Source organism: Putridiphycobacter roseus, assembly GCF_003234935.1.
Classification (GTDB): domain Bacteria; phylum Bacteroidota; class Bacteroidia; order Flavobacteriales_D; family Crocinitomicaceae; genus Putridiphycobacter; species Putridiphycobacter roseus.
In genome coordinates this window covers 115,343-172,113 of the sequence record NZ_QKSB01000001.1, presented here as the reverse complement: position 1 = coordinate 172,113, position 56,771 = coordinate 115,343, and the positions used below count along the sequence as shown (strand labels likewise).

The window sequence follows — 56,771 nt, the reverse complement described above, 5'->3', positions numbered from 1 at the left end:
GTACTCGAGGCGGGACTTGAACCCGCACGTCCTAATGGACACAAGATTTTAAGTCTTGCGTGTCTACCAATTCCACCACTCGAGCATTATTGTTAGTAGTGTTTATTATCTATATTTCAATTAAGCTTGCGCTTTGATGAATTGAGCGGGAGACGGGGCTCAAACCCGCGACCTCCACCTTGGCAAGGTGGCGCTCTATCAACTGAGCTACTCTCGCTTATTAAAAGAACGTTTTCTTTCGGGCGACAAATGTACAGCTATATTTTTAATTTGCAAAACATTTTGTAAAAAAAAATGAATATTATTTTGATATTTTTTTTGAATAGAAATAGATATAACCTTAAAAGTATGAAATACATGTTATTGCGAGTGTTGTTCTTTTTTTGTTTTTTTTATAAAATTTGATAATTAATTTCTCGGACCGCCTTTATATAGGTAATGAAGCTTTCAATAATTTCAATAAAATATAAAATATTGAAATTATTTAAACCTTGCTTACATCATATTAAGTCTAAAAGTTTAAATTTGTCTACATATTTAAACTATAGACAAAAATGAAAAAAACGATTTTAATGTTATTAATTGCGATTGCAATGGTAAGTGTTGCATGTAATAAAGATCAAAATGCAGTGAAAAAACTGGATGGCAAATGGTTAGTTAAAACTATTGACGGAAGTGTTGTTGGTGATGACGAGGCGTTTACGATAAGATTTGATAATTGCAAATTAAAAAAAGATGAATATTGTACTGCTTATCAAGCTGCAGTTAATGATACAACAGCTTTTGATTTAACTTATAAAGTACAAAGCGAAGGAACTGTTTTAATCTTAAGAGTTGAAGATGAAGATGGAGAATTTGAAGATATTTCAAATACTATTGATGAGTTGTCAAAGGATGAGTTAATCTTAACGCAAACAGCTTTTGGAACTGCAAGTAAATATGTTTTTGAAAAAATATAATTAATTTTTAATAATTGAAACCTCGATAACTATTATCGAGGTTTTTTTTTGTTTGTATGTTTGATAGTCTATAGTGTAATACCGATTATTTGACTATTTTGCGAAAAAAAAATTATGAAAAAGACTTTAATTGTAATGATGTCATTTGCATTTGTTTTTACAATTGCATCATGTAACAAAAATCAAAAAGCGGTAAAGAATTTAGATGGTTCTTGGAAGTTAGTGAAAGTTAACGGAGAAGCTGTAGAAGAAGATGAAGCTGCAACTTACGATTTTGATAATTGTAAATTGAAAAGTGAAGAGTATTGTGATTTAACAATTACTGAAGATGGTTCTGTTGAAACTGCTACTTATAAAGTGACAGATGATGGAGAAAAATTGGTATTGAGAGCAGATGTTGGTGGTGTTGCTTTTGAATTAGAAAGTGAAATTACAGAATTGACAAGTACAACTTTGATTTTTAAAACTACATTTCTTGAAGAAACATCAATATCTGAATTAACAAAATTATAAGCAATTAATTAATAGATTTTAAAGCCTTAGCACATACTGTTAAGGCTTTATTTTTTTACCACTATTTTTTTTGTTTTAAGAAATTCATCTGAAACTAGTGTAAACAGATAATAACCATTTGTCAATTCGCTTAAATCAATATAATTATTGTCTTGTATGTATCCACTTAGCACCTGCTTGCCTTGTAAATCATTTACTTTATATGCCATGTTTTCTAGTTCGGTTTCAATGAAAACATAATTTGTTACAGGGTTGGGGTATAGTTTAAATGAAATTAACTCTTGTGCGCTTACATTTAAAGGGTTGTTTTGGTGAATAACACCTACTGCATCCAAGTCAAAGCCACAACTACTGAAAGCAGTCGGAAAAGGATCGTTGACTAGGTCTCCGTATTGGTCGAGTGTTCCAAAATTACTGTCAATACTGCCTACAACATCAATAATTTTCACGTACACAATACTGTCAAGGTTGAGTGATGAATTAACAGGGAGATCGGATAAGTCGAATGGTGTACCATACCCTTGCTTGTATTTGCCAGCTAAGTTATTGATTTTTGTTGCATCAGAATAACCAAATGGTCCAGTCTGACTTGTATTATCAATGTTACTGGTTGCAGGAAATCGAACAAAATCTTGTCCGTTAGAGCTTACCTCTACAAAAGCAAACTCTAAATATTGGTGATCAAAACTATTTTCAAAAATGGTGAAATCTGGTCCGTTAGCATTTTGTATTGGATATGGAAAGGACAAGGTGATTGTACCTCCGTCACCTAAACTGACAACGTCTATAGAATTACCTTGGGCAGTAAATAAGGCATTTGTACTATCTCCAAAACTGGCTAAAATACTATTTGGATTCGAAATGTCTTCGGGCCCACGCGCGAACGCTATGACCTGGTTTGCCCAATTGATGATAATACTTGAGTCCTTATGAATTGCTGTAGTGCCAATTTGATTTGCTGCCGGTGCAAATTGCCCGAAAATTAGACCATTAATTTGTAATAAAATTAAGAGGATGAATATATTTGTTTTCATGGTGTAAATAGTAGTTTAGAAGTGATTAAACCGGTGTTAAACTCATTTTTGTAGTTGCCTTCCTTATCGTATTTTCGAATGCTGCTCATGTTTACATAACCATTGGCATCATTTAAATAAATATCTTGGTTGTATGGGTCGATATGAATTTGATAAAATGTTTCGAAATTTCCACAGTCAATAAAGTGACCTGTTTCAAAAGTCAAATTGTCTGTGTTGAATAGTTTTATCGCTTTTTGGTCTTCGTCGTAATAGTAAATATTATTCTGCAAATATGCCATTTGTGTAATGGGGATATGGTATGTGGCTTCTTTTAGTTTGCTGGTTTTATTGATGCGGATTAATTTGGGAGTTAGGTTGCTGTAATTTCCTCTTGAAATCACATATACATTACCTTGGTCATCTGCTACCATTTTACCGGGATTTATCCCAACATTTATGGTCGATACTATGGTGTTTGAATTTAAATCTATGACTGAAATTGTAGAGTCGTAATTTGGGTAGTTTAAACCGCCTGTATTAACAACCCAAAGGGCATCATCAACCAAGAGGTTATGGTCTGGATTATTACCAACTTCGAGGATTTTAATGGTGTTGTAATTTGCTAAACTAACTATAAGTACAGTGCCATCAAAATTAACAATATACAGGTGGTCGTTATATACAGCTATTGACCTTGGTGATCGGCTTTCATTATTCTCGTTAAATACGCCTATCTGTTTAACGGTTTCTAATGTGTTTAGATTTAGTATTTCGATTTGACTGGATACATTTACTACAATTGCTAGGTATTGTTCACCATTGTAACTATAGCTAATCATATCGTTGGCGGTATCTCCTAATCCACGTCCATTTACTTTTTTAAAAATAGAATTATCCACAGCGCTGTTATTCTTTTGGTAAAAAGAAAGAGAGGCGTTGTTCTGTTGGAATAGTCCTTCATTCAAACACAGTATCCCATTACTATATTCTGTATTTATTTTTGGTGTTTCTATGGGTTTTTTCTTACAAGAAATACCAAGAATTATAAGCAACGTTATAAAAAAGATGTTTTTCATTTTTTCAAATTAAAGATGAGTTTAAAAATGACATGTCGACCAGGCATTGGGAAGCTTTTAATTACTTCATAGTTTTTGCCTATAATGTTGTTTAAGTGGATGTAAAAGGACAAATCGCTGTATTTTTTTAAGCTGTATTTGTACGAGTAACTGATGCTTAGATCTATAAAACCAGGAAGGTAATTTTCTGTAATGTTTTGATTTAAAGTATATCGTGAGCCAGTGTGCATCATGTTAATGTTAAAATAATGCGCTTTTAATACCAGGGCTAGGTTATAGGTAGCGTTATAGGTTGGTGTGTATGGAATTTGATGGCCGTATGAAAATATATTTTCAGGGGTTTGGTCAACACTTTTGTTAAGGTTTTGTCCAATATTTGTGATGACAGTAAAATTTTGGAATTTTTTAAGTATTTGAAGGGATATATCCATGCCAGTAGCCTTTACATTGCCAATATTTTGTATACTCCAATTAAATAAATTTTGTGTAGGTATTGCCACTATTTTATTGGTTATTTGATTTTGATAGGCGTCTATGGATATTTCTAAAGCTGTAGCTGGCCATTTTTTAGAATAGGTTATTCCGGTATTGATAGCAGTGACATTTTCGGGTTGAAGATTTTTATTACCAATTAGGTTGTAGTACAGGTCGTTAAATGATGGTAAACGATATGTATTTTTGTAATGTGCCCGAAACCTTATTTTTTCTTGATGGAATGGTAGGTAAGCAATGGCAATTAAAGGGGATAGTTTATCGTAGTTGTTTACTTGTGTTAGGCTTTCGTCTTTTATGTACTGGTGGGTTAAATTACTTTGAATTTTAAAGCGATAAAGCCATTTGGTAAAGCCTATTACGGAAATTAATTCTCTTCTGTGTGGGGTGGCACTGTACTGGCTACCGTTGAGACTTCCTGAAACAAAGTCGCTACCTATAAAAACGGACTGGGTTTTGGACCCTAAAAAATAACGGTACATTACGCCAGCACCCTTCTCTTTAATGTTATAGGTGTTTTGAAGATAGCCAAGTGAGTTTAAATATGCTGAGTCGGTATATAATGTAGTTCCATTTCTGTAAAATGACTGTGCACCAAAATAATGTTTTGAATTGTCGAAATGGTACTTTAGTTGGGTGTTGGTTTGATTTTGACTTAAGAATTGATGGTTGAATGGATTGTAGAGAATTACGGCTCCGGGAAGTTTTTGGGATTGCTGATTCCAGCTGCTGGAAAGCAAAAGGTGTTGCTTTTTATGATGGTATTGTAAAACGCCTCTTACTTGATAATTCTTTAGGTTACTGGCGCTTCTTTTGGCAACGTATGTACTGTCTACATTCTTGTATTTAAATGTATAAGCGCCTTGTCCTTCTCTCCCCATAGCTTGAATGCCAATGGTGAACTTTTTATTTATTCTTTGTTTTATTAATAATCCGATTTGACCGAGTTGTATGGTTTGGTAACCTCCCATTGCTTGAATTTCTGTTTGGTATTTCGGCTTACTTCCAATGGTAGAAAAGATGGAGATTAAATTTGCTTTTTGATATGCAGCAGCACTGGCGGTGTTATGTTGTACTTGACCGGTGGATAAGGCTAGCTTGTCCACGCCAAAAATATTGAATTGATTAAGGTTTACCGCCCCAGATTGTAAGCTGGGAAGTATAAAATCATCTAATTCGACACTGGTGTGATTTGCGCCTAAGCTCCTAAAGGATATAGTGCTTACGCCTCCAATTCCGCCGTAATCTTTTATGTTGGCTCCTGGCACTTGCTTTAGTGCTTCTCCAACGTCTCTTACACCAATATTTAATAATTTTTCTGCGTTAAACTGGTATAGCGGTACTGCTGAATTGATAACGGAAAAAGTGTGAATGGAGTCTGCCTTGGCAAATATCTCAACCGTTTTTAAGGTGTCCCTAAATTGACCAAAGCCAATAAAGGGACACCCAATTGCGATTGAAATATTTAACAAAAGCAATTTCATTATTATTGTTTAATAATACGCTTAGTGATTTGTTCGTTAGCGTTTTTTAAATGGATAAAATACATGCCTTTTTCAACGTTGCTTAAATCAATTAACTCCTTATTATTTCCTGTAGTTTGTTTTTCAATAATTACTTTTCCAGTCATGTCAATTACTTGCATAAAGTATTGCTCTGAAGTGTTTAAGTAAAAGATTCCTTCACTAGGGTTAGGGTAAATAGAGATGACTGTTTCTTTTGTATTGGATACACTCGCGTATCCACCAGTTAAATTATCCATGGCAAAATAAGCAGGCGTGTTCATTCCCCAAGTACCCTCATCTGATGAGCTCAATTTAAAATCTAATCCGTAAACAGATCCTAATGTTGTTAAGTCAACATATTCCCAGTCTTTTACTATGTAGTCGTCTGCACTATCCGCAAATCTATAGTCTGCTAAGTAAAAGTTTATGCTATCTCCTGTGTAGGTGCTGTCAGCACCCAATCCGTATATAGTCAATAAAAACCAGTCTTCTCCATTCGTTCCATCAACTGTACCATTTGCATCTACATTTTCGCCAAACTTTTTAGCATAAGCATCTCCATCTGTCATGGATAAGTAAGCATAAGTTGTGTTGGTGATGTATGTACCCGATAAGTTTAATACCGCACCGTTTTCTGCAAACATTCTGTTGTTACCGTTAACGTAACAAAGCCCAAATTGATTGGAATTGTTTTGTCCTGAGCCTGGAATAGCACTAAACTGATTTCCGTAGCCAGCCGTAGTTACATCCACTGAATTTGAATATGCCCAACCTGTAAATGAAAACCAAGAAGCATTATAGTTGTTTTCAAAAGTTAATCCACCAGTGGTAAATGTAGTGTCACCATCAATAACTTGGTCCTGACCAAACCATGCAGTGTCTGCTTGACTTAAAGGTGTTTCAAAATCTGCGGTTTGTGAAAATGCAGTCAGTTGTAATCCTGCAATAATTGTGAAAAGTAAAGTTTTTTTCATCCTTTTAATTTTTTTTGTCCATTTGTTTTTGCGGACTGATTAATAAAAAGGAATAAAATCAAAGTGAAAAATAAGTAGTCAAACCACCTAGAATTAACCATGCTTTTATCCCGAAAGCTTTGTTTTTTGAATATTGGCAGGTCTTCTGACTCACTTACTTTCTTTTATCGCCTTCCCATATCGTTTAAACCGATAAAGTGACATTTGATAAAAGAATTTTAAAGCTTACAGCTGCGGGAACAGTATAGGATTTACACCTATTTCCCATTTTAATTCTGTCTACTTGTGAAAAGTAGGACTGAAACCAAAATTCCGCGCAAAGATAAGGAATATATTTTAAGTTTACTTTAATCAGAATTTATTAAGACCCTTTGCGCATTATTTTTAACGGATAATTGCGAAAATGTATTTTTACAAGGCAGCTATTTTAATTTGAACTAAAGCTATTTTTAAATCTAGTTTTAAAAGTAGAATAGAAGATGTCAGTAATTTGGAAAAAAAACTACGCTGTACAGTAATGATAAATGGTTACTAAAAAACAGACCGGGCTTAATTTTAGTTGCATTAAAAATCAACTAAAAGGAATATCGTATTCCTCTATAATGTTTCGCCATATTTTCAACGCTAATAATTTAAAGTGAAAAATGAATAGTAAAGAAATTGAAGACAGGTTAGAGGACTTCCAATTTTGCAAATTTTAGTAATAATTGTTTGTTTCCTGCTTTAGGGAAAAATACGGTTGCTTTACTAGGTGGTGTTCCTTCTAAAGCTACAATTTTCCCTTTACCGAATCGCTCATGCATCACATTGTAACCAACTTTTAAATCCAGTTTATCTGCCGTGTCGCCATCTTTGCTTTTCTTAGGCGCGTCTTGAAGTTTAGTCAACCTTCTTTTTGGACCATTTGGAGCATAGGTGGTAGGTGTTCTTGTTTTGTTTTCTAAATTAGTTTGGTTTAATGATCTTCCGCCAGAACGATATGGCGTGGATACTTCTAAGAACTCAGGATTGATTTCTTCAATAAATCTGCTCGATTCACTGGTGATCAAATTCCCCCAACGATACCTACTTGTAGCAAAAGAAAGGGTACAGTTTTTTTCTGCCCGGGTGATGGCAACATAGAATAATCTTCTTTCTTCTTCTAGTTCCGTTCTTGAGTTTAAGGCCATTTGTGAAGGAAATAAATTCTCTTCTAATCCAACAACAAATACATATGGAAATTCCAGCCCTTTAGAGGCGTGTATGGTCATTAAAGAGACTTTATTTTTGTCTTCATCCTTTTCGCTGTCAGCATCTGTTAATAACGCAACATCTACCATAAAGTCACTTAAGAAATTAGTCTCCCCATCACTGACATTAGTGGTGAATTCCTTAATACCTGCTAATAATGCTTGAATGTTTTCATACCTAGCAACTCCTTCCGGTGATTTGTCCGCGTAATGGTCTTTTAATATGCCTGAGGTAACTGCAATGTGTTGCGCCAAGGTGTAAGCATCTTTTCGTTCTAAATCTACCGCAAAGCTTTTTATTTGCGTAACAAATTGATTTAGTTTATTTCGGGTACCACTATTTAATTCGGTTGGATATTTTTGTGGTTCCGCCGCCACTTCCCAAAGAGATACCCCGTAATGATTTGCGGCAACGACTAATTTTTCAACGGTTGAATTACCAATACCTCTTTTGGGATAGTTGACAATTCGTTTAAATGCTTCTTCGTCTTGCGGGTTAGCAGTTAGTCTATAGTATCCAATTATATCTTTAATCTCTTTTCTTTGGTAGAAAGAAAGACCACCATATATTTTATAAGGGAGATTTAGTTTTCTTAAGGCTTCCTCAAATGAACGAGACTGCGCATTGGTTCGGTAAAGAATAGCAAAGTCCGAATTTTCAGCTCCCTCGTTTTGTTTCGTTTCAAATATCTGATTGGCGATTAATTTCCCTTCTTCATTATCCGTTAACGTTCTTAAAACTTTAATTTTTGAACCTACATCATTACTGGTCCAAACATTTTTTTGTATTTGGTCTTTGTTTTTTGCAATGACAGAATTAGCCGCGTTTACAATAGTTTGAGAGCTCCTGTAATTCTGTTCTAATTTGAAGACATTATGATCGGGATAGTCTGTTTTAAAATTTAATATATTTTGAATGTTTGCACCACGAAAGGAATATATACTCTGCGCATCATCTCCAACCACACAAACATTTTGAAAAACGGCAGCTAATTTTTTAACCAACAAGTATTGAGAGTAGTTGGTATCTTGGTACTCATCTACTAATACATATTTAAATCTATGTTGGTAAAAATGAAGCGTTTCTGGACTGTCACGAAAAAGGACATTGGTTTTATAAAGTAAATCATCAAAATCCATTGCGCCAGCTAGCTTACATCTCTTTTCGTAAGCTTTGTATATTTCAAACACCCTGGGTCTACCACTTTGTCGATCCTCATTTACAATATCAGAATTACTTTCGTATGCCACGGCAGATATTAAATTATTTTTAGCAGAAGAAATACGTCCTTGGACCATACTTGGTTTGTACACCTTTTCGTCTAATTTTAATTCTTTGACTATGGTCTTAAGTAAACTTCTTGAATCTTGGGTGTCGTATATGGTGAAGTTTTGTGGGTAACCAATTTTGTCAGCATGGTGACGCAGTATTCTTGCAAACACGGAGTGAAAAGTTCCCATGGTAAGGTTTTTTGCTTCCGTGCTACCAATAATAGAGGATATACGTTCCTTCATTTCTTTTGCCGCTTTGTTGGTAAAAGTTAAGGAAAGTATATTAAAAGGATCTATTCCTTTTTCCATTAAATAAGCAATTCTAAAAGTCAATACCCGGGTTTTTCCAGATCCTGCACCTGCTATTACCATAGTTGGTCCGTCTATATTTTTTACAGCATCTAACTGTGCAGGGTTTAGTGTCTCCAAATAATTCATCTTACAAAAGTAATACTTATATTCTTTTAATGAAAAGGAAAACTCAAAGACCTTAGGATAGGAATGGAGATTTAGATAACGACTAAAATTTTTTGAATTAGTTTGGCCTGTTTTAATATTTCTGCAGAGGAAGAAGATGTATTTACCTTTTCAACAAACTGTGTTACTAGAAGTTGTTGTATCTATTAATCTTGCTAAATTATATTGTTTTATTACAATAGGATTACTACATTTGTGGACAACAATATATGTTCCATTTTAGTTTGTATAAAAGCTAAAAATATCTAGGAACATTTCTAGTTTTTGCTTTTCAACAGTCGTATGTGAAAAAAATCAAAAAAAAATCTAGTAATAGTTGGATAATAAAAAAAAGTCATTACCTTTGCACTCCGAATTTTTACGAATTTGGAGTAATTGTATTGTGTAAAAATAAAGATAAAATAGATAGTTAATATGCCAACTATTCAGCAACTAGTAAGAAAAGGAAGAACCGCTCAAGTTAAGACAAGTAAGTCGGCTGCGTTGGATTCATGTCCTCAAAAGAGAGGTGTTTGTGTAAGAGTTTATACAACCACACCAAAGAAACCTAATTCAGCTATGAGAAAAGTAGCCAGAGTTAGATTGACAAATGGTAAAGAAGTGAATGCGTACATTGGTGGTGAAGGTCACAACTTACAAGAACACTCAATTGTGTTAGTAAGGGGTGGTAGAGTAAAAGATTTGCCAGGTGTGAGATATCACGTTGTAAGAGGGGCTCTTGATACATCAGGTGTTGAGGGTAGATTACAAAGAAGATCTAAGTACGGTGCTAAAAGACCAAAAAAGAAATAAGGAAATCTAAAGTAAAATGAGAAGAAGAAAAGCCAAAAAACACGCAATTCTACCCGATCCTAAGTTTAACGAGGTTGTGGTGACAAAGTTTGTGAACAATTTAATGATACACGGAAAAAAGAGTGTAGCATATAAAATTTTTTATGACGCATTAGATTTAGTTCAAGAAAAAGTGGACGAAGAAACTACCGCATTAGATACTTGGAAAAAAGCATTACATAATGTTACTCCTGGTGTTGAAGTTAGAAGTAGAAGAGTGGGTGGGGCAACTTACCAAATTCCTACACCTGTACGTGATGCTAGAAAGCAATCTTTAGCCATGACTTGGATGATCGGTTATGCAAGAAAAAGAAATGAAAAATCAATGGCACAAAGATTAGCTTTTGAAATTTTAGCCGCTTCAAAAGAAGAAGGTGCAGCATACAAAAAGAAAGAAGACGTTCATAGAATGGCAGATGCGAATAAAGCATTTTCTCATTTTAGAATTTAACAAGGAAGAGTTAAGATAATGGCTAAGAAAAGAGATTTAACATTTACAAGAAATATTGGGATTATGGCCCATGTAGATGCTGGTAAAACAACAACTACAGAGCGTATCCTTTTTTATACTGGAGTAAGTCATAAAATTGGTGAAGTACATGATGGTGCTGCAACAATGGATTGGATGGAGCAAGAGCAGGAAAGAGGAATTACCATTACTTCTGCTGCTACTACTTGTTTCTGGAAGTACCCAACAGTTCAGGGTGCACCAGTTGACAATACAAAAGATTACAGAATTAATATTATTGATACTCCAGGTCACGTTGATTTCACGGTTGAAGTTGAGCGTTCTTTAAGAGTTTTAGATGGAGCTGTTGCATTAATTTGTGCAGCTTCTGGTGTTGAACCACAATCTGAAACGGTTTGGAGACAAGCAGATAAATATAGAGTACCTAGATTATGTTTCGTAAATAAAATGGACCGTGCAGGTGCAGATTTTATGAGGTGTGTAACTGAGGTAAGAGAGAGATTAGGTGGTAACCCAATTCCATTACAAATTCCAATTGGCGCTGAAGATGATTTCAAAGGTGTTGTGGATTTGATTACCATGAAAGGTATTATTTGGGATGAAGATAACTACGGTGCAACATACCAAGAGATTGAAATCCCAGCTGATTTACAAGAAGAAGCACAAGAGTGGAGAGATAAATTGATCGAAGCTGTTGCGGAATCTGATGAAGCTTTGATGGAGAAATTCTTCGAAGATGCAGATTCTATTACTAAAGAAGAAATGTTTGGTGCGATTAGAAAATCGACTATTAACATGTCTATTCAACCTGTAATGTGTGGTTCTGCTTTTAAAAATAAAGGGGTTCAAACTATGTTGGATGCTGTAATGGCATTTTTACCTTCTCCTTATGATACGGAAGCTATTCAAGGAATCAACCCTGATACGGATGAAGTAGAAAAAAGAATGCCTAGTTCGGATGAACCAACTGCTGCATTGGCATTTAAAATTGCAACTGATCCTTTCGTAGGAAGACTTTGTTTCTTCAGAATGTATTCTGGTCAGATCCCAGCAGGTTCTTATGTTTATAACCCAAGAACAGGCAAAAAAGAAAGAATTTCAAGAATATTCCAAATGCACTCAAACAAGCAAAATGCAATCGATATGATTGAAGCTGGTGATATTGGTGCAGGAGTAGGATTTAAAGATATTAGAACAGGCGATACTTTGTGTGATGAAAAACATCCAATTGTATTAGAATCTATGACATTCCCTGATCCAGTTATCGGTATTGCGATTGAACCAAAAACGCAAGCTGATGTGGATAAATTAGGTGTAGGTCTAGGTAAATTGTCTGAAGAAGATCCAACATTCCAAGTTAGAACTGATGAAGATTCAGGACAAACTATTATTTCTGGAATGGGTGAGTTACACTTAGAAATTTTAATTGATCGTTTAAGACGTGAGTTTAAAGTGGAAGTGAATGAAGGAGAACCTCAAGTTTCTTATAAAGAGAAAATTCAAGGTACTATTAAGCATAGAGAAGTTTATAAAAAACAATCTGGTGGTAGAGGTAAATTTGCCGATATCGTAGTTGAAATTTCTCCACAAACAGATCCTGAAAAAGAAGGTTTAGAATTCATTAATAGCATTAAAGGTGGTAACGTTCCTAGAGAATTTGTCCCTTCTGTTGAAAAAGGATTTAAAGAGGCCATGAAAAATGGTGTATTAGCTGGTTACCCAATGGACACTTTAAAAGTAGAGTTGTTAGATGGATCTTTCCACGCAGTAGATTCTGACCAATTATCTTTTGAATTAGCAGCTAAATTAGCTTTCAGACATGCTATTCCTAATGCAAGTCCAGCACTATTAGAACCAATCATGAAATTAGAGGTGGTAACACCAGAAGAGAACATGGGTGATGTAGTAGCCGATTTGAATAGAAGAAGAGGTCAAATGGAAGGAATGGGTGATAGAAACGGAGCGAAAATTATTAACGCTAAAGTGCCATTATCACAAATGTTTGGTTACGTAACTACATTAAGAACAATTTCATCAGGTAGAGCTTCTTCTACAATGGAATTTTCTAACTTTGATGTTACACCAAAGAACATTGCAGACGAAGTAATTAAAAAAGTAAAAGGATAACGCATATTTATTAGTTTAGACATGAGCCAAAAGATTAGAATAAAATTAAAATCATACGACTTCAACTTAGTTGACAAGTCGGCTGAAAAAATCGTAAAAGCTGTAAAAGCAACAGGTGCTATTGTAAATGGTCCAATTCCTTTGCCAACAAACAAAAGAATTTACACTGTTTTGAAATCACCACACGTTAATAAGAAAGCGAGAGAGCAATTTAAATTGTGTTCTTACAAAAGATTATTAGACATTTACAGCTCATCATCAAAAACTGTTGATGCGTTAATGAAGTTAGAGTTACCAAGTGGGGTAAACGTAGAAATTAAAGTTTAATAAAATAGATAAAGAATGCCAGGATTAATAGGAAAGAAAATCGGTATGACTAGCATCTACAGTGTCGAGGGCAAGGCAACGCCATGCACGTTGATAGAAGTTGGGCCTTGTGTTGTTACACAAGTAAAAACCGAAGAAAAAGATGGCTATAAAGCTGTTCAATTAGGGTTTGGAGATAAAAAAGAGAAATCTACTCCAAATGCTATGTCAGGACACTTTAAGAAAGCTAAAACAACTCCCAAAAGAAAATTGGTTGAGTTTGATGGATTTGAAGATGCCAAATTAGGGGATGAAATCAAAGTAGATATTTTTGAAGCTGGATCTTATGTCCATGTTATCGGAACATCTAAAGGTAAAGGTTTCCAAGGGGTAGTAAAAAGACACGGCTTTGGTGGTGTTGGACAAGCTACTCACGGACAGCACAACAGATTAAGAGCTCCAGGTTCTATCGGTGCGGCTTCATACCCAGCAAGAGTATTTAAAGGAATGAGAATGGCAGGTCAAATGGGTAACGTAAGAGTTATGCAGGAAAACTTAGAAGTTCTTAAGGTATTAACTGATAAGAATATACTTGTAGTAAAAGGATCTATTCCTGGTGCTAAAGGTTCTTTCGTAATAATTGAGAAGTAAGATGGAATTAAAAGTTGTAAACACTAAAGGAAAAGAAACTGCAAAAGCAGTGAACCTTGCGGAAACAATTTTTGGAATTGAGCCAAACGATCATGCGATTTATTTAGATGTAAAACAAATCTTAGCTAGAAAAAGACAAGGTACATCTAAATCTAAAGAAAGAGCTGAAATTTCAGGAAGTACAAGAAAAATTAAAAAACAAAAAGGAACAGGTACAGCCAGAGCTGGTAGTATCAAATCTGGTGTTTTTAGAGGTGGTGGTCGAATTTTCGGACCAAGACCTAGAAATTACGATTTCAAATTAAACAAAAAAGTAAAGCAATTGGCTAGAAAATCTGCATTGGCTTATAAAGCAAAGGAAAATGCAATTTTAGTAGTAGAAGAGATCACTTTTGATGCTCCTAAAACTAAAGATTTTAATACCATTCTTGCGAATTTAAATTTAACGTTTGAAAAAGTTTTGTTTGTAACAAATGGTGACAATTCAAATGTTCATCTTTCTGCTAAAAACATTATCGGTGCAAAAGTTGTGTCTGCTGAAAATTTAAATACCTACGATATTTTAAATGCGAATAAAGTAGTTATCTCTGAAGGTTCATTTGAAACAATAAATAACATTTTAAACTAAGAGAGATGAGCGCAATAATAAAAAGACCGTTGTTAACTGAAAAAGCTACTAATGATAGCGAAAACAACAATAGATTTGCTTTTGAGGTTGATCACAGAGCAAACAAACTACAAATTAAAGCTGCCATTGAAGAGTTGTATGGAGTTTCAATTGAGAATGTAAGAACAATGAGATACGGTGGTGGTAAAGCGAAAAGAAAATATACTGCTCGTGGAATTGCTGAACAACGTAATTCAATTTGGAAAAAAGCAATTGTACAAGTTGCTGAAGGTGAAACAATCGATTTATACGATAACATTTAAGAAGTAAGAGATGGGTGTTAGAAAATTAAAACCAATGACTCCTGGTCAAAGACATAAAATAGCGAATGAATATTCGACTGTTACTGAGTCAAGTCCAGAAAAGTCATTGTTAGCTACCAAAACAAGAAGTGGTGGTAGAAATAATACAGGTAAAATGACTATGCGCTATTTAGGTGGTGGTCACAAAAAGAAATATAGAATCATAGATTTTAATCGTGAAAAAGCTGGTATTCCAGCAACGGTTAAAACCATTGAATACGATCCAAACAGATCTGCATTAATTGCTTTATTATTTTATAAAGATGGTGAAAAACGATATATTATCGCACCAGAAGGATTAAAAGTAGAAGATGTTATTGTATCAGGAAGTGGTTCTGCTCCAGAAATTGGAAATGCTTTACCTTTGTCTGAAATTCCTTTAGGAACAATCATTCATAATATTGAATTCAACCCAAGTGCTGGTGCATCTATTGCAAGAAGTGCTGGTGCATATGCACAGTTGAATGCAAAAGAAGGTAAGTATGTAACTATTAAAATGCCTTCAGGTGAGACTAGAATGATTTTAGGGACTTGTTTGGCTACTATCGGTTCAGTATCGAATGCTGAACACATGTTAACTCGATCTGGTAAAGCAGGTAGAAGTAGATGGCAAGGTAGAAGACCTAGAGTAAGAGGTGTAGTAATGAATCCAGTCGATCACCCAATGGGTGGTGGTGAAGGTAAATCTTCAGGAGGACACCCAAGATCAAGAAATGGTATTCCTGCTAAAGGATACAAAACTAGATCAAAAAAGAAGTATTCTAATAAGTATATTGTTGAAAAGAGAAAGAAATAATAGGTTATGAGTAGATCGTTAAAAAAACCACCTTTTGTCCACTATAAATTACAACAGCGTGTTGAAGAACAAGCTGGGACACAAAGAAAGACAGTGATTAAAACCTGGTCGAGAGCATCAACTATTACTCCCGATTTTATTGGACTAACTGTAGCAGTACATAATGGAAATAAATTTATTCCTGTTTTTGTAACTGAAAATATGGTAGGTCATAAATTAGGTGAATTTTCTCCAACGAGAACTTTCAGAGGTCATGCTGACAAGAAGAAAAAGAAGTAAAATAGTCTAAAAGAAATTAACCATGGGGGCTAGAAAAAGAGAAAAAGCTGAAAAACTAAAAGCTGAAAAGTCAAAAATTGCAATTGCTAAATTAAACGATTGTCCAATTTCTGCTAGAAAAATGAGATTAGTTGCTGATCTTGTAAGAGGCGTTGAAGTAAATAAAGCTTTAAATATATTGCAACACAATCCTAAAGAAGCATCAAAACGTTTAGCTACATTGCTACGTTCTGCAATTGCAAACTGGGAAGTAAAAAACGAGGAAAAAAACTTGGAAGATGAAACATTAGTCGTATCAATGGTAAAAGTTGATCACGCCGGAATGTTGAAAAGAATTCAACCAGCTCCTCAAGGACGTGCGCATAGAATTAGAAAGAGATCAAATCACGTAACTATCATTGTAGATAGCTTAAATTAATTAAACGAATGGGACAAAAAACAAATCCAATAGGAAATAGATTAGGGATCATCCAAGGATGGGAGTCTAATTGGTACGGAGGAAATCATTACGCTGAAAAAATCGTGGAAGACGATAAAATCAGAAAATATTTACTTGCTCGTTTAACTAAAGCTAGTATCTCAAAGATTATTATCGAGAGAACAATCAAATTAGTAACTGTTACCATTAATACTGCACGTCCAGGTGTGATTATCGGTAAAGGTGGAAAAGAAGTAGATAAACTGAAAGAAGAGTTAAAGAAATTAACTGGGAAAGAAGTTCAAATCAATATCTTTGAAATCAAAAGACCTGAACTGGATGCGCAATTAGTTGCGGAAGGGGTTGCAAGACAAATTGAAGGACGTATTTCTTTTAGAAGAGCAATTAAAATGTCCATAGCTTCAACCATGAGAATGGGAGCAGAAGGTATTAAAATTAAAATTAGTGGTAGATTGAACGGCGCTGAAATGGCACGTTCTGAAATGTACAAAGAAGGTAGAACACCTTTGCATACATTTAGAGCTGATATTGATTATGCATTAGCTGAAGCACATACTACATACGGAAGAATCGGTATTAAAGTATGGATTTGTAAAGGTGAAGTATATGGCAAAAGAGATTTATCTCCAAACGTAGGTTTACAACAAAAATCTTCAGGCGGTGGAAATCAAGGGAAATTTGCTAGAAGAAAGAAAAAATAAGAATTTAATAAAGGCGTAGTATTATGTTACAACCTAAGAGAACTAAATTCAGAAAAGCACAAAAAGGTAGAAATACTGGACTTGCGCAAAGAGGAAGCCAAGTAGCTTTCGGAGATTTTGGATTAAAATCGTTAGACGCTGGATGGTTAACATCTAGAAATATCGAAGCATCACGTATCGCGGTGACTAGACACATGAAAAGACAAGGTAAAGTTTGGATTAGAATATTCCCAGACAAACCGATCACTGCAAAACCTGCAGAGGTAAGAATGGGTAAGGGTAAAGGGGCACCAAGTCATTGGGTTGCTGTTATCCGTCCAGGAAGAATCCTTTTTGAATGTGAAGGAGTGAATAAAGAAACAGCACAAGAAGCAATGAGATTGGCGGCACAAAAATTACCGTTAAGATGTAAGTTCGTAGTGCGTAAAGATTATGTTGAGTAAAAAATAAGATTATGGCATCTGTAGAACTAAAAGATTTATCAGTAAACGATTTGATAGAAAGAATCGAAGAACTTGAAGTGAAGCAAGAAAAATTAATTCTTTCTCACAAAGTTACGCAACTAGAAAATCCGTTGCAAATAAGATCGGGACGTAAGGAACTTGCTCGATTAAAAACACAATTACGAAAAAGAGAGCTTGAAGCTTAATTTTTCATTAAAAAATAAACTTTCTAGAAATGGAAAATAGAAATTTAAGAAAAGAGCGAATCGGCGTAGTTACTAGTAACAAGATGGAAAAATCAATAGTGATTTCTGTCGAGAGAAAAGTAAAACACGAGAAATATGGTAAGTTTGTCAAAAAAACTACTAAATTTGTCGCCCACGACGAAAAAAATGAGTGTAACATAGGAGACACTGTTCGTATAATGGAGACTCGTCCACTTAGTAAAAATAAGTGTTGGAGACTAATAGAAATTGTTGAGAGAGCAAAATAATAAGATACAATGATTCAACAGGAAAGTAGATTAGCTGTAGCAGACAACTCAGGAGCAAAAGAGGTTTTGTGTATCCGTGTATTAGGCGGTACTAAAAGAAGATATGCTTCTGTAGGAGATAAAATTGTTGTAACAGTAAAGAGCGCTATACCAGCTGGCAACATCAAAAAGGGTCAAGTTGCCAAAGCAGTAATAGTAAGAGTTAAAAAAGAAGTAAGAAGACAAGATGGTTCTTATATTCGATTTGATGATAATGCAGTTGTGTTGCTTAACGCTACTGGTGAAATGAGAGGGACACGTATTTTCGGTCCTGTTGCCAGAGAGTTAAGAGACAAGCAGTTTATGAAAATCGTTTCATTAGCACCTGAAGTACTTTAAAATTAAGTAAAATGCAGAAAAAATTACACGTAAAAATTGGAGATACTGTTAAAGTAATTGCAGGAACTTCAAAAGGTAGCGAAGGAACTATTCTTTCTATTGATAGAAAGAAAAATCGTGTTATTGTTGATGGTGTAAACATGGTTAAAAAACATGTGAAGCCAAGTGCATCTAATCCTCAAGGAGGAATAGTTGAATCTCCTGCGGGAATTCATTCATCTAACATTATGTTAGTAGTGAATGGTGTTGCCACTAAAACAGGTAGAAAAGCTGACGATAACGGGAAATTAGTAAGATACTCTAAAAAATCAGGGGAGGTAGTTAAGTCATGAGTTATACGCCAAGATTAAAAGAAAAGTACAGTACAGAAATCGCAGATTTGTTAAAAACTAAATTTGGTTTTAAATCAAAAATGAGAATTCCTAAACTGGAAAAGATAGTGTTGAGTCAAGGTATTGGCGCTGCAACATCAGATAAGAAGTTAGTTGATTCTGCTGTTAACGATATGTCGTTAATTGCTGGTCAAAAAGCCGTAGTTACTAATTCTAAAAAAGATATTTCTAATTTCAAATTGAGAAAAGGAATGCCTGTTGGAGTTAAAGTGACAATGAGAGGTGATAAAATGTACGATTTTTTAGATCGTTTTATTTCTGTTTCTCTTCCTAGAACAAGAGATTTCAAAGGAGTAAACGATAAAGGATTTGATGGAAGAGGTAATTTCAATATGGGAATTAAAGAACACATCATTTTTCCGGAAATCGATATAGATAAAGTAAACAAAATATTCGGGATGGACATCACATTTGTAACCAGTACAAATTCTGATGAAGAGGCGAAAGCACTCTTTGATGAATTCGGTTTTCCATTCACAAAAAAATAAGATATGGCGAAGGAATCAATGAAGGCAAGAGAACGTAAGAGAATTAGACTTTCTGAGTTACATGCCGATAAAAGAGATGCTTTGAGAAAAGCAGCAAATGAAGGTGATTGGGATGCAATGATGGCTTTGCAAAAATTACCTAAAAACTCTATGAAGATTAGAGTTCACAATAGATGTATGTTAACAGGAAGACCAAGAGGCTATATGAGACAATTTGGACTTTCTAGGGTAACATTCAGAGAAATGGCTTTAGCTGGTAAAATACCAGGTGTAACTAAAGCAAGTTGGTAATTAATAATAAAAGCGAGCAGAAATGTATACAGATCCAATAGCTGATTATTTAACTAGAATTAGAAATGCACAAAGTGCAGGTCATAAAGTAGTTGAAATTCCAAGTTCTAAAATGAAAAAAGACATTACTAGAATCTTGGAAGAAAAAGGATATATCTTAAGTCATAAATTTGACAACAATGGTCCTCAAGGAACCATTAAAATTGCCTTAAAATATACAAACGATAAAGAACCTTCAATTAGAAGAATTGAGAGAATTAGTACACCAGGTTTAAGAAAATATGTTGGTGCAACTGAACTTCCAAGAGTTTTAAATGGTTTAGGAATTGCCGTAATTTCAACTTCAAGAGGAGTTATTACAGATAAAGAAGCTAGAAATTTAAAAGTAGGTGGCGAAGTGATTTGCTACGTATATTAAATAAGAATATAAGAGTATGTCTAGAATAGGAAATAATCCAATTACATTAAAAGATGGTGTGGACTTCAAAGTAGAAGGAAACCTAATCACTGTAAAGGGCCCTAAAGGAGAATTAACACAAGAGTTCAATTTAGAGAATGTAAAAATCAAAATTGAAGATGGTGTAATCTCTTTAGAGCGTACTTCTGATCATAAAGATGTGAGAGCACAACACGGTTTATACCGTGCGCTTATAGCAAATATGATTGAAGGTGTAAGTGATGGATTTAAAAAGGTATTAGAATTTCATGGTGTTGGTTACAGAGCGGTAGCAAATGGCCAAATATTAGAAATGGTTGTAGGTTATTCTCACCCAATTCACTTAGAAATTGCTAAGGAAGTTAAATTAACTGCAGTGACAGATAAAGGTAAGCCACCAGTGGTAACTTTAGAGTCTCATGACAAACAATTAGTTGGTCAAGTAGCAGCAAAGATCAGATCGTACAGAAAACCTGAACCATACAAAGGAAAAGGTATCCGTTACAATGATGAGTATATTAGAAGAAAAGCAGGTAAATCTGCAGCAAAATAAAAAAAGTTAAGTTATGTCATTGAGTAAAATTGATAAACGAAATAAGATTAAAAGAAGAGTCCGTAAAAATGTGTTCGGAAGCTCTGAGCGTCCTAGATTGAGCGTGTTTAGATCAAATAAACAAATTTACGCACAAGTTATTGATGACGAAAAAGGAATTACATTAGTTTCTGCATCTTCATATAAATCCAAAGAGGTTGAAGGAAAAAGTAAGTCTGAGCAAGCTACGATAGTAGGAAAAGCTGTAGCTGAAAAAGCAATAAAAGCGGGTGTAACAACTGTGGTTTTTGATAGAAATAGCTACCAATATCACGGAAGAGTTAAAGCACTAGCAGAAGGAGCTAGAGAAGGTGGATTAAAATTTTAAGAAGAAATGAAAAGGAACAAATTAAGATCTACAGAAGTAGAATTGAAAGATAAGTTAGTTGCTTTAAATCGTGTAACTAAAGTAACCAAAGGTGGACGTACATTTAGCTTCTCTGCAATTGTTGTAGTGGGAGATGAAAACGGAATCGTTGGTCATGGTTTAGGAAAAGCGAAAGAAGTTGTGGAAGCTATTTCTAAAGGAGTAGATGATGCAAAGAAAAACTTAGTTAGAGTGCCAATTATTAATGGTACAGTACCTCATTTCCAATTAGGGAAATTTTCAGGTGCTCGTGTTATGTTAAAACCTGCTTCCCATGGTACAGGTGTAATTGCTGGAGGTTCTATGCGTGCAGTTTTAGAAAGCGCCGGAATTACAGATATTTTAGCAAAATCACAAGGTTCTTCTAATCCGCACAATGTAGTGAAAGCTACTTTTGATGCCTTAGAAAACTTGAGAGATGCAGTTTCTGTAGCAAAAGACAGAGGTGTTAATTTAAATAAAGTGTTTAACGGATAAGATAGTAAGAAATGGCTACAATTAAAATTAAACAAGTAAAAAGTGGTATCAACAGACCGAAAGATCAAAAGGCTACTTTAGTTGCTTTAGGGTTTAAAAAGTTAAACCAAGTTGTTGAAAAAGAAGATACACCTCAGATTTTGGGCATGGTTAAAAAACTAGCTCACTTGGTGGAAATCGTAAAATAATAATTTAGAAAATTAACAGTGATGAATTTAACAAATTTAACACCAGCTTCTGGTTCAGTTAAGACAGTAAAGAGGATTGGTAGAGGCCAAGGTTCTGGTAGAGGTGGAACTTCTACAAGAGGTCATAAAGGTCAAAAATCAAGATCTGGTTACAGTAGAAAAATTGGATTTGAAGGTGGGCAAATGCCACTTCAAAGACGTGTACCTAAGTTTGGTTTCACAAATATCAATAGAGTAGAATATAAAGGGGTAAACCTTGATTCTATTCAAGATCTAGTGGATAGAAAGAAATTGAGTGAAATTACAATTGAGGTATTGTTAGAAAATGGTTTAGTTTCAAAGCATGATAAAGTGAAGATCTTAGGAAGAGGCGCTTTAACTGCTAAATTGACAATTAAAGCAAATAAATTTTCAGCTTCCGCAGTAGCAGCTATTGAAGGTGCTGGCGGTTCAATTGAAACGATTTAAAATAAACCTTTGATGAAGAAGTTTATAGAAACATTGAAAAATATTTGGAAGACAGAAGAATTGAGAAATCGTATTCTTTTAACATTAGGATTAATTCTAGTTTATAGAATTGGTTCTTTTATCGTCCTTCCAGGTATCGATCAAAATATCATGGCTGCCCAAAATACAGGTTCTAATGCTGGTGGAATTACCGGTTTATTAGATTTGTTTGCAGGAGGAGCCTTCTCTAAAGCATCTATTATGGCGCTTGGAATTATGCCTTATATTTCTGCCTCTATTATTATGCAGTTATTAGGAATGGCTGTTCCAGTGGTACAAAAAATGCAAAAAGACGGAGAAAGTGGTAGAAGAAAAATTAATGGTTATACCAGGGTGTTAACAATCATTATTTGTGCTTTTCAAGGACCTGCATATTTAGGTATGTACGTTGGAAATGCCATTATTGATAATTCATTTATGTGGTGGACTATGGCAATGCTTGTATTAATTGCAGGAACAATGTTTGCAATGTGGTTAGGGGAGAGAATTACAGATAAAGGAGTTGGAAATGGTATTTCTATCTTGATTACTGTAGGTATCTTAGCTCGTTTCCCTTCTGCTATCGCAGAAGAATTTGTAACTAGTGATTCAGCTGTATTTATTCAATTGTTGAAATTGATTGGTTTCTTTGCCATTATTATGGTAACAGTACTGATCGTTCAAGGTGTACGCCGATTACCAGTAAACTATGCAAAAAGAGTTGCAGGTGGTGGTGCTACAGAACAATCTGCAAGAAGTTATATTCCGCTTAAAGTAAATGCTTCTGGTGTTATGCCAATTATTTTTGCACAGGCTATTATGTCTGTACCAATGATGATGTCCTATCAAACTAACAGTTCTTTTCTTAATGGATTAAGAGATTTATGGTCATGGCCTTATAATCTAGTATTTGCTATCTTAATTATGGTATTTACTTATTTTTATACAGCTATTACTGTAAATCCTAAGCAAATTGCGGATGATTTAAAAAGAAACGGTGGTTTTATTCCAGGTGTAAAACCAGGAACAGATACTGCTAATAGAATTGATGATATTGTTTCTAGAATAACTTTACCAGGATCTATATTTTTAGCTCTGATTGCTATAATCCCAGCTTTTGCTCACTTGGCAGGAATTGGTGATAACTTCGCATTATTTATGGGAGGTACATCTATATTGATTATGGTTGGTGTGGTGTTGGATACATTGCAACAAATTGAAACTTACCTAATGAATCAACATTATGATGGTTTGATGGAAGGTGGAAAAATTAGAGGTAGACGTGGTATGAATGAAATGTCAATATAATAGTAAGTATGGCAAAACAGGCATCAATAGAACAAGACGGAGTAATATTAGAAGCATTGGGTAATGCTATGTTCAAAGTAGAGTTGCAAAACGGACATGTCATCATTGCTCATATTTCTGGTAAAATGAGAATGCACTACATTAAAATTTTACCAGGTGATAAAGTAAAGTTAGAAATGTCTCCTTACGATTTAACGAAGGGACGCATTACCTACAGGTATAAATAATAAGAATACTTGAAACGAAAGGATATTTTATCTAATCGTTCCATGTGATAATTAGAAAAAGACAGAACAAATGAAAGTAAGAGCATCTGTAAAAAAACGATCTGAAGATTGTAAGATTGTGAAGCGTAAGGGAAGAGTTTATGTGATAAACAAAAAGAACCCTAAATTTAAACAAAGACAAGGATAATTATAGTATTATGGCTAGAATTGCAGGAATAGATTTACCTAAGAATAAAAGAGGGGTAATAGGTTTAACTTATATTTTCGGTATAGGTTCAAGCACAGCTAAACAAATATTAGCTGAGAACGGAATTGATGAAAACATCAAAGTTCAAGATTGGGATGATGATCAGTTAGCGAAAATCAGAACAACGATAGAACAAATTAAAGTAGAAGGATCTTTACGTTCTGAAATTCAATTAAACATCAAACGTTTAATGGATATTGGATGTTACAGAGGTGTTCGTCACAGATCAGGGCTTCCTTTAAGAGGTCAAAGAACAAAGAATAACTCTCGTACGAGAAAAGGTAGAAAGAAAACTGTTGCTGGTAAAAAGAAAGCAGTTAAATAATTAATTTAATTATAATGGCAAAGTCAACTAAAGCTAAAAAAAAGAGTGTAAAAGTAGAGGCCGTAGGTCAAGCACATATTCATGCTTCTTTTAACAATATTATTATTTCATTAACCACTAATACAGGACAAGTTATTTCTTGGTCTTCTGCTGGTAAAATGGGATTTAGAGGATCTAAAAAGAACACTCCGTATGCTGCACAAATGGCAGCTGAAGACTGTGGTGCAGAGGCAAGAGATTTGGGATTAAGAAAAGTGAAAGTTTTTGTAAAAGGACCTGGTTCTGGACGTGAGTCTGCAATTAGAACTTTACATAACAACGGTATTGAAGTTACAGAAATTATTGATGTAACACCAATTCCTCACAATGGTTGTAGACCTCCCAAAAGAAGAAGAGTTTAATAATTTTATTTAAAAAAGAAGAGAGATGGCAAGATATACTGGCCCAAAGTCAAAAATCGCTAGAAGATTCAGAGAGCCTATTTTTGGAGCTGATAAAGCTTTAGAAAGAAAAAATTACGGTCCTGGTCAACATGGTCCGAATAAAAGAAGAGGTAAACAATCTGAATATTCAATCCAATTAACAGAAAAACAAAAAGCTAAATATACTTACGGTATTTTAGAAAAACAATTTTCTAACTTGTTTAAGAAAGCTTCAAGAATGAAGGGTATTACAGGGGAATTGTTGTTAAGTTTATGTGAGTCTAGATTAGATAACACTGTATTCAGATTAGGAATTTCTCCTACAAGAAGTGGTGCACGTCAATTAGTAACACACAGACACATTACAGTGAATGGTTCATTGGTAAACATTCCTTCTTACCAATTAAAAGAAGGTGATGTTGTAAGTGTAAGAGAAAAATCTAAATCATTAGAAGTTATTACTGCATCTTTAGCTAGTAATGATAAAAAGTTCGATTGGTTGGATTGGAATGTTCAAGGAATGCAAGGTAAATATTTGTCTGTGCCTTCTAGAGAAATGATTCCAGAAAACATCAAAGAACAATTAATCGTTGAGCTTTACTCTAAATAATCTATTTAGAGTAAACACAAACAATGATTTTTATTTTATAAACAAAACAATATATTGGATTTTGGCCAAAGGGTTATTTTACCGCATCTTCAAGTAAATTAACCGCGCAACCATTACTCAATTAAAAAGAAGATATTAAATGGCTATATTAGATTTTCAAAAACCTGACAAGGTTATAATGATTGAATCTGACGATTTTCAAGGTCAGTTCGAATTTCGTCCACTTGAACCTGGTTATGGTATTACAGTAGGTAATTCTTTAAGAAGAATCTTATTGTCATCTCTAGAAGGGTTTGCTATTGCTTCCATTAAGCTTGAAGGAGTGGATCATGAGTTTTCTACATTGAAAGGTGTAGTGGATGATGTTACTGAAATCATTTTAAATTTAAAACAAGTACGTTTTAAACAACAAATTGAAGATACTGATTCTGAAAAAATTATGGTATCCATCTCTGGTCAAGATACTTTGACTGCTGGTGATATTGGAAAATTTGCTACTTCATTTCAAGTTTTAAATCCAGATTTAGTACTTTGTCGTATGGACAAAAGTGTTAAAATTAACATGGAAGTGGAAGTGGTTAAAGGAAGAGGTTATATGCCTGCTGATGAAAACAAATCATCTAATGCACCAATAGGTACTATAGCAATCGATTCTATTTTTACACCGATTAAAAATGTAAAATATGCAATCGAAAACTATAGAGTGGAACAAAAAACGGATTATGAAAAATTGGTTTTAGACATCACTACAGATGGTTCAATTTCACCAAAAGATGCTTTGCAAGAAGCAGCTAAGATTTTGATTCACCATTTCATGTTGTTTTCTGACGAAAGAATTACTTTAGATTCTGAAATTAAATCAGAAACAGAAGAATTTGATGAAACTTCTTTACACATGCGTCAATTGTTGAAATCTAAATTAGTAGATTTAGATTTATCTGTAAGAGCATTAAATTGCTTAAAAGCGGCAGATGTGGAAACTTTAGGTGATTTAGTTTCTTTCAATAAAAATGATTTATTGAAATTTAGAAACTTTGGTAAGAAGTCATTAACTGAATTGGAAGATTTAGTAGAAGCTAAAGGTTTAGCTTTTGGCATGAATGTTTCTAAATACAAATTAGATAAAGAGTAAGTCAAAGCGAAAGCTTAGGATTACTAAAAAAAATAAAAGAATCTCAATCTTAACGGTTGAGATTCTTATTTTAAAAAAATTATTATCTTTGTACACTTTTAAAAGTAACAAAGCTTCCCAAAATCCTTGTGCGGGAATCATAAAAGATTAAGGTAAAGTTTAATATAAACAACATTCAAGTACTATAGCAGGTTTGAATGAAAATTAAAAGACAATGAGACACGGTAAGAAATTTAACCACTTAGGTAGAAAAGTTGCACACAGAAAAGCAATGCTAGCTAATATGGCTTGTTCATTAATTGAGCATAAAAAAATTAACACAACAGTAGCAAAAGCAAAAGCTTTAAGATTGTTTGTGGAACCAATTTTGACGAAATCAAAAACGGATACAACGCATAACAGAAGAACTGCTTTTAGATATTTAAAAGACAAGTATGCTGTAACTGAATTGTTCAGAGAGATTGCACCTAAAATTGCTGATCGTCCAGGTGGTTATACTAGAATCATCAGAACGGGTAATAGATTAGGGGATAATGCAGAAATGTGTTTGATCGAATTAGTAGATTATAACGAAATTTACGGAAATGATTCTGCTAAGAAAACTAGAAGATCAAGAAGAGGTGGTAAAGCCGCTACTGCTGATAAGTCTGAAGAAGAATAAATTTAGCAAACGCTAGATAAAAAGGGATAATGTTTCATTATCCCTTTTTTTATTTCAACAAATTATAAACATTCGCTTAATTTTAACGCGCTTCTTTTAACTTTGTAAAAAAATTCTTTATGTCAAATATTCCAGCTATTTTATTGTTAAAAGACGGCACTGTTTTTAAAGGGAATTCTATCGGGAAAGTAGGTACAACTACTGGTGAAATTGCTTTCAACACAGGGATGACGGGTTACCAAGAAGTGTTTTCAGATCCTTCTTATGTCGGTCAAATTTTAACCATGGCAAGTCCACATATTGGAAATTACGGTGTGCATCCAGATGAAAAAGAGTCAAGTAGTATGAAAATTGCTGGTTTAATCACCAAAAAGTTTTCAAAAATCTATTCTAGAGATGCCGCGAATGATTCGTTGCAAAATGAAATGTTAAAAGATAATGTGGTAGGTATTTCCGATATAGATACCAGAGCATTAGTTAGAATTATTAGAGATAGAGGTGCTCAAAATTGTATTATTTCTTCCGAAGAGTTCGATATCGAGAAGCTAAAAGCCATATTGGATAAGGTACCTTCCATGGATGGATTGGAATTATCTTCTAAAGTAAGTACAAAAGAAGCTTATACAGTTGGTGATGAAAACGCTCTATTTAAAGTGGCATTATTAGATATTGGTGTGAAGTCAAGTATTATTTCAAATTTAGTAGATAGAGGTTGTTTTGTAAAGGTATTTCCAATGGATACTAATTTAAAAACCATGCAGGAATTTAATCCTAATGGTATCATGTTATCTAATGGTCCTGGAGATCCTTCTGCTATGACTAACGTGATTGAAAATGTGAAAGAAATGACAGAAAGTGGTCTGCCAATTTTTGGAATTTGTTTAGGACATCAAGTTTTAGCACTAGGACAAGGTTTAAAAACCATAAAAATGCACAATGGGCACAGAGGAATTAATCATCCAGTTAAAAATTTAAAAACTGGAAAAGGTGAAATTACGACACAAAATCACGGTTTTGTTGTCTCCATGGAATCTATTGAAGAAAATCCAAATATTGATTTAACGCACATCCATTTGAATGATGAAACTGCTGCAGGGATAGAATTTAAGGATAGAAAAATATTTTCTGTTCAATATCATCCTGAAGCTTCTGCAGGTCCACACGATTCAAGATATTTATTTGATCAATTTATCGCAAACATGAAATCATAGTAATAAAAATATTATAATGAGTTATATAGCAAATATTAAAGCAAGACAAATTTTAGATTCTAGAGGTAATCCAACTTTAGAAGTAGATGTTTACACTAATACTGGTGTTATGGGACGTGCTGCTGTGCCTTCAGGTGCTTCAACAGGTATTCATGAAGCCATGGAATTACGTGATAACGATAAAGATGTTTATAATGGTAAAGGGGTTTTACACGCCGTGAATAATGTAAATACTATTTTAAATGAAGCTTTGAATGGTCAGTATGTTTTGGATCAATCTGCACTAGATAATTATCTATTAAGTATTGATGGAACTGCAAATAAAGAAAAATTAGGTGCAAATGCAATTTTAGGCGTTTCTTTAGCTATTGCAAAAGCAGGTGCACTTGAAGTTGGCCTTCCATTGTATAGATATATTGGCGGTATTGGCGCAAACACTTTGCCGGTGCCAATGATGAATATTTTGAATGGTGGTTCACATGCAGATAATAAAATTGACATTCAGGAATTTATGGTGATGCCTTTTGGGGCAAATTCTTTTTCTGAAGGATTAAGAATGGGGACGGAAGTTTTTCATACTTTAAAATCTGTATTAAAATCTAAAGGGCATAGTACCAATGTAGGTGATGAAGGTGGTTTTGCACCAAATTTAGGATCAAACGAAGAAGCAATTGAGGTAGTTTTAGAGGCCATTGAAAAAGCGGGTTATAAACCTGGTGTTGATATGCACATTGCTTTAGATGCAGCTTCTTCTGAATTTTATAACGCAGAAAAGAATAAGTATGTTTTTGAATCTACAGGGGATGAAAGAACTGCTGCGCAAATGGTGGATTTCTGGAAAGAATGGTCAGAGAAATATCCTATTATCTCCATTGAGGATGGTTTAGCTGAAGATGATTGGGATGGTTGGAAAGCCTTGACGGATGCTATTGGTAAAAAAGTGCAAATTGTAGGAGATGATTTATTTGTAACTAACACCAAGAGATTAGCAAGAGGAATTGATAATGGAATTGCCAATTCTATTTTAGTAAAAGTAAATCAAATTGGTAGTTTGTCCGAAACTATTGATGCGGTTAATTTAGCGACTAGGAATAGTTATACTTCCGTAATGAGTCACCGTAGTGGTGAAACTGAAGATACTACTATCGCCGATTTAGCTGTAGCTTTAAATACTGGTCAAATTAAAACAGGTTCAGCGTCACGTTCTGACCGTGTAGCAAAATATAATCAATTATTAAGAATAGAAGAAGAATTGGGAAGCATGGCTTACTATCCAGGTAAAAACTTCAAGTTTTTATAATCTTAAATTAATAATTTCAACTTTATTTAAGGCAGTCTTACTTTGTAAGACTGCCTTTTTTTTATTGAAAAGAGTTTGAAATGAATGTTTTATCTTGTTTTTAAGGGAATTTTAGACGAATGAAAATTTATCTATTTCTTGGTTTAAGTGTAGTGATGTGTTTATCTGCCATCAGTCAAAATTTTCCTATTGCCCATATTAAATAAATACAGATAAAGTGCAAGGAGCTATGTCTTTTCCCTGTCAAAATAGGGCGGCAGGAGATGTTGTTTGGAGCAATGATTTTAGTATTGCATCTGATTGGTTGGCCGTTAGGTGCTACAACGAATGGTTTTTATTTTAATAATAGTTCCAATATGGGTACTACTGGTGATTTTGCGAGGTTTGTGAATGACGATACTAATATTGCGGGAGATGTAATTCAAAATGGACCATTTACACTTGAATTTACAATGCCAATTAATTTAACAGGTATTGCTGCACCTATTCTTCAGTTTGCGCAGTATGGTGCACGATTTCTCACCTCTCAAAGTGTCGAAGACAGCACAGATGTTGGAATTACTTGGGTAGATGTAGGGAGCGATAATTTAAGCACGTTTATTCAATTCAATGACCTCCATGTTTTGAATTTTGTCCCCGTCAATTTCAAACCGTAATAAGGTAGATACTTTGTGAAAACCATACTTCCCACAAGCACCAGGGTTTAGCCATAAAGCATTGATGCCTTTGTCGAATTGAACCAATAAAATATGCGAATGACCACAAACAAAAATATCGGGTTGGTGTTTTTTGATCATAGGATAAGAGTCTTTGCGATACTTTCCTGGTTTTCCACCAATGTGAGAAATGAGTACTTTTTTATTCTCACATTCAAAAACTAAATGTTCGGGCCATGCGCTCCTTATTTTGTTACTGTCAATATTGCCAAAAACACCTTTTACAGGTTTAAAGGCTTCCAGTTCGTCAATTACAGACATGTCTCCAACATCCCCAGCATGCCAAATTTCATCTACGTCTTTAAAATAGTTATAAATTTTGGGATCCAAATATCCATGGGTGTCTGATAATAATCCAATTTTCTTCATTAATTTTTGTACATTTATTGCATAAAGATAATTGAAGCAATTGAATCATTCGTTGCGGATTCATAAAAATCATCCCTTCCTATTGTGAGTAATTTAGTCAATAAAATTTTAAAGAATCTTGCGACTCGAATCATGTTTATCATATACGTGTGTTTGATTCTTATTACGACCTTTTTCTTGCTTTTTTCTTATTATTCTGAACTTACCTTGCAAGAGAAAAGTCAATATGATAAATTATCAGCAATTGTAAATACATTGGCCATTGAGGTTGACGGAGATCTGCATGCTGAATTATACGAAAAGTATAAAACAGAAAAAGAGGGGGCTATCATTGCGCAGGATGATGCTTACCGGACATTAAATAAATTATTAAGAAGAGCAGCAAAAGAAAATGAGTTGAATTCACCCATTTACACATTGGTGTATGAACCCAGTAATAACACCTTCAAGTATGTCGTGCGATCTGATGATTTTATTGACTTTAATAATACTTATTCTAATCCGCCAGAAGCCTTATTTAAAAACCTTAAAAGAGGAGGGGTTATTCCAAAGTACAATTCTGAAAATGGAGAATGGATTTCGGCATTTCACCCAATAAAAAATAAACAAGGAAATGTAGTTGGTATTCTTGAGGCGGATATTGAATTTACGAAATTTAATAAAGAAGTTTGGAGTCATTTTGTTGAAAAAGCGGTAATAGTCGTGCTCGTTATTTTGTTTTTGGTCGTTTTTTTACTGTTTTATGCGAGAAAAATTTTAAATGAAGACTATCAGCAAAAAGTCTTATTGGCCTATCAGAAAAGGACCATTGAAATGAAAAATAAAGACATCATGGATTCAATTCGTTATGCTTTAAAAATACAAAATGCCATGTTGCCTTCTGAAAAGGAATTTAAACATTGTTTTCAAGATGGATTTGTATTGCACTTACCCAAAGATGTGGTGGCAGGTGATTTTTATTGGATGGAAAGAAGAGGAGATGTGATATATTTTGCTGTTGCTGATTGTACGGGGCATGGTGTTCCAGGTTCAATTTTAACCATTATTTGTTCCAATGCATTGAATAACACTATTCACGAAAATCCAAATGCGGATACAGGCGAAATATTAGATGAAGTTAGAAAAAAAGTCATTCATTTTTTGACTAAAGGCGGTCAGGACATCAATGATGGAATGGATATCGCATTGTGCAAATTGAACTTGAAGACACATGAATTAAGTTTTGCCGGAGCTTATAATCCATTGTACATCATTTCCAATAATTCCTTAAAGATTTTACCTGGTAATAAGCAGCCTGTAGGACGATTTGTAGTGCAGGCACCATTTGACTCGCATCATGTGAAGTTGAATAAAAATGATTGTATTTATTTGTTTACTGACGGGTATGCCGACCAATTTGGCGGTCCGAAGCAAAAAAAGTTCAAATACAATCAACTCAGAGAACTCTTGTTAGATTTGGCTTCAGATGAAATGGAATTGCAAAAAGACATGTTGTTAGACGTCTTTAACATTTGGAAAGGAGATTTAGAGCAGATAGATGATGTGTGTATAATGGGGATTAGAATTTAAAAAAAATCTATCTTTTCACAAATCAAATACGTAATTTTGGCCCAATGAAAAAAAGATATTTTGTAGAGTTGTCTTATTTGGGGAAAAATTATTCGGGTTGGCAAATTCAACCGAATGCACATACAATTCAACAGGAATTACAAGACAATTTAACCAAATTGAATCGCAATAATCCAATTAAAATTATTGGTTGCGGAAGAACAGATGCAGGCGTGCATGCCCAGCATTATTATATGCATATGGACTATCCTGAGATCCTGGATATTCGACATTTTATATTTAAGTTAAATCATATGTTGCCAAAAGCCATTGTGATTTTAGATGTTTTTGAAGTACACGAAAAGGCACATACAAGGTATAATGCAACAGACCGTACTTATAAATATTACTTACATCATTTTAAAAACCCCTTTATTAAAGATACTTCTTGGTATTGTTATGAAACGCTGGATATTCAATTAATGAATGAAGCCGCAAGTACTTTGTTAAATCACAGAGATTTTGAGGCATTTAGCAAAGTAAGTACCAATGTCAATAACTTTATTTGTACGGTCAGACAGGCCCAGTGGGAACAAATAGGAGAACAAATGGTTTTTACCATTTCCGCCAATCGATTTTTGAGAAATATGGTACGTGCAATAGTGGGAACGCTAATTGAAGTTGGTGCAAAAAGAATGACATTAGATGAGTTTGAAGCAGTGATCTTGTCAAAAGACAGAGATTGCGCAGGTAAATCGGCGCCAGCAAACGGACTAACATTGATGGAAGTTAAATATCCTTTTTTTTCAACCCTATTATTTGAACTTTGATATTAGGTTGAAAAAATAATCCCTATTTTTGTGTTGTGAAAAAAATGATCCTCCTTTTATGTTTTTTGCCCTATTTTGGAATTGTTCAGGAATTGGAAGAAAATGAGTATGATAAATTGTATAGGAATTCCTACAGTGTAGGACTGCATTTTAATACCAAAGGTTGGGGGCTTTATGGTGAATTATCAAAACAAAAAGTATATAAATACCACCATACCTTAAGCCTTCAAGTTTCAAATATACACCATAAAAAAGAATTTAGAAGTGCTACGTTAACCCCCGCTAGAACTTACTATTATAGAAAGATTAATTCATTTTTGGTGTTTAGACCGGCTATTGGGGGTAATTTAAAATTATTTGAAGCTGTTCGGGAAAACGGGATTCAGATAGAGTTAAAATGGAAGCTTGGCCCATCTATAGGTCTATTAAAACCAGTTTATTTGGAGATTTCAAAACAGACAGGTTTTCAAAATTTTACAACATCAGAAAGGTATGACCCTGAGGTGCATTGGTTCAATGTAATTGAAGGTAAATCAAATTGGTTCAAGGGAATTGGCCAATCAAAATTGGAACTGGGGATACACCAAAGGACTGGATTGAACTTTAATTTTTCTAAAGAAAAAGATGGCATTAGTGGCGGAGAAATAGGCTTTTTGGTGGATTACTTTCCGGCAAGAGAAGTGCCAATAATATATGGTAGTGCAAACTACAAATTATTTACCAGTCTATATATTCAATTTGAATTAGGCAATAGATTTTAACAATGGAAATAGCAGAAAGAATCAAGAAACCGAAATGGTTAAGAGTTAAGCTGCCAACAGGCGAAAATTATAAAAAAGTACGTGGCTTAGTCGACGAGCATAAACTACATACCATTTGTGAAAGTGGCAGCTGTCCAAATATGGGGGAGTGTTGGGGAGAAGGAACAGCAACCTTTATGATTTTAGGAAATATTTGCACAAGATCTTGTGGCTTTTGTGCCGTGAAAACAGGAAAACCTTTAGCAGCAGATTTATTAGAACCTACTAAAGTAGCAGATTCTGTGCGATTAATGGGGGTGAAACATGCCGTAATTACTTCTGTAGATAGAGATGATCTTGAAGACGGTGGTTCTATTATATGGGTTAAAACGGTGGAAGCTATCCGTGAAAAGTCGCCAGGTACAACCATGGAAACACTGATTCCTGATTTTGGAGGAAAATGGGATAATTTAAATAGAATTATTGCGATTGCACCAAACATTGTTTCTCATAATTTGGAAACGGTTCGTCGCTTAACCAAACAAGTTAGAATTCAAGCAAAATATGATAGAAGTTTGGAGGTACTCATGCGTTTGAAAAAAGGAGGTATGAAAACTAAGTCAGGTATTATGCTTGGTTTAGGGGAAACAGAAGATGAAATTTTAGAAACTATTACTGATTTGGCCCAAGTTAATTGTGATATTCTTACAATGGGGCAGTACTTACAGCCTACTCCGAAGCATTTACCGGTTGCCGAATTTGTAACGCCAGAAAAATTTGAAGAGTATAGACAGTTCGCTTTAGAAAAAGGTTTTAGGTATGTAGAAAGTGGTCCTTTAGTGCGTTCTTCGTACCATGCAGAAAAACACTTGTTTTAAAGTTGGACCTGTAAATTATTGCATTGTTTTGTTAAATAAAAGTTAAAATAATACAATAAATTTAAAGAAGTTTGTTGTATATTTATCGCTCAAATAAAGATATTCAAAAAAGAAGAGAATATGAAAAGTAAAAAAATATTGTTAGGTACAATTGGCGCATCATTCGTTGCTGCTTCTTTGTTTTTAATGGCAAGCACAGGTAAGTCAGGTGTTTATGAAAGCAGGGAAATTGTGTCCTCACAAGCTGAACAAGGTATACACGGTGCTTTCGAATACTACCAAATGTTATTGAAAAATTACGATACTGGTGTGGTTAGTCCTGAAGATTACAAACGTGCTAAGCTAGAAGTCAAAGCAATGAGTAACTCTGGACAACGTGCTAATATTGGATTCAAGGACCATGGTCCAGATAATGTTGGTGGTAGAACGCGTGCTATTTTAATAGATAAAGACAATGATAAATTAATATATGCAGGTTCTGTTTCAGGTGGCTTATTTAAGTCTACCAACAGAGGGAATGTTTGGAAAAAGGTAGAAGGCTATGATGTGAATTATGGTATTTCATCTATGTGTCAAACAGAGAATGGAAATATTTATGTAGGAACAGGACATTCTGAAGAAGGATTCGGAGGAAATCAAAATTCAGGTATGAATGGCGGTGGTGTATTCTTTTCGAATGATGCCGGATTAACTTTTTCTTTAATTGCAGGTACAGAGAATTATTCTTTTGTTAATGAAGTTGTTTCTAAAGGAAATGATGTTTTTATTGCTTGTAGTGATGGTTTAATAAAATATTCAGGAAGTACTTTAACGGATGCAGCTCCTTCCATAAATGGTGTTTGTTCTGCATTATCTTTTTCAAATGATGGTACTGTAGCGGTTGGGTCTTTCTCATCTAATAGAACTTATGTTTCTGAAGATGGAGGTAGTACTTGGACTTCTGTTTGGGGGAATGGTTCTACTGAAGTGCCAGGTGGTAAATCTAGAGTAGAGTATGCTATTTCACACGAAAAAGTAGATGGTAAATATTATGTTTTTGCTTCCATGTCTAGCGGCGGAAGTTTGGCAGGGGTTTACATGTCAAAAAATAATGGAATTATTTGGGAAGAAATTGCACCAGCAAATACGCAAGCTCCAGGTTCTTTTTCTCCTTTTAATTCAGGAGGTCAAGGTCAGGGTGAATACGACCAAATTATTTCAGTAGTTAAAGGAGATCCTACTACTTGTTTACTTGGTGGTATAAATGTTTGGGGTAAAGAAATGACTGGTAGTTGGGAAGAACGATCAGGTGGCTTTTTTGGTGCCACAAGTGAATTGTATGTACATTCCGATCAACATGAAATGAAATGGGATTCTCAAGGAAGATTATGGTTAGGTAATGATGGAGGTATTTTTTATTCTGATGATCAAGGAAATTCTTTTAGAGAAGCAAATAGAGGTTATAATGTGACGCAGTTTTATGCTATTTCTTCTTCCGCTCACGGAGATGTAATGGGTGGAGCACAGGATAACGGTACACAAGCAAATTATCATGATAATCACACTTACCAAGAACATGACCGTGTAAATGGTGGTGATGGTTTTTCTTGTGCTATGTCGTTTATGAATAGAGATGTTATATTTTCTACTATTTATTATGGTGCTGTTTATCGTTCTGGAGATAGAGGTTTTAATACTTCTGCATATTCTGCTTCAAATATTCCAGCTGCCTTTGGTACACCTGGTGATTTATCCAATTCTTTAGGTTCTTTTTATACAAAAATTGAATTGTATGAAAATCCAAATGATGTCAATTCAAAAGATACAATTAGATACTCTCCAGTTGAAAATTTAAGCGTTGGAGAAGTGATTGAAGTGCCTTCTGAAACAAGTCAACAATCTATTACATATACTGTAACCGAACAAATTACTTTTCAAGATTCATTGTATGCGAATAGCGCCTTAACTATTGAAGATACTATTGTATATGAAACTAGTGGATTAATCCTTAATACCGTAAACTTATATGGTACTACTTATAGTCAATATTATGCTACTGGAGTTTCAGGTGTAAGTATTGGAGATACATTGTTAGTTGATGGTGTTTTAGTTGGTGTCGATTCTATGAAAGTTGCAAATCATTATTTTGGAACGAATCCTGGTGAGCCAGGTGAAATTGTAGATATGGGCTTATATGATTTCTTAGAGAACATTAGCTGGGATACAATTGTGATCACAGATCCTTACCAATCTTGGTTGGCCTTTGGATTAGGTAGTGGTGAAGGTTTATGGTTGACTAGGAATGCGTTAAGATTTTCTGCTTCTCATGATGGTTTTATTCAAGCAGGTGGCGGAATATCAGGTCAAGTAAATCAAATGGAGTTTTCTAAAGATGGAAATCATTTATATGTGGGAACTACTTCAGGTTTTTTATATAGATTAAGTGGTTTAAATGATGTTTATTCTCCTAACCCAGTTTTAGGAACGGCGGATGGAAATATCGAAGACAGTTTAATTAATTGGAATCATCCTAACACACAAACTACTTTTGAATTAATAGGAAGCTTTACAGTTCCAATTACTGGAATTTCTGTAGATAAAGTGGATCCGGATTTAGTGATGATTAGTTTAGGTGGTTTTGGTGGAACTGGAAAAGTAAGAAAATCAATTAATGCTACCGGTGCGAGTCCAACATTTACTTCTATTTCTGGTAATATTCCAAGTATGCCTTGTCTTTCTGTTTTAATGGATAGAAATGATCCGAATATCATTTTTGTAGGAACAGAGTTTGGCTTATTTAGAAGTGAAAATGGTGGTGGTTCTTATGAATTCTGTGATGCAGAATTTGGAACAACTCCTATATTTGATATTATCCAAAACTGGAGAACTTGGGATGAAGGTGATCGTAAGCCAGGACAAATTTTTATTGGAACACATGGTAGAGGTATTTGGACAACTGATGAATATTTAGCAGTACCTGATACCAAAGACAATACGGATATAACAAAATCTGTTTTAGGATTGAAATTGTATCCAAATCCAGTGGTGAATAATGCTACTATTTCTTTTGAAGCAAACCTTGCAGGAAAAGGTTCGGTAAAAGTTTACAGTTTAACTGGTAAGTTAGTATTGAACTTAGAACAAATTAGTTTAAATGAAGGAAATAATACCCTTCAAATTGGAACTGATCAATTGGCTAAAGGAACTTACTTAGTAAGATTACTCGTAAATGATCAAGTAGAGACAACTAAATTTGTGAAACAATAAGTAATTGTTGTTTTAAAATATATTTTATAAAAAAGGAGCATGTTTACATGCTCCTTTTTTTATGTCTTAACGCCTATGGTATTGGTGTGCAATTAGAAGGAATAAGCGGTATTAGAACGGCTTATAAGTAAGTTTATAAAGTGGTTTAGCGTGTAATAGTTGTAGCTCATTAAGAAGGAAATATTAAGACAAAAAAAAAGGGAGCTTAAGCTCCCTTTAATAATTTATATAAGATTGGTATTAGATATTTTCAATTACCATAGCAGAAGCGCCACCGCCACCGTTACAAATTCCTGCGGCACCATATTTACCACCGTTTTGTTTTAGTACATGAATTAAGGTTACAATAATTCTTGAACCAGAATTTCCAAGTGGGTGTCCTAAAGAAACAGCACCACCATTTACATCTACCTTGCTAGGATCTAAGCCTAATTTTTTTGTGTTAGCTAAGCCAACGACAGCAAAAGCTTCGTTTAATTCCCAATAATCAATATCTTTTACTGTTAAGTTTGCTTTTCCTAAGGCAATAGGAATTGCTTTTGCTGGTGCAGTGGTAAACCATTTTGGTTCATGTGCAGCATCTGCATAACTTACTAATTTAGCAATTGGTTTTAAATTGTATTTTTCAACAGCTTCTTTACTAGCTAAAATAAGTGCAGAAGCACCATCATTTAAAGTAGAAGCATTTGCAGCAGTTACAGTTCCTTCTTTATCGAATACTGGACGTAGTTGTGGAATTTTATCCATTTTCACATTTTTATACTCTTCGTCTTCCTTTACTAGGATAGCGTCGCCTCTTCTTTGAGGAACTTCCACAGGTACAACTTCGTCATTGAATTTACCCGCTGCCCACGCTGCTGCTGAACGATTATAAGATTCTATGGCAAAAGCATCTTGATCTTCTCTTGAAAAATTGTATTCCGTTGCACATTCATCTGCACAAACACCCATGTGTACTTTATTGTAAACATCCGTCAAACCGTCTTTTACTAAACCGTCGGTCATTTTAGCATCTCCTAGTTTTACGGCATTTCTAGCGTTGTAATAATGAGGTACTGCACTCATGTTCTCCATACCACCAACTACTACTATGTTGTTGTCGCCTGCTAAAATAGTTTGTGCGCCTAAACTAATGGCTTTCATTCCAGATGCGCAAACCTTATTAACGGTTGTACAAGGAATGTTTTCACTTAAGCCTGCAAAAATAGCAGCTTGTCTAGCAGGTGCTTGTCCTAAATTGGCTTGTAGCACATTACCCATAATTACTTCATCAATGCTTTCCGCCGGAACGCCTGATTTATTTAATGCGCCTTTAATTGCTGTTGCTCCTAATTGCGTTGCGCTAACGGTCGATAATCCACCACCAAAACTACCAATAGGAGTTCTTACAGCAGATACAATATATACTTCTTTGTTCATTTTACATCTGTTTTTATAGAATACAAAAATAGAAAAAGATTTACTTCATTTCAAATTACACTCATAATTAAAGTCATATAAAATCCTAAATTGTGAAAAATGTTTATTTTTGTGCAACGCTAAGGGCATGTTTTACGTTATTATAATAATAAAGTCAATCGCATAAAATAGATAGCTTTAAAGCAAGGAATTAAAATTAAAAGTAAAAAGCATAATATAAATTAATCAAATGAGAAAAAGTACCTTATTATCCGTATTGTTTATGTGCTCCATTTTTATCGGGAGCGCGCAAACAACGAATTCAACTTGTGCTGGTATGTTACCCATATGTACACATCAGGATTCAACTAATGTTTTCCCGATTAATGCCAATGCTGGTTCAGCACCTGCAGGAAATAATTATGGCTGCGTTGGAACACAAAACAACCCAAGTTGGTTTTATTTTAAAATTGGTACCAACGGAGATATAAATATGAATTTAACCTCCACGGGAGACATGGATTTTATCATTTGGGGACCATTTGCAGATTTAACAGCTGCTCAAAGTCAATGTGGTAACTTAGGGAATGGGACACCTGCAAATATAGCGGATTGTGGTTATATTGGTGGGAATACAGAGCTTCCAGATATTACAGGTGCCATAGTTGGTGAGGTATACGTAATGATGGTGACTAATTTTTCTAACTTAAATACCACTTTTACGATTAATCAAATTGGTGGTTTAGGTTCTACTGATTGTTCTATTGTAGTGCCACCATGTTATTCTCAACCTGGGACTTTTAATATTATTAAAAATGGTTTACCAGCAACTTCTCCGCTTTCATTGTGTGGGGATGACAATTATGCTATTTTATCAAATGGTGATTATGGTTTGCCTGAAGATACGATTGCTGTAGTAGATGGTGGTGATGGTATATTTTCAGCTCAATTGATGTTTTTGGTGTATGATGCTGTGCCAAATGGTGGCGATCCAGCTACAGATCCTGGTTATACAGGAGTAATTATTCCTTCAGATACAATATTTGATGTAAATAATAGCACTAGTTTATTAATGGATTCATTGGGAATTAATTGTGGTACAATTTATTTAGTACCTGTTGCAGGGGATGATGGTATTGGTGGCTTTGCAAATATGCAAGGACCTAATGATAATGGTTCATTACATTATGATTTGGATGGCAATGGTTGTTATGTTTTAGGAACGCCTATAGAAATTAAATATGCCTGTCCAATTGTGTCTAACTCTTCTATCAATTGTGTGAATATTAATAACAGTATTTTAGTAGATATTAGTGGTGGAGATGGAGATGTCGTAATCTTTAATCAAGGCGCTGGTATTTTGAGTGAGGATACTATCAGTACACCAGACAATGTGATTTTAACTGATTTAACAAATAATAGTACCTACGAATTAATTTTAGTGGATGCAATTGGCTGTACGGATACAGTTACAGGAGATTTTTACACGCCACAAATGCAATCTGTGGATGTATTTGCAGCAAGTGGTTGTAATGCGGAAGGCTATGTATTGGTTTCAGGTGTTGCCAATTCTGGTAATGGTGGAATTACAAATACTTTTATGAATGGTGTACCGGGGACAACACCTCCAAATGATTCCTTATCTTCTGGAGCTGGAACTATTGTAAATATAATTTTAGCAGATGCTTTTGGTTGTACTTGGGATACCGCGGTGACAATACCAGCAATTACGCATACAATTGATATTACCCACGAATTGATTAGTGGTGTTTCCTGTTATAATGGTTCTGACGCTGTGGTTAGAATTATAGCAAAAGGAATTGATGGTAGTACAGGGGTTCCTGATGGAATTCCAATTGTAGGAATTTTATGGACGGCACCAAATGGCGCACAGTTCCCTGGTTTAGCTAGCAACGATACTTTAATCAATATGATGCCCGGTCAATGGGTTGTTACAGTAACGGATCAAAATACTTGTGTGGTTTCATACTCTTTTAATATCTCCAATCCTTCACCTTTGGCAATTAATCCGGGTGTCTTAAATCCACAATGTTATCAAGGTTCAACTGGTGCTTTAACCCCGTTTGTAAATGGTGGAACACAACCGTTAACTTATGAAATTACAGATGGTGCAGGGACAGTATTAAATGCGCCAGGTACAAGTGTTGCCAACCAATTAGTGGCAGGAACTTATACCATTAAAGTAACGGATGGAAATGGCTGTGTTTCTTCTATTAATCAAGCGTTGGTTGATCCTGAAGCTATTGGTGTTTCGGCAAACATTAAACATGTTAATTGTTATGGTGCAGCTTCAGGTTTGATTGCAGTAACTCCATACAATAATCAAGGTAATGTAACTTACTCTTGGACAATTCCGGGACAACCTTCTTTTTCTTCCGATTCTATTGTGTCTGAATTGGAAGCAGGAAATTATACATTAACTATTGTGGATGCAATGGGTTGTTCAAATTCTTTTGATTATACCATTACAGAAAATGATAGTATCGGGACAACAATAGGAAAGAATGCTTCTTATTGTAGAACAAAGAGTTTCCAAAGTGGTAATGGTTCTGTGTTTGCAACCGCAAATGGTGGAGGTAGTGGTTCTTTCTCTTTTGAATGGACAAACGATAAAAATAATGATACACATAACGGATCTCAATGGAATGGTTTAGCTCCTGCTTTTTACGCTGTTGAAATTACAGATGGCTTAGGTTGTATGGTAAACAATTCTATTTTATTAGATTCCATTAGTCCTAATGCTAGTTTTACTGCAGTGTCTGATGAATTTCTATCTGCTACAGAATACGAAGGGACAGATCCTGTAAAAGTTAAGTTCACGAATACTTCTACTGGTTATGCACAAGAAGGAAATCCTTTATCGGATACTATTTTTCAATGGAATTTATATACCAATAATGAATTGGATAATAATTGGTTCTTTACTTATGATATTAGTGATAAACCAGATACTACTTATACAGAAGAAGAAGTTTATCAAGTGTGTTTAGTCGCAAAAAATTATAATGATTGTGTGGATACTACTTGCTTAGATATTGTGGTGCATTCCGCGCCAGTTTTAGAGGTGCCGAATGTATTTACACCAGGTGCTTTTCCTAATAATGAATTCTTTTTCCCTAATGTTGGTATAGATGTATTTGAATGTGGTATCATGAATAGATATGGTGTGGAAGTTTTTAGATTCACAGATATTAATGACAAGTGGAATGGAAATTTAGATAATGGAGATAAAGCTTGTTCTGATGGTGTTTACTTTTATACTTATAAAGCGATAGCAACCAATAAAAAAGAATTTGAAGGTTCAGGTACGGTAACATTGATAAGAAGTAAAAAATAAAAATTGAATTGTGTTAAAAGGGTTAGTTCTATTAGTTTGTTTGGCAGCATATAGTCTGCAAGCTCAAAACAATGTAAATTGTGTGGACATGAATCCTATTTGCACTAATGTGGGCGTTTCCTTCATAGCAAACGGAAATGCGGGTACAGCCGCAGTTGGTAATAACTATGGCTGCTTATTTACGCAGCCAAATCCAAGTTGGTTTTATTTGGAAATTTCTAACGCGGGCCCAATTAATATGTCTTTGTCTGCAAATACAGATATAGATTATATTATTTATGGGCCTTTTACCAATTTGGCAAATGCAGTGGCAAACTGTGGTACTTTAGGGGATCCAATTTTAAGTCCAATTGTCGACTGCAGTTATTCTGGGGTTAGTAATGAATTTCCTACTATTGCAACGTCAGCAGTTGGAGAGGTTTATATTCTTTTAGTTACCAATTTTTCTGGACAAGTTCAAAACATTTCATTAACGCAAATAAGTGGTTCTGGCGCAACAGACTGTTCTATTGTGCCAGTGTGTAACACTAGTACGGGTACATTTTCTTTGTTAAAAAATAATCAATTAACAACAGCTCCAATTGCCTTGTGTGAAGGGGATAATTTTGCCATTCTCTCGAATGATAATTATATATTACCTGCCGACACTATCCCTAGTCCTTTAGGGGATGATATATATAGTGCGCAATTAATGTTTTTAGTATATGATGCATTACCTACAGGAACTAATCCTACCAATGACCCTGGATTTACACAGTTAATTATTCCGGCGGATAGTATTGCTGATGGGCATAATATGCAAAGCTTAATTGTAAGTCAATTAGGTTGTGGAACCTACTTTTTTGTCCCAGTAACAGCAGATGATGGCATTGGTATGAATGGTAATGTTGTGGGGACAAACGATAATGGAATTATACATTGGGATACCGACGGAAATGGGTGTTATAATTTAGGAACAGCTATTGAAGTGAAATATACTTGTCCAATTGAACCAACAGCAACGGTAAATTGTACAGGTCTAAATAATGGTGTAGATTTTAACTTTCTAGAAGATGGGACTTACTACATGGTGAATACCGGTTCTGGTAGTTTGATAAATGATACCATTAATACACCTAGTCCAGCTCAAGTTCAGAATTTATTTAATGGCGCCAATTATACTTTATTTATTACGAATCAAGATGGTTGTACAGGGAGTGTCAATGGCATTTTCTCAACCCCACAGTTTTCTGATGTAACTATTATTCCTGGTCCTGATTGTCCTGGAAATGGCAATGGTGCCGTTTATGTAGAGGGAACAGCAGGGATGCTTAATGGTGGTCTGGGTACTATTATAATGAATGGTATTTCGGAAACCAATACCCTTCCTTACGACACTGCTTATGCTGGTGTTGGTACTATTGTTAATATTCAATTATTAGACGTGGCAGGCTGTCATGCAGATTCCGCCGTAACCATTAATTCTGTTGGACATGGTGTGGTGATAGAGGTGACGAATAAAACAAGTGCCTTATGCCATGGAGACGCTAATGGATCGGCAACGATTAATGCATATACAGTAGATGGAAATAATAACCCGGATAATGTTGCAATTCAATCTGTGGTTTGGACTTCTCCTATTGGACAGATAGTGACGGGGAGTATAAACACGCCACTAACTGGCATGATGGCTGGTATTTGGGTGGTAACGGTGACAGATATGAACGGATGTGCATCTTCTTTTGCGGTAACGATTAACCAACCTGATGTTTTAACTTTATATGTTCAAAGTGCAGGTTCACCGCATTGTTTTGGTTTTGTAGACGGTTCCATTAATATTGGTGTAACAGGAGGGACAATGGGGAGTAGTACAACTTTTGATTGGAGTGGGCCAACTGTAATTAATTCCAATACTGCCACAGCTAATAATTTGTCTGCTGGTACTTATACCGTAATGGTAACAGATGACAATGGTTGTGCTGCAACTTTAATACATAACTTGCCAAATCCACCTGCAATTTCGGCAAACTTTATTGTCAAAAATGTAAACTGTTTTGGAGAGGAAACGGGATTAATTTCAGTAAATAATATTAACAATAACCAAGGGCCATATACTTTTGATTGGGAATCTACGGTAGTGAGTGGTTTACCAAGTACTTCAAGTATAAATGATTTACCAGCCGGTACCTATAACTTAATTATATTAGATTCTGCTGGTTGTTCTAGTGCTTTTGATTTTACCATCCTTCAAAACGATAGTATAGAAACAAGCATTGATAAAAATGCAGCTTATTGCAGAACGGCTGCTTATCAAAGTGGGAACGGCTCTGTCTTTGCAACCGCAAATGGTGGAGGTAGTGGTTCTTTCTCTTTTGATTGGTCGAATGATAAAAATGGAGATACATTTAGTGGTTCTCAATGGAATGGTTTAGCCCCTGCCTTGTATACCGTTTTGATTACAGATGGATTAGGATGTGAAGTGAGCAATTCAATTGTACTAGATTCTATTCGTCCAATCGCTAGTTTTACAGCGGCATCTGATGATTTTATTACCCCAACAGAATATGAAGGTACAGACCCTGTGAAAGTAAAATTCACAAATACTTCAACAGGTTTTGCACAGGAAGGCAACCCTTTATCAGATACTATTTTTCAATGGAATTTATACACGAATAATCCATTAGATAATAAATGGTTTTTCACCTACGCAATTGGAGATAAGCCTGATACTACGTATAAAAATGAAGAAATTTATCAAGTTTGTTTAGTTGCAAAAAACTATAATGATTGCGTGGATACATCTTGTTTAGATATTGTGGTACATGCCACACCAGTTCTAGAAGTGCCGAATGTATTTACACCAGGTGCTTATCCTAATAATGAGTTTTTCTTTCCCAATCAAGGAATAGAAACATTTGAGTGTGTGGTGATGAACCGATATGGCGTGGAAGTGTATCGATTTTTGGATATCGAAGATAAATGGACAGGTAATTTAAAAAATGGGGATAAGCCATGTTCGGATGGTGTATACTTATATACCTACAAAGCAGTTTCCACAAATGGCACTGAATTCGAAGGCCAAGGTACTATTTCATTAATTCGAAGTAAAAAGTAACCTTAAAATCACATCCTTTTATCACATTTTATTGCTTTGCAAAGCAAAATGAATATCTTTGCTAAAATTTTTGAATATGGCTTTAAAATGTGGAATTGTAGGATTACCGAATGTAGGTAAATCAACCTTGTTTAATTGTTTGTCTAATGCGAGAGCACAATCGGCGAATTTTCCTTTTTGTACAATAGAGCCAAATGTTGGAACAATTACGGTGCCCGATCCAAGATTAAGCGCTTTAGAAGCCATTGTTTCTCCAGAAAGAGTGGTGCCAACTACCATTGAAATCGTTGATATTGCGGGCTTGGTAAAAGGAGCACATAAAGGAGAAGGTTTAGGAAATCAGTTTTTAGGAAATATCCGTGAAACAGATGCTATTATTCACGTGTTAAGATGTTTCGATAATGATAATATTATACATGTTGACGGTTCTGTAGATCCAATTAGAGACAAAGAAGTAATTGACTTTGAATTACAATTGAAAGATTTAGATACGGTAGAAAAAAGAATCTCATCTACAGCAAGAGCGGTAAAAACTGGAGATAAAGAACTTTTAAAAGAACATAAGCTATTAGAAAAATTAAAAACTATTCTAGAAGCAGGTAAGTCTGTTAGAACTTATGAAGTAGAATCTGAGGATGAAGAGAAGTTATTAAATCACATGCACTTGATTACCGCAAAACCTGTTTTGTATCTGTGTAATGTAGATGAAGCTTCGGCCAGCACTGGGAATGCATATTCTGAAAAAGTAAAAGCAGCTGTTGCAGACGAAAATGCTGAAGTATTAGTGATTGGTACTCAAATTGAATCTGAAATTGCAGAGTTAGAAGATTACGACGAAAGACAAATGTTTTTGGAAGAAATTGGATTAGAAGAGCCTGGGGTGAACAAGTTAATACGTTCGGCCTATACGCTACTAAATTTACAAACTTACTTTACTTGTGGTGTAAAAGAAGTAAGAGCATGGACAGTTGAAGTAGGTGCTACAGCACCACAAGCAGCTGGTGTTATTCATACAGATTTTGAAAAAGGTTTTATTCGTGCAGAAGTAATTAAATACGAAGATTATATTGAGTATAAATCGGAAGCAGCAATTAAAGAGGCAGGTAAAATGGGGGTTGAAGGGAAAACTTACATTGTACAAGATGGTGACATCATGCATTTTAGATTTAACGTATAATCCGATTATTGACATATTAATTTTAATGTGCTAAATTACCGGTATTCTTTGCGCATTCTAAGGCTTGTTTTATGAATATTCAATTATATTTGAATAATGAGTCTATCCTTTAAAAATAATAATCTTTATTGGGTTGCCCAATTTATTGGGTGGGGAGTTTATATACTCATTACTTTTGCACTGTCGTACTTAAGTGGTGGTATTTTAATTACCCAAAAATTAATTATTTATTATTTCGTTTCTGTATTACTTTCAGTACTTGCAGCACATTCTTTAAGGTTCTTTATCATCAAGTTCAATTGGATTGAAAAAGCGATTTGGAAAATCATTTTATACAGTATTATAGGTTCTGTTTTGGCATCTACGGCTTTTGAAGTCGCCCAAATAGTGTACAATAAATTTATATCTGAACCAGATTATTATGATTATGAAGTCGATTACTTTGGTGCCCAATTAAGTATTAATATTTTTATCACCTTTATTGTGACTGCACTTTGGTGTGGAATATACTATAGTTACTTGTTTATTGAGAAATCACGGCAACAAGAGATAAAAAATTTGCAATACGAAGCCTCAAAAAATGAAATTGAATTAAAGAATTTAAGAGCCCAGATTAATCCACACTTTTTATTCAATTCTCTAAACTCTATTAAAGCTTTGGTTGAAATTGACAAAGAGGAGTCGAAAAAGGCCATTACCAAGTTATCAAACTTATTGCGTAATTCCATTATGTTAACCAGGCATAAATTGATTACACTTGAAAAAGAGCTAGAGCTAGTGGTAACATACTTAGACATTGAAAAAATTAGATTTGAAGATCATATTAGAGTGAAATTATACATTGATCCTGCTAGTCTTGAATTTAAAATCCCGCCTTTAACTATTCAAACAATTGCTGAAAATGCGATTAAACATGGTTTGTCTAAATTAGAGGAAGGTGGAGACCTGATTATTAAAACAGAAGTAAATGCGGATATATTGATGGTTACCATTAGTAATACCGGGCAAATGAACCCAGGTAATAGTAACCACGGAATTGGAATAGAAAATACCAGAAAAAGATTAGCCATAATCTTTGGGGATGAAGCACATTTTGACTTATTTGAAAAAGAAGGAAAAGTGCATGCCTATATTGCCGTTAAAAAAATTACAGACGAGAATGAAGATTAGAACAATTATAGTAGATGATGAAAGATTAGCAAGGGAAGCTTTTAAACAACTACTAGAAAAATATGAAGACATTGAAATTGTAGGAGAATACAAAAATGCTAAAGAGGCGGAAGCTGGTATTTTAGAACTTAATCCGGACCTATTATTTATTGATATCCAAATGCCTGGTGAAACTGGATTGGACTTGATTGAAAGGATGGAAAATCCGCCTAGAACTGTCTTTGTTACTGCATATGACGAATTTGCGATAAAAGCATTTGAATTAAACGCATATGATTATTTATTAAAACCTTTAGAAGATGAACGTTTATCGGATGTGATCCATAGGATTTATGAAGAATATAAAACACCAGAATCGGTGGAAACATCAAAATTATTAAAATCTGGGGATAAACTTTTAATCAAAGACGGGGAGAAAGTTTGGTTTATTAGTATTGATGAAATTCGTTACTTTGAATCGGATGGTAATTACGTAAAAGTATTCTTTAAAAATTTTCACCCGCTAATTTTACGTTCTCTAAATAGTTTAGCCGATAGAATTGATGAGCAATTATTTTTTAGGGCTAACCGAAAGTATTTGGTTAATTTAAATAGAATCGTAAATATGGAAACTTGGTTTAACGGAAGTTTTCAAATTGAAATGGACTGTGGGACAAAAATAGATGTTTCACGCCGTCAAGCCATCAAATTTAAAGATCAATTTAGTTTGTAAAATGCTATTTGTTCCACTGGATAAAAATTAATTTATTGTTAAACCCCTTTCTAATGAAAACCTTTTATTTCTTATTATTTAGTATCGTATTTCTAGCATGTGAAACGCAACCGACCATGGTTACACCTGAAGTAGTAATGAAGGATACTTTGATGAAAACCAAAGTAGTAATAGATACTACGCCTTTATTTAAGAGTTTGGTGTCAAATTTCAATACACAAGATCTATTGTTGCCGGAAGGATTTACTTACCAAGTTTTATTTTCTGAAAAAGATTTGGTTACGCGAGCAGATGGCAAGAAATTTCCAGCGAAAGGAAACCATGATTTGTCTGTCTTTATACCTAATGAAAACCATCCAAATACAAAAGGTTGGGTGTACATCAGTCACGAAACGAAACATAAAGATGATGGTTTGGGGGATGGTGGTGGTGCTACCATGTTTGAGATTGAGAGGAAGGATAGTGTTTGGCAGGTCGTTTCGGATTATGAACACATAGATTTTTCTGAGGTAGGATATACTAACCGTAATTGTGGTGGCAGTTTAACGCCAAATGGTACTATTTTTACCTGTGAAGAATCTTGGAGTCACCAAACAAATTACCTATACATGGATGGTAAAGGTTTAAGAGATACTTCTTGGGTGAATGGTCGACCAGCTTATCAAAATATGGGCTTTGTTGTTGAAGTAGACCCAAAGACTAAAAAAGTAATCAAAAAGCATTATCAAATGGGGAAGTTTGTGCACGAAGATGCTTTGTGTTCTAAAGATGGTAAAGCCGTTTATTTAACAGATGATATGAACCCAGGTATTTTCTTTAAGTTTGAAACAGATACGCCTTATGATTATAATACTGGATCCCTTTTTGCTTTTCAACAGTCTGCAGATGGAGAAACAGGGAAGTGGTTGCCAATTCCAAAAGATACTGCTGCATGGTTAGACGTAAGTAATGTGGCTTTAAAATTGGGAGCTACCATGTTTATCCGACACGAGTGGATTGAGGAAATAAATGGCAAACTTTACATTTGTGAAACTGGAGAAGACCATTATAATTTAACCCAATCCCATGCAAAGGGTGGACAATTTACCAACTATGCTAAAGCCAACTTAAGAGAAGGGGAAAGCGGGGAAGACTTTGATGACCCTTATGGTAGAATACTTGAATTTGATCCCACAACGAACAAAATGTCTGTCTACTTGGAAGGGGGAGTAATGAAAGATAGTATTGGTGTATTCTCCAGCCCCGATTGTAATACTAGCTTTACCATTGGTGGTCGTACTTACTTGGTGTTGAGTGAAGATATGATTGGATATGATAGAGGGCGTTCGGGTAAAAATGCAAAACACTATCAAAATGAATTGTACTTTTTAGATATGGCGATTAAAAATCCAACTGTAGATGACTTAATGCGTTTTGCAATCGCACCAAAAAATGCCGAAACTACAGGGGTGGTATTTACGCCCGACGGCAAGCACATGATTGTGAATATTCAGCATCCAAGCTATCGGAACCCTGCGCCATTTAATAAATCTTGTACCCTGATTATATCCGGTTTTTAATGTTGGTAGTTGAAAAAATAAAAGTTAAATTCGAGGATAAAATTATATTGAATAACATTAGTTTCTCCCTCGAAAAAGGAGAACGATTAGTAATGGTTGGTCAAAGTGGTTGTGGAAAAACAACTTTATTAAAAACCTTGGCAGGATTACTCCAGCCTACCGCAGGTAGCCTTTATTTTGATGGCGAAAAAGTTCGAGGTCCAGCCGAAAGATTGGTGCCTGGGCATGACCGTATTAAATTAGTAAACCAAGATTTTGAATTAGATAATTTCCATACCGTTACCGAAAATATTCGCTTAAAATTATTGGCTTTTGATGATGCATACAAGTCTTCAAGAATCAACGAATTACTGAAGTTGACTGGACTCCAAAAATATAGTCAACGCTTAGCGAATACCCTTTCAGGAGGACAAAAACAAAGGTTGGCAATTGCAAGGGCTTTGGCAGATGAACCTGATTTATTGTTGTTAGATGAACCCTTTAATCAATTAGACTTTAACTTGCGGAATAAAATTGAAAATTATATTGATGTCTATTTAAAAAAATATAATATTACTTTAATTCTAGTATCCCATAGTGCCGAAGAGACTATGCGTTGGGGAGAAAAAGTAATGTTTTTAAAGGGGGGGAAAGTAGTACGCACCGATTCCCCTATTAATTTTTATCAAGCACCGACTGATAAATTAGAAGCTGGTTTTTTTGGAATTATTAATACGGTTTACCACCAAGGGGGAGATATTCATTTTCGACCACATCAATATGCATTGACAGCAACTAAAAATAGAGATATTGAAATTGCAGTCACCTTAGAGAAAGTAGTTTTTAAAGGATGGTATTATGACCATGTTTTTAAGGTAGGTAATCGGAAAATATATCTATATAACGAAAAACCTTTGCCTAGTATCCAGTCTATTTTTGTGGCGACTTTGTTTTAAATAAATCCGCGGCGTAAAATAATCCGGATAGTAAAAGAAGCACCCAAGGTGTTCCATGCATTAAAACGTCAAACCAATCCATTGCTTTCATGGCATCTGGTCCAGAAAAAGCACCTCCACCAGCAATCCATTTTAATTTACCCCAAATATGAGGCGGATTAAAAGGTAATAAACCAATGGTAAGCGATAACATTAAAAAAGTAGACCAGTTAGTTTTAAAGAAGTTTTTCATGGTACAAAAATAAGGACTAAAAATAGCTTTAAAGTGAGAAATGTTACTTTTCCAGATTTAATATTACCCCATTCAGTAAAAAAAAAGGACTTTTAACCATTCAATGACTTCTTTTAAAGAGAAATCAATTATTTTTGTAAAAAATTAGTTCGAATGATTTTACCAATTATAGGATATGGAGATGCCATATTAAAGAAAGAAGGAGAAGAAATAGACAAAGATTATAAAGACTTGGATCTTTTAATTGAGAACATGTTTGAAACCATGTACGAGGCAAGTGGTGTTGGTTTAGCTGCGCCGCAGATTAATAAATCTATTCGTTTATTTATTGTGGATGCATCTCCTTTTGCTGAAGTAGAAGAAGGAGAGGAACCAGATCCAATGGCAGAAGGATTAGATGGTTTTAAAAAAATATTTATTAATCCTATTATCGAAGAAGAAAGTGGTGAGGAATGGGCTTTTGCTGAAGGTTGTTTAAGTATTCCAAAAATTAGGGAAGATGTTTTTAGAAAACCAACCATCAAAATTTCTTATTATGACGAAAATTGGACCTTTCACGAAGAGACCTATGATGGATATGCTGCTAGAATTATTCAACATGAATACGACCATGTAGATGGTATCCTATTTACTGACCATCTATCACCGTTAAAAAAACGGATGATAAAAAAGAAATTAATTAACATATCCAAAGGAGAAGTGGATGTACCATATAGAATGAAATTCCCTTTGGTTAAAAGAAGAAAATAAGATGAGAAAAATTGCAATGATTATTGGTGGGTTAAGCTTGATGTTCACAGCTTGTACCCCCGCAAAAGACAATGAGAAAGTAGATAATGGCGAATTTGATAGTGCCTTTTTTATTGGTGAATTACGGGCAATTGAAGATAGTATTAGCAATGGGATTCCTGCACAAAAGCACTTGGTAAAAGCATTGGTATTGTTTCAAGATTATGTCAATCATTTCCCTACTTCTAAGGAAGCACCTGATTATCTATTAAGAACTTCAGATTTGTATTTAAGTGTGAATAATCCAAATAGATCGGTGGATATATTGAATGAGATTATTAAAAGTTATCCGAATTATAAAAGACTTGAAGCTGTTTATTTTAACCGTGCTAATCATGTAGATTTTGAAATTAGAGATACCAGCTTGGCGAAAACTTATTACCAAGAATTTCTGGAAAAATATCCGAATTCTGGTTTGGTAAATGATGCCAATTCAAGAATTGAAAATATTGGACTTTCGGCAGAGCAATTAATAGAAAAGTTTGAAGCCATGAACCAATAATTGTGCAATTATACCTCACCTACGATTACGAGTTATATTTTGGAACCCCAACAGGTTCTGTTCAAAAATCCATTTTAGCACCAACCAATACGTTAAGGGAAATAGCGAAACGTACCGGTGCGAAGATGGTTTTTTTTATTGATGTCGGTTATTTAAAAGCATTAAAGCATTACGCGCATTTTCCTGCTGCAATTAGAGATTATCAAGCAGTGGTTGCACAAATAAAATTACTGGTAGAAGAAGGACACGATTGTCAATTACACATACACCCACATTGGGAAGACTGTCAATTCAATGGCGAAAGTTGGGACATGGACGTGCGTCGCTATAAATTAAGTGACTTTAATACTTCAGAAATAGAAAGTATTGTATTGGAATACCAAAGTATATTAAAGGGAATAACAGGGAAGCCAGTTACTGTTTATCGTGCTGGTGGTTGGTGTCTACAGCCCTTTTCAAAAATGGAAAAAGCCTTTAAAAAAGCCGGTTTAAGAATTGATTCTACGGTTTTCCCTGGCGGTAAAAATACCATTGCACCTTACTATTATGATTTTACTGAAGTACCTAATAAAGCGTATTGGCATTTTGAAAACGACCTAACTCTTGAAGTAGCGAATGGCAGTTTTATCGAAGTGCCTATTGGGTCATTTTTTTTCTCGAAATGGTTTTTTTGGAAGCTCTTTATTCTTGGTAGGTTATTCCCGAAAAATCACAAACCTCTGGGCGACGGTTATCCTGTGCCTTCGGTGGGAATGCGGAAAGAAATGCTGACCAAAGGAAAATTATTAGCAGCCAATACGGAAGGATATTTTATTACAAAAGCAAATGCTATGGTAAAGGCTGCCCAACTAAAACAACAGCAACATTTGGTGTTTATTGCACACCCAAAAGCCATGACTAATTTTAGTTTAAAAAAATTGGAAAAAGTAATTGTTAACCAACAAGCAAAAGGAAATGTGTTTGCTCTTCTATCTGATTTTAAGCCAACATCCGATTGATTTAGCTTTGACTTATTCTGGAGAATTCTTCCTCTAAATTCATATTTCTTATGGCAGTAAAACAACCTTAATGTAAGGGGTCTATTAAGGTGTAATCACCTTTTTGGGTAAAAAGGCTTACTGCTTTGTGAAATAGTACAATGTATGTGACATTGCCTATGGTGTAATTGAGGGTAAATTAATAAATTGCTTCCCAATGGACAAAAAATAACTTTTAGTATTTATTAACAGGCAATGCAACTATAAGGGGAGGAGTAGCCTTATACTTGCAAAATATAATCACACACACATCATCATTTTATGAAATTAATTCCACTATTATTTATTGCATTACTGCTGGCATCTTGTCAAGAATCCCCTGTAGAAACCAAAACCATTCAAGAAATTCCTGTATTTAAAAATAAAGGCGAAGAATTGGTTTATAATTTTGTACAGAAAGTAGGGAATTACGAAAAATTAAGTCAATTAAAAGATGTGGTTTATGATTACACTTATATTACACCGGATCAAAAAATGGACAGTGTGACAGAGAAATATATTTTTGATGGAGAATTGTCTTACGGAAAATACCATAAACACCAAAGAACTTTATCTGCGCTTGAAGGCGTAATTGAGCAAGGTTATAATGGCAATGACTTTTGGTTAAAACAAAATGATTCTATTATTGAGTTAGGTGAGCACAGACCAAAAGTAACTTTTAATCGTAAAACAAACTTGTATTGGTTTACCATGATGCAAAAACTATTGGATCCAGGGTTGAATTATGAATTTATAGGAGATTATACGAAAGATAACAATACATATGATATCGTAAAAGTAACTTTTCAGTCTGAAAATGATAAACCAACGGATACTTATCAATTGTACATCAATCAAAAAACAGGATTGGTAGATCAGTTTTTATTTACCGTAATGGATTTTAATGTGTCGGCTCCAAATTTAATGTGTTTAACGTATGAAAACGTGGATGGACTTTTAATACCAACCAAGAGAAAATATACCAAAGCCAATTGGGATGCAGAACCACTGACCGATAAATGGGTAAATGTAAGCTGGTCGAATATTAAATTCAACAATGGCTTAACAAAAGAATTGTTTGAAGCCAAATAATCTAAAAATTATTTAGTCCACCTAATATAACATGCAAATAAAGTTGTTTTGTAACTTCGCCACACTGGTTCAGTTTAAACAGGTGTTATGAGTAATAAAATAGGTGTAAAAGAGGCCATGTCTATTGGGATTGGCGGCATGGTTGGCGGCGGTATTTTTGCCGTACTCGGCTTAGCTGTCTCTTTATCTAAAGGCGGTACACCCATTGCTTTTTTATTCGCAGGTATCATAGCATTAATAACTTCTTATTCCTATGTAAAACTTTCAGTTACCTATCCAGATAGGGGAGGTACAGTCAAATTTATCAATGTAGGATTAGGTAAAACCATTTTTAGTGGTGGAATGAATAATTTACTTTGGGCGAGCTATATCATCATGTTGTCCCTTTATGCTTCAGCCTTTGGTTCTTATGCGCCAAATTTATGGGCGATTACAAATAGTAGTTACGACTTCCATATATATGCCACGGCCATTGTAATCTTGGCTACTGCTATTAATTATTACAGTATTAAAGTAGTAGGTATTATAGAAACTTATGCTGTCGTAATTAAACTGGTTATATTAATAGGTTTTATTGGTGTAGGCATTTATGGCTTATTTGGTAATCCAAATTTAAGTCAGTTGTCGCCTGAAAATTGGGAATCCCCTATTATGCTTTTAACCGGAGGAATGGTCATTTTTGTAGCTTATGAAGGTTTTGAGTTAATTGCCAACGCTGCTCCAGATATTGAAAATCCCAAAAAGAACATACCTAAAGCTTATTATTACTCAATCATTTTTGTAATACTATTGTATATCATAATTGCCATTGTAACAGTTGGATCTTTACCCTTTAAAACTATTGCCACCGCAGAAGATTATGTGCTAGCGGAAGCGGCAAAACCAATGCTAGGTAAAATTGGATTTACCATCATTACGGTGGCAGCTCTCATTTCCACATTTTCGGCCATCAATGCTTCTTTATATGGAGGCAGTAGAGTGAGCTATGAAATTGCAGAAGATGATGAAATGCCGCATCAATTGACTTACCAATTATGGAATCAACCAGTGGGTTTGATAATTACGACTGTAGCTACTTTAATACTGACTAACACCTTAAATATTGAGAGCATTTCCACGACAGGTAGTGTAGGTTTTTTACTCATTTTTGCGGTGGTGAATTTTGTAGGTTTTAAATTGTCGGCTGAGACAAATGGAAAAAAAATGATAGCGCTGACGGGTGCAATTCTTTGTGCAGTAGCCTTGTTGGTTTTAATTCAACAACAGTTTATTTCTAATCAAAATAGCGTAATGATTGCCGTTTCTATTATTGCTGCTTGCTTTTTAATGGAATGGATTTATAAAAAAACGGAGCAAAAAAAATAAGAAAGAAAACCCAGCTTATGTACTTGTAGGCATGTCTAGAATTAATTGATATCCAATTCCGCGGATATTCTTGATTTTAATACTTTTATCATTTTCTAATTTCTTTCTTAATTTAGAAATAAATACATCTAGTGTCCTTCCAACATAATCTCCCTCATCTCCCCATACGCGATTTAAAATTTCGCCTCGGTCTAAAGTAGTGTTTGCTGCTGAATATAATAAGTCAAGTAAGTTTGTCTCCTTGCTCGACAATTCGATAAATTCATCTTTAAAAGATAATGTCATTTGCTTCTTGTTGAATTTATAAATACCTATTAAAACTGTGTCGGGATCCATGTTGGTCGGTTTATTTTTCGACGAATAGAAAAAGAGAAGTAGTAGTGTCAAAATTGTCCCCACTGCGATAATCCAAAATAAAGCAGAATTTTCTGATTTTTCAATTTGGTTTAAAGGCGGTGCGATTAAATTGAAAACTATATAGTAACAAGCT

General features: G+C 34.5%; 63 protein-coding genes, 2 tRNA genes and 1 riboswitch (1 of these 66 cut by a window edge). Of the genes, 54 read left to right on the top strand and 11 right to left on the bottom strand.

Going from position 1 to position 56,771, the window contains the following annotated elements:
• Window position 1: 1 nt before the first annotated feature.
• Both DNU06_RS00790 and DNU06_RS00785 read right to left on the bottom strand, forming a co-directional pair.
• A tRNA-Leu gene (locus tag DNU06_RS00790) sits at window positions 2–85 on the bottom strand.
• A 59-nt stretch (window positions 86–144) separates the two neighbouring features.
• A tRNA-Gly gene (locus tag DNU06_RS00785) sits at window positions 145–217 on the bottom strand.
• 337 nt (window positions 218–554) lie between these two features.
• Here DNU06_RS00785 and DNU06_RS00780 point away from each other — a divergent pair.
• Both DNU06_RS00780 and DNU06_RS00775 read left to right on the top strand, forming a co-directional pair.
• Window positions 555–959, top strand: coding sequence for a hypothetical protein (locus DNU06_RS00780; RefSeq protein WP_111061304.1), 405 nt, complete (start codon window positions 555–557; stop codon window positions 957–959).
• A gap of 114 nt (window positions 960–1,073) precedes the next feature.
• Window positions 1,074–1,472, top strand: a complete 399-nt coding sequence (locus tag DNU06_RS00775; protein WP_111061303.1) for a DUF5004 domain-containing protein — start codon at window positions 1,074–1,076, stop codon at window positions 1,470–1,472.
• A 47-nt stretch (window positions 1,473–1,519) separates the two neighbouring features.
• Here DNU06_RS00775 and DNU06_RS00770 read toward each other — a convergent pair whose 3' ends face one another.
• From DNU06_RS00770 to DNU06_RS00750, 5 genes are all read right to left on the bottom strand, one after another.
• Entirely contained in the window at window positions 1,520–2,506 is a 987-nt protein-coding gene (locus tag DNU06_RS00770; RefSeq protein WP_111061302.1) for a T9SS type A sorting domain-containing protein, read from the bottom strand.
• Entirely contained in the window at window positions 2,503–3,564 is a 1,062-nt protein-coding gene (locus DNU06_RS00765; RefSeq protein WP_111061301.1) for a DUF5074 domain-containing protein, read from the bottom strand. The genes DNU06_RS00770 and DNU06_RS00765 overlap by 4 nt, the downstream gene beginning before the upstream one ends.
• Window positions 3,561–5,540 carry a TonB-dependent receptor plug domain-containing protein gene (locus tag DNU06_RS00760; protein ID WP_111061300.1) on the bottom strand — a complete coding sequence of 660 codons (1,980 nt, stop codon included), beginning with the start codon at window positions 5,538–5,540 and terminating at the stop codon, window positions 3,561–3,563. The genes DNU06_RS00765 and DNU06_RS00760 overlap by 4 nt, the downstream gene beginning before the upstream one ends.
• A 2-nt stretch (window positions 5,541–5,542) precedes the next feature.
• Window positions 5,543–6,535: a T9SS type A sorting domain-containing protein gene (locus DNU06_RS00755; protein ID WP_111061299.1), complete on the bottom strand. Its 993-nt coding sequence runs from the start codon at window positions 6,533–6,535 to the stop codon at window positions 5,543–5,545.
• A 118-nt stretch (window positions 6,536–6,653) separates the two neighbouring features.
• Window positions 6,654–6,859, bottom strand: a riboswitch (cobalamin riboswitch).
• Between the two features lie 347 nt (window positions 6,860–7,206).
• Window positions 7,207–9,474 (bottom strand): ATP-dependent helicase, encoded by a 2,268-nt coding sequence (locus DNU06_RS00750; protein WP_111061298.1) that lies wholly within the window; start codon window positions 9,472–9,474, stop codon window positions 7,207–7,209.
• A 453-nt stretch (window positions 9,475–9,927) separates the two neighbouring features.
• Between DNU06_RS00750 and rpsL the strand changes: the two genes are divergently transcribed.
• The 35 genes from rpsL (at window position 9,928) to DNU06_RS00575 (ending at window position 30,211) form a co-directional block, all read left to right on the top strand.
• Entirely contained in the window at window positions 9,928–10,305 is a 378-nt protein-coding gene (rpsL, locus tag DNU06_RS00745) for a 30S ribosomal protein S12 (RefSeq protein ID WP_111061297.1), read from the top strand.
• Between the two features lie 16 nt (window positions 10,306–10,321).
• The gene (rpsG, locus tag DNU06_RS00740; RefSeq protein WP_111061296.1) at window positions 10,322–10,795 is read left to right on the top strand and encodes a 30S ribosomal protein S7; all 474 of its coding nucleotides are present in this window, start codon (window positions 10,322–10,324) and stop codon (window positions 10,793–10,795) included.
• Between the two features lie 18 nt (window positions 10,796–10,813).
• A complete protein-coding gene (gene fusA, locus DNU06_RS00735) occupies window positions 10,814–12,940 on the top strand; it encodes an elongation factor G (protein ID WP_111061295.1) in 2,127 nt (708 codons plus the stop codon).
• A gap of 21 nt (window positions 12,941–12,961) precedes the next feature.
• A complete protein-coding gene (gene rpsJ / locus DNU06_RS00730) occupies window positions 12,962–13,267 on the top strand; it encodes a 30S ribosomal protein S10 (protein ID WP_111061294.1) in 306 nt (101 codons plus the stop codon).
• 15 nt (window positions 13,268–13,282) lie between these two features.
• Entirely contained in the window at window positions 13,283–13,897 is a 615-nt protein-coding gene (gene rplC, locus DNU06_RS00725; RefSeq protein ID WP_111061293.1) for a 50S ribosomal protein L3, read from the top strand.
• Window position 13,898: 1 nt separating this feature from the next.
• Complete coding sequence (gene rplD, locus DNU06_RS00720) at window positions 13,899–14,525, top strand: 50S ribosomal protein L4 (RefSeq protein ID WP_111061292.1); 627 nt, start codon at window positions 13,899–13,901, stop codon at window positions 14,523–14,525.
• 5 nt (window positions 14,526–14,530) lie between these two features.
• Window positions 14,531–14,827 (top strand): 50S ribosomal protein L23, encoded by a 297-nt coding sequence (gene rplW / locus DNU06_RS00715; RefSeq protein WP_111061291.1) that lies wholly within the window; start codon window positions 14,531–14,533, stop codon window positions 14,825–14,827.
• Window positions 14,828–14,837: 10 nt separating this feature from the next.
• Window positions 14,838–15,662, top strand: coding sequence for a 50S ribosomal protein L2 (gene rplB / locus DNU06_RS00710; protein ID WP_111061290.1), 825 nt, complete (start codon window positions 14,838–14,840; stop codon window positions 15,660–15,662).
• A gap of 6 nt (window positions 15,663–15,668) precedes the next feature.
• Complete coding sequence (rpsS, locus tag DNU06_RS00705; protein WP_111061289.1) at window positions 15,669–15,941, top strand: 30S ribosomal protein S19; 273 nt, start codon at window positions 15,669–15,671, stop codon at window positions 15,939–15,941.
• Between the two features lie 22 nt (window positions 15,942–15,963).
• Window positions 15,964–16,359 carry a 50S ribosomal protein L22 gene (gene rplV / locus DNU06_RS00700; RefSeq protein ID WP_111061288.1) on the top strand — a complete coding sequence of 132 codons (396 nt, stop codon included), beginning with the start codon at window positions 15,964–15,966 and terminating at the stop codon, window positions 16,357–16,359.
• An 8-nt stretch (window positions 16,360–16,367) separates the two neighbouring features.
• Window positions 16,368–17,081 (top strand): 30S ribosomal protein S3, encoded by a 714-nt coding sequence (rpsC, locus tag DNU06_RS00695; protein ID WP_111061287.1) that lies wholly within the window; start codon window positions 16,368–16,370, stop codon window positions 17,079–17,081.
• Between the two features lie 23 nt (window positions 17,082–17,104).
• Window positions 17,105–17,524 carry a 50S ribosomal protein L16 gene (gene rplP, locus DNU06_RS00690; protein ID WP_111061286.1) on the top strand — a complete coding sequence of 140 codons (420 nt, stop codon included), beginning with the start codon at window positions 17,105–17,107 and terminating at the stop codon, window positions 17,522–17,524.
• 11 nt (window positions 17,525–17,535) lie between these two features.
• A complete protein-coding gene (rpmC, locus tag DNU06_RS00685) occupies window positions 17,536–17,730 on the top strand; it encodes a 50S ribosomal protein L29 (protein ID WP_111061285.1) in 195 nt (64 codons plus the stop codon).
• A 29-nt stretch (window positions 17,731–17,759) separates the two neighbouring features.
• Complete coding sequence (gene rpsQ, locus DNU06_RS00680) at window positions 17,760–18,017, top strand: 30S ribosomal protein S17 (RefSeq protein WP_111061284.1); 258 nt, start codon at window positions 17,760–17,762, stop codon at window positions 18,015–18,017.
• A 9-nt stretch (window positions 18,018–18,026) separates the two neighbouring features.
• Entirely contained in the window at window positions 18,027–18,395 is a 369-nt protein-coding gene (gene rplN / locus DNU06_RS00675; protein WP_111061283.1) for a 50S ribosomal protein L14, read from the top strand.
• Between the two features lie 11 nt (window positions 18,396–18,406).
• On the top strand, window positions 18,407–18,727 hold the full coding sequence (gene rplX / locus DNU06_RS00670) for a 50S ribosomal protein L24 (protein WP_111061282.1): 321 nt from the start codon (window positions 18,407–18,409) through the stop codon (window positions 18,725–18,727).
• Entirely contained in the window at window positions 18,724–19,275 is a 552-nt protein-coding gene (gene rplE, locus DNU06_RS00665; RefSeq protein WP_111061281.1) for a 50S ribosomal protein L5, read from the top strand. The genes rplX and rplE overlap by 4 nt, the downstream gene beginning before the upstream one ends.
• Window positions 19,276–19,278: 3 nt before the next feature.
• Window positions 19,279–19,566 carry a 30S ribosomal protein S14 gene (gene rpsN, locus DNU06_RS00660; RefSeq protein ID WP_111061280.1) on the top strand — a complete coding sequence of 96 codons (288 nt, stop codon included), beginning with the start codon at window positions 19,279–19,281 and terminating at the stop codon, window positions 19,564–19,566.
• Window positions 19,567–19,588: 22 nt separating this feature from the next.
• Window positions 19,589–19,984 carry a 30S ribosomal protein S8 gene (rpsH, locus tag DNU06_RS00655; protein WP_111061279.1) on the top strand — a complete coding sequence of 132 codons (396 nt, stop codon included), beginning with the start codon at window positions 19,589–19,591 and terminating at the stop codon, window positions 19,982–19,984.
• 16 nt (window positions 19,985–20,000) lie between these two features.
• The gene (gene rplF, locus DNU06_RS00650; protein ID WP_111061278.1) at window positions 20,001–20,555 is read left to right on the top strand and encodes a 50S ribosomal protein L6; all 555 of its coding nucleotides are present in this window, start codon (window positions 20,001–20,003) and stop codon (window positions 20,553–20,555) included.
• 13 nt (window positions 20,556–20,568) lie between these two features.
• Window positions 20,569–20,922: a 50S ribosomal protein L18 gene (gene rplR, locus DNU06_RS00645; protein WP_111061277.1), complete on the top strand. Its 354-nt coding sequence runs from the start codon at window positions 20,569–20,571 to the stop codon at window positions 20,920–20,922.
• A 6-nt stretch (window positions 20,923–20,928) separates the two neighbouring features.
• A complete protein-coding gene (gene rpsE, locus DNU06_RS00640; protein WP_111061276.1) occupies window positions 20,929–21,438 on the top strand; it encodes a 30S ribosomal protein S5 in 510 nt (169 codons plus the stop codon).
• An 11-nt stretch (window positions 21,439–21,449) separates the two neighbouring features.
• Window positions 21,450–21,626, top strand: a complete 177-nt coding sequence (gene rpmD / locus DNU06_RS00635; protein WP_111061275.1) for a 50S ribosomal protein L30 — start codon at window positions 21,450–21,452, stop codon at window positions 21,624–21,626.
• 21 nt (window positions 21,627–21,647) lie between these two features.
• Window positions 21,648–22,094 (top strand): 50S ribosomal protein L15, encoded by a 447-nt coding sequence (gene rplO / locus DNU06_RS00630; RefSeq protein WP_111061274.1) that lies wholly within the window; start codon window positions 21,648–21,650, stop codon window positions 22,092–22,094.
• 12 nt (window positions 22,095–22,106) lie between these two features.
• A complete protein-coding gene (secY, locus tag DNU06_RS00625) occupies window positions 22,107–23,420 on the top strand; it encodes a preprotein translocase subunit SecY (protein ID WP_111061273.1) in 1,314 nt (437 codons plus the stop codon).
• Between the two features lie 8 nt (window positions 23,421–23,428).
• Window positions 23,429–23,647 carry a translation initiation factor IF-1 gene (infA, locus tag DNU06_RS00620; RefSeq protein WP_111061272.1) on the top strand — a complete coding sequence of 73 codons (219 nt, stop codon included), beginning with the start codon at window positions 23,429–23,431 and terminating at the stop codon, window positions 23,645–23,647.
• A gap of 70 nt (window positions 23,648–23,717) precedes the next feature.
• Complete coding sequence (gene ykgO, locus DNU06_RS00615; RefSeq protein ID WP_101334172.1) at window positions 23,718–23,834, top strand: type B 50S ribosomal protein L36; 117 nt, start codon at window positions 23,718–23,720, stop codon at window positions 23,832–23,834.
• A gap of 10 nt (window positions 23,835–23,844) precedes the next feature.
• Window positions 23,845–24,219 (top strand): 30S ribosomal protein S13, encoded by a 375-nt coding sequence (rpsM, locus tag DNU06_RS00610; protein WP_111061271.1) that lies wholly within the window; start codon window positions 23,845–23,847, stop codon window positions 24,217–24,219.
• A gap of 14 nt (window positions 24,220–24,233) precedes the next feature.
• Window positions 24,234–24,620, top strand: a complete 387-nt coding sequence (gene rpsK, locus DNU06_RS00605; protein ID WP_111061270.1) for a 30S ribosomal protein S11 — start codon at window positions 24,234–24,236, stop codon at window positions 24,618–24,620.
• 25 nt (window positions 24,621–24,645) lie between these two features.
• A complete protein-coding gene (rpsD, locus tag DNU06_RS00600) occupies window positions 24,646–25,251 on the top strand; it encodes a 30S ribosomal protein S4 (protein ID WP_111061269.1) in 606 nt (201 codons plus the stop codon).
• A 139-nt stretch (window positions 25,252–25,390) separates the two neighbouring features.
• Window positions 25,391–26,383 carry a DNA-directed RNA polymerase subunit alpha gene (locus DNU06_RS00595; protein ID WP_111061268.1) on the top strand — a complete coding sequence of 331 codons (993 nt, stop codon included), beginning with the start codon at window positions 25,391–25,393 and terminating at the stop codon, window positions 26,381–26,383.
• Between the two features lie 214 nt (window positions 26,384–26,597).
• Window positions 26,598–27,044: a 50S ribosomal protein L17 gene (gene rplQ / locus DNU06_RS00590; RefSeq protein WP_111061267.1), complete on the top strand. Its 447-nt coding sequence runs from the start codon at window positions 26,598–26,600 to the stop codon at window positions 27,042–27,044.
• A gap of 119 nt (window positions 27,045–27,163) precedes the next feature.
• Window positions 27,164–28,255: a glutamine-hydrolyzing carbamoyl-phosphate synthase small subunit gene (gene carA / locus DNU06_RS00585; protein ID WP_111061266.1), complete on the top strand. Its 1,092-nt coding sequence runs from the start codon at window positions 27,164–27,166 to the stop codon at window positions 28,253–28,255.
• Between the two features lie 16 nt (window positions 28,256–28,271).
• Window positions 28,272–29,555, top strand: a complete 1,284-nt coding sequence (gene eno, locus DNU06_RS00580; RefSeq protein WP_111061265.1) for a phosphopyruvate hydratase — start codon at window positions 28,272–28,274, stop codon at window positions 29,553–29,555.
• A 263-nt stretch (window positions 29,556–29,818) separates the two neighbouring features.
• Window positions 29,819–30,211: a P-loop NTPase family protein gene (locus DNU06_RS00575; protein ID WP_111061264.1), complete on the top strand. Its 393-nt coding sequence runs from the start codon at window positions 29,819–29,821 to the stop codon at window positions 30,209–30,211.
• On the opposite strand, the gene DNU06_RS00570 is transcribed toward DNU06_RS00575, so the two are convergent.
• Window positions 30,143–30,640: a metallophosphoesterase family protein gene (locus DNU06_RS00570; RefSeq protein ID WP_111061263.1), complete on the bottom strand. Its 498-nt coding sequence runs from the start codon at window positions 30,638–30,640 to the stop codon at window positions 30,143–30,145. The genes DNU06_RS00575 and DNU06_RS00570 overlap by 69 nt on opposite strands.
• Before the next feature lie 132 nt (window positions 30,641–30,772).
• On the opposite strand from DNU06_RS00570, the gene DNU06_RS00565 reads away from it, so the two are divergent.
• The 5 genes from DNU06_RS00565 to DNU06_RS00545 all read left to right on the top strand — a co-directional run bounded on the left by DNU06_RS00565 (window position 30,773) and on the right by DNU06_RS00545 (window position 37,882).
• Complete coding sequence (locus DNU06_RS00565) at window positions 30,773–32,209, top strand: PP2C family protein-serine/threonine phosphatase (RefSeq protein WP_111061262.1); 1,437 nt, start codon at window positions 30,773–30,775, stop codon at window positions 32,207–32,209.
• A 44-nt stretch (window positions 32,210–32,253) separates the two neighbouring features.
• Window positions 32,254–33,018, top strand: coding sequence for a tRNA pseudouridine(38-40) synthase TruA (gene truA, locus DNU06_RS00560; RefSeq protein WP_111061261.1), 765 nt, complete (start codon window positions 32,254–32,256; stop codon window positions 33,016–33,018).
• A gap of 44 nt (window positions 33,019–33,062) precedes the next feature.
• On the top strand, window positions 33,063–33,779 hold the full coding sequence (locus tag DNU06_RS00555; protein ID WP_111061260.1) for a hypothetical protein: 717 nt from the start codon (window positions 33,063–33,065) through the stop codon (window positions 33,777–33,779).
• A 2-nt stretch (window positions 33,780–33,781) separates the two neighbouring features.
• Complete coding sequence (gene lipA, locus DNU06_RS00550; RefSeq protein ID WP_111061259.1) at window positions 33,782–34,636, top strand: lipoyl synthase; 855 nt, start codon at window positions 33,782–33,784, stop codon at window positions 34,634–34,636.
• Between the two features lie 120 nt (window positions 34,637–34,756).
• Window positions 34,757–37,882 carry a T9SS type A sorting domain-containing protein gene (locus DNU06_RS00545; protein ID WP_111061258.1) on the top strand — a complete coding sequence of 1,042 codons (3,126 nt, stop codon included), beginning with the start codon at window positions 34,757–34,759 and terminating at the stop codon, window positions 37,880–37,882.
• A gap of 240 nt (window positions 37,883–38,122) precedes the next feature.
• On the opposite strand, the gene DNU06_RS00540 is transcribed toward DNU06_RS00545, so the two are convergent.
• Window positions 38,123–39,301: a thiolase family protein gene (locus DNU06_RS00540; RefSeq protein WP_111061257.1), complete on the bottom strand. Its 1,179-nt coding sequence runs from the start codon at window positions 39,299–39,301 to the stop codon at window positions 38,123–38,125.
• A gap of 229 nt (window positions 39,302–39,530) precedes the next feature.
• Here DNU06_RS00540 and DNU06_RS00535 point away from each other — a divergent pair, with 229 nt between their 5' ends.
• From DNU06_RS00535 to DNU06_RS00505, 7 genes are all read left to right on the top strand, one after another.
• Window positions 39,531–42,638: a T9SS type B sorting domain-containing protein gene (locus DNU06_RS00535; RefSeq protein WP_111061256.1), complete on the top strand. Its 3,108-nt coding sequence runs from the start codon at window positions 39,531–39,533 to the stop codon at window positions 42,636–42,638.
• A gap of 10 nt (window positions 42,639–42,648) precedes the next feature.
• Window positions 42,649–45,732, top strand: coding sequence for a T9SS type B sorting domain-containing protein (locus DNU06_RS00530; protein ID WP_146239097.1), 3,084 nt, complete (start codon window positions 42,649–42,651; stop codon window positions 45,730–45,732).
• Window positions 45,733–45,808: 76 nt separating this feature from the next.
• Entirely contained in the window at window positions 45,809–46,909 is a 1,101-nt protein-coding gene (gene ychF / locus DNU06_RS00525; protein WP_111061254.1) for a redox-regulated ATPase YchF, read from the top strand.
• A gap of 96 nt (window positions 46,910–47,005) precedes the next feature.
• The gene (locus DNU06_RS00520; RefSeq protein ID WP_111061253.1) at window positions 47,006–48,079 is read left to right on the top strand and encodes a sensor histidine kinase; all 1,074 of its coding nucleotides are present in this window, start codon (window positions 47,006–47,008) and stop codon (window positions 48,077–48,079) included.
• A complete protein-coding gene (locus DNU06_RS00515) occupies window positions 48,069–48,791 on the top strand; it encodes a LytR/AlgR family response regulator transcription factor (RefSeq protein WP_233502908.1) in 723 nt (240 codons plus the stop codon). The genes DNU06_RS00520 and DNU06_RS00515 overlap by 11 nt, the downstream gene beginning before the upstream one ends.
• Before the next feature lie 53 nt (window positions 48,792–48,844).
• Entirely contained in the window at window positions 48,845–50,350 is a 1,506-nt protein-coding gene (locus DNU06_RS00510; RefSeq protein WP_111061252.1) for a PhoX family protein, read from the top strand.
• Complete coding sequence (locus tag DNU06_RS00505; protein WP_111061251.1) at window positions 50,350–51,285, top strand: ABC transporter ATP-binding protein; 936 nt, start codon at window positions 50,350–50,352, stop codon at window positions 51,283–51,285. Before DNU06_RS00510 ends, DNU06_RS00505 begins: the two co-directional genes overlap by 1 nt.
• Here the strand turns inward: DNU06_RS00505 and DNU06_RS00500 are convergent.
• Window positions 51,260–51,517, bottom strand: a complete 258-nt coding sequence (locus DNU06_RS00500) for a hypothetical protein (protein WP_111061250.1) — start codon at window positions 51,515–51,517, stop codon at window positions 51,260–51,262. The two genes, DNU06_RS00505 and DNU06_RS00500, sit on opposite strands and share 26 nt — an antisense overlap.
• Before the next feature lie 153 nt (window positions 51,518–51,670).
• On the opposite strand from DNU06_RS00500, the gene def reads away from it, so the two are divergent.
• From def to DNU06_RS00475, 5 genes are all read left to right on the top strand, one after another.
• Window positions 51,671–52,267: a peptide deformylase gene (gene def / locus DNU06_RS00495; RefSeq protein WP_111061249.1), complete on the top strand. Its 597-nt coding sequence runs from the start codon at window positions 51,671–51,673 to the stop codon at window positions 52,265–52,267.
• 1 nt (window position 52,268) lies between these two features.
• Window positions 52,269–52,808, top strand: a complete 540-nt coding sequence (locus tag DNU06_RS00490) for a tetratricopeptide repeat protein (RefSeq protein ID WP_111061248.1) — start codon at window positions 52,269–52,271, stop codon at window positions 52,806–52,808.
• 2 nt (window positions 52,809–52,810) lie between these two features.
• Window positions 52,811–53,806: a polysaccharide deacetylase family protein gene (locus DNU06_RS00485; RefSeq protein WP_111061247.1), complete on the top strand. Its 996-nt coding sequence runs from the start codon at window positions 52,811–52,813 to the stop codon at window positions 53,804–53,806.
• A 300-nt stretch (window positions 53,807–54,106) separates the two neighbouring features.
• On the top strand, window positions 54,107–54,916 hold the full coding sequence (locus DNU06_RS00480; RefSeq protein WP_111061246.1) for a DUF6503 family protein: 810 nt from the start codon (window positions 54,107–54,109) through the stop codon (window positions 54,914–54,916).
• Window positions 54,917–55,003: 87 nt separating this feature from the next.
• Window positions 55,004–56,281 (top strand): APC family permease, encoded by a 1,278-nt coding sequence (locus DNU06_RS00475; protein ID WP_111061245.1) that lies wholly within the window; start codon window positions 55,004–55,006, stop codon window positions 56,279–56,281.
• Between the two features lie 15 nt (window positions 56,282–56,296).
• On the opposite strand, the gene DNU06_RS00470 is transcribed toward DNU06_RS00475, so the two are convergent.
• Window positions 56,297–56,771, bottom strand: partial view of a winged helix-turn-helix domain-containing protein gene (locus DNU06_RS00470; protein WP_111061244.1) — the 3' portion only. It continues 332 nt past the right edge of the window; only the last 475 of its 807 coding nucleotides appear in the window; the start codon falls outside the window, past its right edge; the stop codon is at window positions 56,297–56,299.

What these genes read in the sequence shown, in the direction of transcription:
- DNU06_RS00780 (WP_111061304.1), top strand. Translation starts at nt 555, where the DNA reads ATGAAAAAAACGATTTTAATGTTATTAATTGCGATTGCAATGGTAAGT.
- DNU06_RS00775 (WP_111061303.1), top strand. Translation starts at nt 1,074, where the DNA reads ATGAAAAAGACTTTAATTGTAATGATGTCATTTGCATTTGTTTTTACA.
- DNU06_RS00770 (WP_111061302.1), bottom strand. Translation starts at nt 2,506, where the DNA reads ATGAAAACAAATATATTCATCCTCTTAATTTTATTACAAATTAATGGT.
- DNU06_RS00765 (WP_111061301.1), bottom strand. Translation starts at nt 3,564, where the DNA reads ATGAAAAACATCTTTTTTATAACGTTGCTTATAATTCTTGGTATTTCT.
- DNU06_RS00760 (WP_111061300.1), bottom strand. Translation starts at nt 5,540, where the DNA reads ATGAAATTGCTTTTGTTAAATATTTCAATCGCAATTGGGTGTCCCTTT.
- DNU06_RS00755 (WP_111061299.1), bottom strand. Translation starts at nt 6,535, where the DNA reads ATGAAAAAAACTTTACTTTTCACAATTATTGCAGGATTACAACTGACT.
- DNU06_RS00750 (WP_111061298.1), bottom strand. Translation starts at nt 9,474, where the DNA reads ATGAATTATTTGGAGACACTAAACCCTGCACAGTTAGATGCTGTAAAA.
- rpsL (WP_111061297.1), top strand. Translation starts at nt 9,928, where the DNA reads ATGCCAACTATTCAGCAACTAGTAAGAAAAGGAAGAACCGCTCAAGTT.
- rpsG (WP_111061296.1), top strand. Translation starts at nt 10,322, where the DNA reads ATGAGAAGAAGAAAAGCCAAAAAACACGCAATTCTACCCGATCCTAAG.
- fusA (WP_111061295.1), top strand. Translation starts at nt 10,814, where the DNA reads ATGGCTAAGAAAAGAGATTTAACATTTACAAGAAATATTGGGATTATG.
- rpsJ (WP_111061294.1), top strand. Translation starts at nt 12,962, where the DNA reads ATGAGCCAAAAGATTAGAATAAAATTAAAATCATACGACTTCAACTTA.
- rplC (WP_111061293.1), top strand. Translation starts at nt 13,283, where the DNA reads ATGCCAGGATTAATAGGAAAGAAAATCGGTATGACTAGCATCTACAGT.
- rplD (WP_111061292.1), top strand. Translation starts at nt 13,899, where the DNA reads ATGGAATTAAAAGTTGTAAACACTAAAGGAAAAGAAACTGCAAAAGCA.
- rplW (WP_111061291.1), top strand. Translation starts at nt 14,531, where the DNA reads ATGAGCGCAATAATAAAAAGACCGTTGTTAACTGAAAAAGCTACTAAT.
- rplB (WP_111061290.1), top strand. Translation starts at nt 14,838, where the DNA reads ATGGGTGTTAGAAAATTAAAACCAATGACTCCTGGTCAAAGACATAAA.
- rpsS (WP_111061289.1), top strand. Translation starts at nt 15,669, where the DNA reads ATGAGTAGATCGTTAAAAAAACCACCTTTTGTCCACTATAAATTACAA.
- rplV (WP_111061288.1), top strand. Translation starts at nt 15,964, where the DNA reads ATGGGGGCTAGAAAAAGAGAAAAAGCTGAAAAACTAAAAGCTGAAAAG.
- rpsC (WP_111061287.1), top strand. Translation starts at nt 16,368, where the DNA reads ATGGGACAAAAAACAAATCCAATAGGAAATAGATTAGGGATCATCCAA.
- rplP (WP_111061286.1), top strand. Translation starts at nt 17,105, where the DNA reads ATGTTACAACCTAAGAGAACTAAATTCAGAAAAGCACAAAAAGGTAGA.
- rpmC (WP_111061285.1), top strand. Translation starts at nt 17,536, where the DNA reads ATGGCATCTGTAGAACTAAAAGATTTATCAGTAAACGATTTGATAGAA.
- rpsQ (WP_111061284.1), top strand. Translation starts at nt 17,760, where the DNA reads ATGGAAAATAGAAATTTAAGAAAAGAGCGAATCGGCGTAGTTACTAGT.
- rplN (WP_111061283.1), top strand. Translation starts at nt 18,027, where the DNA reads ATGATTCAACAGGAAAGTAGATTAGCTGTAGCAGACAACTCAGGAGCA.
- rplX (WP_111061282.1), top strand. Translation starts at nt 18,407, where the DNA reads ATGCAGAAAAAATTACACGTAAAAATTGGAGATACTGTTAAAGTAATT.
- rplE (WP_111061281.1), top strand. Translation starts at nt 18,724, where the DNA reads ATGAGTTATACGCCAAGATTAAAAGAAAAGTACAGTACAGAAATCGCA.
- rpsN (WP_111061280.1), top strand. Translation starts at nt 19,279, where the DNA reads ATGGCGAAGGAATCAATGAAGGCAAGAGAACGTAAGAGAATTAGACTT.
- rpsH (WP_111061279.1), top strand. Translation starts at nt 19,589, where the DNA reads ATGTATACAGATCCAATAGCTGATTATTTAACTAGAATTAGAAATGCA.
- rplF (WP_111061278.1), top strand. Translation starts at nt 20,001, where the DNA reads ATGTCTAGAATAGGAAATAATCCAATTACATTAAAAGATGGTGTGGAC.
- rplR (WP_111061277.1), top strand. Translation starts at nt 20,569, where the DNA reads ATGTCATTGAGTAAAATTGATAAACGAAATAAGATTAAAAGAAGAGTC.
- rpsE (WP_111061276.1), top strand. Translation starts at nt 20,929, where the DNA reads ATGAAAAGGAACAAATTAAGATCTACAGAAGTAGAATTGAAAGATAAG.
- rpmD (WP_111061275.1), top strand. Translation starts at nt 21,450, where the DNA reads ATGGCTACAATTAAAATTAAACAAGTAAAAAGTGGTATCAACAGACCG.
- rplO (WP_111061274.1), top strand. Translation starts at nt 21,648, where the DNA reads ATGAATTTAACAAATTTAACACCAGCTTCTGGTTCAGTTAAGACAGTA.
- secY (WP_111061273.1), top strand. Translation starts at nt 22,107, where the DNA reads ATGAAGAAGTTTATAGAAACATTGAAAAATATTTGGAAGACAGAAGAA.
- infA (WP_111061272.1), top strand. Translation starts at nt 23,429, where the DNA reads ATGGCAAAACAGGCATCAATAGAACAAGACGGAGTAATATTAGAAGCA.
- ykgO (WP_101334172.1), top strand. Translation starts at nt 23,718, where the DNA reads ATGAAAGTAAGAGCATCTGTAAAAAAACGATCTGAAGATTGTAAGATT.
- rpsM (WP_111061271.1), top strand. Translation starts at nt 23,845, where the DNA reads ATGGCTAGAATTGCAGGAATAGATTTACCTAAGAATAAAAGAGGGGTA.
- rpsK (WP_111061270.1), top strand. Translation starts at nt 24,234, where the DNA reads ATGGCAAAGTCAACTAAAGCTAAAAAAAAGAGTGTAAAAGTAGAGGCC.
- rpsD (WP_111061269.1), top strand. Translation starts at nt 24,646, where the DNA reads ATGGCAAGATATACTGGCCCAAAGTCAAAAATCGCTAGAAGATTCAGA.
- DNU06_RS00595 (WP_111061268.1), top strand. Translation starts at nt 25,391, where the DNA reads ATGGCTATATTAGATTTTCAAAAACCTGACAAGGTTATAATGATTGAA.
- rplQ (WP_111061267.1), top strand. Translation starts at nt 26,598, where the DNA reads ATGAGACACGGTAAGAAATTTAACCACTTAGGTAGAAAAGTTGCACAC.
- carA (WP_111061266.1), top strand. Translation starts at nt 27,164, where the DNA reads ATGTCAAATATTCCAGCTATTTTATTGTTAAAAGACGGCACTGTTTTT.
- eno (WP_111061265.1), top strand. Translation starts at nt 28,272, where the DNA reads ATGAGTTATATAGCAAATATTAAAGCAAGACAAATTTTAGATTCTAGA.
- DNU06_RS00575 (WP_111061264.1), top strand. Translation starts at nt 29,819, where the DNA reads ATGTTGTTTGGAGCAATGATTTTAGTATTGCATCTGATTGGTTGGCCG.
- DNU06_RS00570 (WP_111061263.1), bottom strand. Translation starts at nt 30,640, where the DNA reads ATGAAGAAAATTGGATTATTATCAGACACCCATGGATATTTGGATCCC.
- DNU06_RS00565 (WP_111061262.1), top strand. Translation starts at nt 30,773, where the DNA reads ATGTTTATCATATACGTGTGTTTGATTCTTATTACGACCTTTTTCTTG.
- truA (WP_111061261.1), top strand. Translation starts at nt 32,254, where the DNA reads ATGAAAAAAAGATATTTTGTAGAGTTGTCTTATTTGGGGAAAAATTAT.
- DNU06_RS00555 (WP_111061260.1), top strand. Translation starts at nt 33,063, where the DNA reads ATGATCCTCCTTTTATGTTTTTTGCCCTATTTTGGAATTGTTCAGGAA.
- lipA (WP_111061259.1), top strand. Translation starts at nt 33,782, where the DNA reads ATGGAAATAGCAGAAAGAATCAAGAAACCGAAATGGTTAAGAGTTAAG.
- DNU06_RS00545 (WP_111061258.1), top strand. Translation starts at nt 34,757, where the DNA reads ATGAAAAGTAAAAAAATATTGTTAGGTACAATTGGCGCATCATTCGTT.
- DNU06_RS00540 (WP_111061257.1), bottom strand. Translation starts at nt 39,301, where the DNA reads ATGAACAAAGAAGTATATATTGTATCTGCTGTAAGAACTCCTATTGGT.
- DNU06_RS00535 (WP_111061256.1), top strand. Translation starts at nt 39,531, where the DNA reads ATGAGAAAAAGTACCTTATTATCCGTATTGTTTATGTGCTCCATTTTT.
- ychF (WP_111061254.1), top strand. Translation starts at nt 45,809, where the DNA reads ATGGCTTTAAAATGTGGAATTGTAGGATTACCGAATGTAGGTAAATCA.
- DNU06_RS00520 (WP_111061253.1), top strand. Translation starts at nt 47,006, where the DNA reads ATGAGTCTATCCTTTAAAAATAATAATCTTTATTGGGTTGCCCAATTT.
- DNU06_RS00515 (WP_233502908.1), top strand. Translation starts at nt 48,069, where the DNA reads ATGAAGATTAGAACAATTATAGTAGATGATGAAAGATTAGCAAGGGAA.
- DNU06_RS00510 (WP_111061252.1), top strand. Translation starts at nt 48,845, where the DNA reads ATGAAAACCTTTTATTTCTTATTATTTAGTATCGTATTTCTAGCATGT.
- DNU06_RS00505 (WP_111061251.1), top strand. Translation starts at nt 50,350, where the DNA reads ATGTTGGTAGTTGAAAAAATAAAAGTTAAATTCGAGGATAAAATTATA.
- DNU06_RS00500 (WP_111061250.1), bottom strand. Translation starts at nt 51,517, where the DNA reads ATGAAAAACTTCTTTAAAACTAACTGGTCTACTTTTTTAATGTTATCG.
- def (WP_111061249.1), top strand. Translation starts at nt 51,671, where the DNA reads ATGATTTTACCAATTATAGGATATGGAGATGCCATATTAAAGAAAGAA.
- DNU06_RS00490 (WP_111061248.1), top strand. Translation starts at nt 52,269, where the DNA reads ATGAGAAAAATTGCAATGATTATTGGTGGGTTAAGCTTGATGTTCACA.
- DNU06_RS00480 (WP_111061246.1), top strand. Translation starts at nt 54,107, where the DNA reads ATGAAATTAATTCCACTATTATTTATTGCATTACTGCTGGCATCTTGT.
- DNU06_RS00475 (WP_111061245.1), top strand. Translation starts at nt 55,004, where the DNA reads ATGAGTAATAAAATAGGTGTAAAAGAGGCCATGTCTATTGGGATTGGC.